Below are 45,435 nucleotides of genomic sequence, written 5' to 3'. Positions count from 1 at the left end.
CGAGCACGCGGTCGCCCGGCGCGAGGAACGCCCGCGCGAGGTAGTCGAGCGCGCCGTCGCCGCCGTTCGCCAGCCACACCTGCTCGTCGGCGACGCCCCACCGGTCGGCGAGCGCGGCCGTGAGGTCGGCGTGGACGGCCTTCGGGTAGCGGTGGACCTCCGGCGCGGTGTCGCGGACGGCGGCCTCGGCCTTCGGACTCGGACCGTGGGGGTTCTCGTTCGAGGAGAGCGTCACGAACTCCGCGGGGTCCCGTCCCAGCTCCCGTGCGACCTCCTCGATGCCCCGACCGGCCCGGTACTCCACGTGGTCGGAGAGGTCCCGTAGTTCCATGCCCGAATCGAGTAGCGGGCGCGCCTTAAGCGTGCCTTCACGGAGGCGTCCGCCGATACCCCGGCGTTTTACCACGATTCGGTCGCAACCGGCGGGTATGTCAGTCACCGAGACGGTCGTGTACGCGCTGCACCTGCTGTTCGCCGGGCTCTGGACCGGGAGCGTCCTGTTCGCGACTGCGACGCTGCCGAACATCGCCGGCGGCCTCGCCGCGGACGCCCGCGACTCGTTCGTCGGCGCGCTCCGCAACGTCTCCCGAGCCAGCGCCGCCGTCCTCCTCCTCTCCGGCGGCTACATGCTCACGCTCGCCGGCTACACCGAGGGCGGCGCGCTCACCGGCACCGGCCGCGGCCACCTCGTGCTGGCGATGCTCGTGCTCTGGTTCGCGCTCGCCGGCCTCACCGAAGTCGCCGCCGGCAAACTCGACGACGGCGAGGACGCCACGTCGTTCCTCTACGGCGCCTCGGTCGTCGCCGTCCTGCTGCTCCTCGACGCCGGCGCGCTCGCCACCGGCGCGTTCTGAATTCTTCTCCTATCGCCCGCCGCATCCGTGAGAACTATCGTGGTCCCGGCCGCCGTTCGCGGTATGGGTCGCTATCGCGTGACGAGCGTCGCGGACGTCCACGAGGCGGACGGCTACGTGTTCACGGTGCGGGACGAGCACGGCGGCGACGAGGAGGTGGTGTTGCTCCCCTGCGAGGACGGCGTCGAGGCGTGGGTGAACCGCTGCACGCACGAGGCCCAGCGGCTCTACCGCGAGGGCGTCGGCGCCGTCGTGCGGAACGGCGAGGTCGTCTGCCCGAAGCACGGGTCGATGTTCGACACGTGCAGCGGCTACTGCGACAACGGCGAGGCCGCGGACACGACGCTCGTCGACGTCGACATCACCGTCGAGGACGGCCAAGTGTACCTCACGGACGACGACGTGCAGTACCTCCACGACGGCCTGAAGCAGGACGACGGCGGCGACGAGGCCCCGAGTTCGACCTCCCACCTCCAGTTCTAAGCGCCGAGCGCGCCCCTTTTCCCGCGGCCGCGAGAATCCCGGTGCATGGACGCGGAGTGGCTGCAGCGCCGGCAGGTCGCCGTCTACGCCGCCGCGGTGGCGCTCGCCGGCGCCGTCGCCGCGAGCCGGCCGGCCGCCGCCAGCAGCCTCGAACGCGTCGTCGACCCCGTGCTGGCCGTCCTCCTCTACGTGACCTTCCTCGAGATTCCGTTCGTGCGGTTGCGGCGTGCGTTCGCGAACGTGCGCTTCGTCGCGGCCGCGCTCGCGCTGAACTTCCTCGTCGTCCCGGTCGTCGTCTGGGTGCTCGCGCACGCGCTCCCGGACTCGCCGGCCGTCCTCGTCGGCGCGCTCATGGTGCTGCTGACACCGTGTATCGACTACGTCGTCCCCTTTACTGCGATCGCGGGCGGCGACGCGGAGCAACTGACCGCGACGACGCCCGCGCTGATGCTCGTGCAACTGCTCTTGCTCCCGGGGTTCCTCTGGCTGTTCGTCGGCCCGGAGGTCGCGCGGGTCGTGGACGCGCGCCCGTTCGTCGAGGCGTTCGCGTTCCTGATTGCGGCGCCGCTGACGCTCGCGTGGCTCACCGAGGCGTGGGCAGAACGGTCCGCGGCGGGTCGCCGCTGGCAGGCCGCGATGGGGTGGCTCCCCGTGCCGGCGATGGCTGCGACGCTGTTCGTCGTCGTCGGCTCGCAGCTCCCGCGCGTCTGGGACTCCATCGACCGCGTGGCCGCCGTCGTCCCCGTCTACGTCGCGTTCCTCGTCGTAATGCCGCTGCTCGCGCGCGTCGCGGTCGGCTTCCTAGAAGTCGACGTTGGCGAGGGGCGCGCGCTCGTGTTCACGGCGGTGACGCGGAACTCGCTGGTCGTGTTGCCGCTGGCGCTCGCGCTCCCGGCCGGCTACGAGCTCGCGCCCGCCGTCGTCGTAGCGCAGACGCTCGTCGAACTCGCGGGCATGGTCGCGCTCACCCGGGTCGTGCCGGCGTGGCTGCTCCCCGAGGCGGGGTAGCTACGACCGGTAGGCGTCCCGCAGGAAGACGAGCACGCCGCCGAGCATCGCGACGTTCCCGAAGAACGCGAGGCGCTCGCCGCTGGCGTCGTCCTCGTCGGCGTTCCAGAAGTCGTGCATCGTCGCCGTGACCACCGTGAGGAACGTCGCTGCGGCGCCGGTCGCGAGCTTCGGGAGGCGCCAGAGCGCGATGCCGAGGCCGGCGACGACCATCATCCCCGACGCGAACGGCGCGGCCACGTCGGGCATCGGGACGCCCGCGGATTTGGCGTACTCGACGGTGTCCTCCATGTCGCGGAAGTCCTCGCTGGCCTGCAGGGCGAGCCCGAGGCCGAGGGCGACGCGGCCGAGCGTGGAGCGCGTGCGGTCTTCGTCTGTCATCGGGGTATCGTTTCTTCGGCAGCGACAAAAGCGTACTTGCGGGTCGGCGGGCGCGTCGGAAGCGTAGACGGTATGACCCCCAACCCCCTCTGTAGGGGTATGAAACACGTCAGCGTCATCGGCTGCGGGAACATGGGCGGGGCGTTCGTCCGTGGGCTCGCGAAGGCCGGCAGCTACGAAGTGACGGCGATCGACCTCGACCCCGACGCCCTCGAGCGCGTCGAAGACGCCGCCGACGAGACGACGACGGACAGCGCGGCGGCCCGCGACGCGGACGTCGTCGTGCTCGCGGTCAAGCCCAGCGTCGCCGCGGCGGTCCTCGACGACCTCGACCTGCGCGCCGACCAGACCCTGATCACGCTCGCGGCGGGCGTCCCCCGGGACTTCGTCGCCGCGCAGACCGACGCACAGGTCGTCCGCATCATGCCGAACCTCGCCGCGGAGACGCGGGACATGGCCGCGGCCGCGACCCGCGAGGGCATCACCGACGAGGTGCGCGCCCTCCTCGACGACCTCGGCGAGTACGTCGTCGTCGACGAGTCCCAGATGGACGTCGCGACCGCGGTCAACGGCAGCGGCCCCGCGTTCGCGTTCTACCTCATCGAGGCGGTCAAGGACGCGGGCGTCGAGGCCGGCCTCGACGCCGAGCAGGCGGAGACCCTCGCCGCGCAGACGTTCAAGGGCGCCGCGGAGACGGTGCTGCAGGACGACCGCAGCGTCGACGAGCTCATCGAGGCGGTCTGCTCGCCGAAGGGGACGACCATCGAGGGGATGGACGTGCTGTGGGACAGCGACGCCGACGAGGCGGTGCGCGCGGCCGTCGCGGCGGCCGAGCGGCGCTCCCGGGAGCTCGCGGAGGAGTTCGAGGATGAGTGAGCAGGTGCAGGCACACGCGGAGGACACCGAAGCCGTCGAGGCGGCGCGCCGGCAGGCCGCGGACGCCGAGCGCGTCGTCGTGAAGGCGGGGACGAACTCGCTGACCGACGACGAGTCCCGGCTGGACCGCGACAAGCTCGACAAGCTCGTCGACGACATCATGGACCTCCGCGAGCGCGGGAAGGACGTCCTGCTCGTCTCCTCCGGCGCGGTCGGCGCCGGCACCGGCCGCGTGGACGAGGACGTCGAAACCGTCGAGGAGAGCCAAGCGCTGGCGACGGTGGGCCAGAGCCACCTGATGCGCCACTACACGGAGAGCTTCGACCGCTACGACCAGAAGATCGCCCAACTGCTGCTCACCGAGCACGACCTCTCGAACCCCGAGCGGTTCACGAACACCCGCAACACCATCGAGACGCTGCTGGAGTGGGGCATCGTCCCCATCATCAACGAGAACGACGCGGTCGCCACCGAGGAGATCCGCATCGGCGACAACGACATGCTGTCGTCGTCGGTCGCCATCGGCGTCGACGTCGACCTCCTCGTGACGCTGACCGACGTCGGCGGCGTCTTCACCGCGAACCCGAAACGCGACGACGCCGCCCGCCGCATCGAGTCCGTCGCCGAGAACTACAGCGCGGTCCAGGAGCTGGTCAACGACACCACCGCCGAGCAGTTCGGCGGCATCCGCACGAAGGTCGAGCGGGCGCGCGCCGCGGCCGAACACGGCATCCCCGCCGTCATCGCGGGCTCCGCGGAGCCGGACGTCCTGGAGAAAATCGCTACTGCCAAGCCCGTCGGGACGCTATTCGTGCCCGTGAACGGTGACAGCGATGAGTGAGCACGACACCGACGCGCAGGTGACCGAGGCCCAGCGCGCGGCGCTCGACCTCGCGAACGTCGACGAGGACGCGCGGGACGCCGCGCTCCAGTCGATGGCGGACGCGATTCGCGCCCACGAGGACGAGATTCTCGCTGCGAACGAGGAGGACGTCGAAGCCGCCGAAGAGATGCTCGAGCGCGGCGAGTACACGCAGGCGCTCGTCGACCGCCTCGAGCTCGACGAGGCGAAACTGGAGAACATCGCGGAGATGGTCGAGTCCGTCGCCGGGCAGGACGACCCGCTCGGGGAGACGCTCGCGGCCCGCGAACTGGACGACGACCTCGAGCTGTACAAGGTCGCGGTCCCCATCGGCGTGGTCGCGACCGTCTTCGAGTCGCGGCCGGACGCGCTCGTCCAGATCGCCGCGCTCGCGCTGAAGTCCGGGAACGCGGTCATCCTGAAGGGCGGCAGCGAGGCCAGCGAGTCCAACCGCGTCCTCTACGACATCATCCGGGACGCGACCGAGGACCTGCCGACCGGGTGGGCGCAGCTAATCGAGGCCCGCGAGGACGTCGACCGGCTGCTGGAGATGGACGACAAGGTCGACCTCGTGATGCCGCGCGGGTCCTCCGAGTTCGTCAGCTACATCCAGGACACCACTCAGATTCCCGTGCTCGGCCACACGGAGGGCGTCTGCCACGTCTACGTCGACGAGGCCGCCGACCTCGAGATGGCCGAAGACGTCGCGTTCGACGCGAAGGTCCAGTACCCCGCGGTGTGTAACGCCGTGGAGACGCTGCTCGTCAGCGAGGCCGTCGCCGACGAGTTCCTCCCGGGCATCGTCGCCCGCTACGAGGACGCCGGCGTGGAACTGCGCGGCGACGAGGCCACCCGCGACATCGTGGACGTCGCCCCCGCGACCGAGGACGACTGGGACACGGAGTACGGCGACCTCGAACTCGCCATCAAGGTCGTCGCGGACGTCTACGACGCCGTCGACCACGTGAACGCCCACGGGTCGAAGCACACCGAGTCCATCCTCACGGAGGACGAGGACGCCGCGTCGGTGTTCATGCGCGGCATCGACGCCGCGAGCGTCTTCCACAACGCCTCCACGCGGTTCGCGGACGGCTACCGCTACGGCCTCGGCGCCGAGGTCGGCATCTCCACGGGGAAGATTCACGCGCGCGGGCCAGTCGGCCTCGAGGGCCTGACGACGTACAAGTACTATCTGGAGGGCGACGGTCAGCTCGTCGCGTCGTACAGCGGCGAGGACGCCCTGCCGTTCACCCACGAGGACTTCGACGGCGAGTGGCGGCCCGGGCGCCTCCGCGACGAGTAGTGGGTCTCGTCGACGGTTCTCGCGTTCCCGGTCGTTCCGAGGGGGCTGTGCACCTGTGGTCGGCCCGTTCGGATACGACCTACCTGTCGCGGCCCGGAACGATACATTTTGCACCTTAAAATGAATCCACTATCGGGTTCTCCACCTTCTCATTCGTTTATTACCCTTAGATTCATACACCGTGCGCTCTAACCCATCGGTATCGATGCAGCAGTCCGAGCTGGATGCTGATGCGCCCGGCAACCTCGTCGCGTACGGCCGCGAGTCGTACTACAAGCCGGAGCCGCTCCCGCCATCCGGCGGCCTCGCGCTCGACGACGAGTTCTACGAGACGCTCGCGGACGCGACGTTCTGGCTCGGCAAACTCAGCGGCGTCAGCCGCGAGCTCGACTTCCCGCCCGTCCTCTACACCTCCCTGCTCCGCAAGGAAGCTATGGAATCCGCGGAAATCGAGGGCGCCGACGTCGACTACGACGCGCTGTACAGCCTCGAAACCCGCACCTTCGACGAGGGCCGGGACGAACCGAACGAGACGACTGCAGTCGCCGAGACCAAAGACACCCGCGAGGTCCGCAACTACGAGACTGCAGTCGAGGACGGCATCGACGCACTCGACCACGGCGAGGCGTTGACCGTCGAGTTGCTCCACGACCTCCACGAGACCCTGCTCACTGGCGTTCCAGACGACCGCGTCGACACCGACACCGTCGGCGCGTACAAGTCGAAGCCGAACTACCTCGGCGACTTCCTCCCGCCGGTGCCGGGCGCCGTCGAGGACCTGATGGACGGGCTGTTCACGTACTATCGGACTGGGGGCAGCTACCATCCGCTCGTGGACGTCGCGCTGTTCCACTACCAGTTCGAAACGATCCACCCGTACGGCGACGGGAACGGTCGGCTGGGCCGGCTCCTCGTCACGCTCCAGTTGTACGACGCCGACCTCCTCGAACGGCCCAATCTCTACCTCAGCGAGTACTTCAACCGCAACAAGGCCGCGTACGTCGAACGGATGGAGAGCGTCCGGTTCCACGGCGCGTGGGAACCGTGGCTCTCCTTCTTCGTGGAGGGCATCGCACGGCAGGCCCGCGAATCGGTGGAGCGAACGCTCGCGCTCGCGGACTTGCGTCGCGACTACGAGGCGGAGTACGGCGGAAAGTCGTACACGAAGAATCGGCTCGCGGTGACGCTCTTCGAGCGGCCCTACGTCACGAGCAAGACCGTCCAGCGGCTGTTTGACGTGGAGCAGCCGACTGCCTCGCGGGCGATCAACGAACTCGTCGACGACGGCGTCCTCGAGGAGGTCCCCCGGCACGGCCGCAACAAGGAGTATCGTGCCCGGGAAATCTTCGAGATCCTCGAGCAACCGCCACAGACCTACTGACCGGGCTGTGGAGCGAGTAACTCTGCCGGGGCAGTACGTGGCCTCGGTCTGCGGTAGTGGGTTCGACGCGGCGAACGCTCGGAAGTGACTGCTGCAGGGTCAGCCGGCGGCTTCGTTCGGGCGACGCGCCGGCGGGGCCCAGCGAATGCTGCGGTAGGCGGCGACGCCGCGCTGGACGCCGAGGACGGCGACCGTGGTGGCGGCGACGGTGACCGCGGTGCGGGGGGCGGCTGCCGCGGCGACCGCGGCGAACGTGACGGCGACGACCAGCGCCGCGGCCGCGACGGCGGTGCGGAGGCTGTGCGCGGCGGCCGGGGCGTGATGGGTGACTGGTCTCATCACGTGTAGTGGGGCGGCCGCCACCACCATAAGGATAATCTGAACTACACTTCTGTAAGCGAGCTTGCTGAAATTCGTTTCTGTTAGAGGCGCTCGGCGACGTGGTCGGCGGCCTTCAGCGCGAGCGCCGCGATAGTCAGGGTGGGGTTCATCGCGCCGCCGGTCGGGAAGACGCTCGAGGACGGAATTGTGAGGTTCCCGAGGTCGTGGGTGCGGAGTTGGGCGTTCACGACGCTCGAGTCGGGGTCGTCGCCCATCCGCGTCGTCCCCATGTGGTGGAACGCCGGGCCCGTCGCGTCCGGGCCGACCGTCCAGCCGATGTCGACACCGAGCTCGTTCAGAACCTCGTGTTGGATCTCGTTCGCGCGCTCGATGGTGCGGCGCGTGTAGTCCGACAGCGACCACACCACGTCCGGCACCGGGTTCCCGTGGTCGTCGGTGCGCTCGGGGTGGAGGCGAATCTGGTTCTCCTTCCGCGGGGGCTGTTCGACGAGCGCGCCCATCGCGACGTGGGTGCCGTAGCCGTCGCGGATGCGCTCGAGCATCTCGTCGCCCCAGTCGTCGCCCGTCAGCGCCATCTCCACGGGCGACGGGCCCGCGTAGTTGAAGAACTCGAGTTTGATGGCGCCCCGGGAGTCGTCCGGCCGGTCGTAGAACTGGTGGCTCTCGGTCGTGTTGAACCCGATGTGGTTCTGGCGCGTGCGCTGGTCGAGGGTGCCGCCGGCGCCCGCGAACAGGTGGTCCATGAAGTACCGGCCCACGAGCCCCGACGAGTTCGCGAGGCCGTCCGGGTACTGCTCGGACTCGGAGAGCAGGAGTAGGCGTGGGTTCTCCACGCGCCCGCCGCGAGCACGAACTCCCGGGCCGCCTGCCGGTGTTCCGTGCCGTCCGGCGTCGCGTACACCGCGGCGGTCACGCGGTCGCCGGCGTCGTCGTGTTCGAGGCGCTGGACGGGCGCGCGGTCGACGACGCGGGCGCCCTGCTGTTCGGCGCGGTCGACGTGAATCGTCGCGTCGTACTTCGCGCCCGACGGGCAGACGGGCTGGCAGGTGCCGTACCCGACGCAGGCGCTCCGGTCGTTCCGGGATTCGGAGAGCCGCGCGTTCGGTACGGAGTGAGTCGTCACGCCGACTGCCTCGCAGGCGTCGGCGAACAGCGAGTCCGAGTAGCTCGGCGGGAACGCGGGCAGCGGGTGGGGCTGCTCGCGCGGCGGCGCGAACGGGTTGTCGCTGGCGCCCGCGACCCCCAGCTCTTCCTCCGCGCTGGCGTAGTACGGCCGCAGGTCCGCGTAGTCGATGGGCCAGTCCGCGCCCACGCCCGTCGCGGACTCGAGTTCGAAGTCCTGCTCGTGGAGGCGCATCACCATCCCCTGCCAGTGGAGCGTCGACCCGCCGACGCCCTTCACGCGCGCCGCGTTCAGCGGGTAGAACTGCTCGCCGCTGGACTCGTAGGCGTCGCGGGCGCCGCCCATGTTCCACACCGAGTCCGGGCCGTGCGCGGGCCGAATCGAGCGCTCCATGCGCCGCTCGCGCTCGTCGTCGTCGAAGCGCGGCCCGGCTTCGAGCACGACCACGTCGTAGCCCGCGCTCGCGAGCTTGTCCGCGACGATACCGCCCGCGGGCCCCGCGCCCACGATGCAGACGTCCGCGCGCTCGGAGGGCCGACGGTCAGCCTGCATCACTGTGGCCCCCGCTGGTAGCTCGCCGTCCCGCCGGGGTGGCCCTGCGGGTTCTCGATGCCCGCGAGCTTCCCGCCGGTCGGCGTGGAGAACAGCGCGTACAGCAGCTCGTTCACGAGGTAGTAGCGGACGCGCTCGCGGTCGGCGCCGTCGGGCGCCGGCGTCGCGGTGTCGACCTGCATCCCGGAGAGCGTCGACTCGCGGGCGTCGGCGTCGAGGGCGACGAAGTCCGCGTCGTCCCAGTGCTGGGTGTACTCGTCGAGTGCGGCGACGGCGTCCGCGACGCCCGCCGCGTACTCCGGCCGGTCCTCGAAGCGGCCGACGCTGTACTGTTCGACGAACGATTCCACGCCGTCGACCGCGCTGGGGTAGACGACGTCCGCGACGGCGACCAGCGTCGCCACCTCGTGGTCGCCGACCGGGTCGTCGTCCCCTCGTTCGGAGAGCGTGAGTGCGCCCGCGCCGGCCGCCCCGGCGGCGCCGGCGGCGGCGAGCGCGGCGAGCACGTCGCGTCGCGTCAGCTCCATTCGGCCACGTCTTAGGTCGGCCTAATCTTCAGCGTTGCCCTTCGCGACTACCGGCGCTCGACGTCGTGGGTGAGGGTTCCGATCCCCTCGACTTCGACCTCGACCTCGTCGCCGTCCGCCAGTTCGTCGACCCCCTCGGGGGTGCCCGTGATGATGACGTCGCCCGGTTCGAGGGTCATGTACGCGGTGACTTCGGCGACGAGCTCGGCCACGGAGAAGATGAACTGCTCGATGGACGCCGACTGCCGGGTCTCGCCGTTCACGCGCAGCTCGATGGCCGCGTCGTCGGGGACCTCGTCGGGCGTCGCGAGCACCGGGCCGAGCGGGCACGCGCCGTCGAAGGCCTTCCCGCGCACCCAGTTCTGCTCCTCGGACTGGTCCGTGCGGTTCGAGACGTCGTCCGCGCACGTGAACCCCGCGACGACGTCGAGCGCGTCGGCCTCGTCGACGTTCCGGCACTGCTCGCCGACGACGACGGCGAACTCCGCCTCGTGCTCGATGTAGTTGTCCCCGGGGAGGGTGACGGTGTCGCCGTCGCTGGCGACGGTGTTCGGCGGCTTCAGGAAGAGCATCGGGCGGTCCGGGACGTCCGAGCCGCGCTCGGCGGCGTGGGCGGCGTAGTTCCGGCCGACGCAGACGATCTTCGACGGCTCCGCGGGCGGGAGCACCTCGACGTCGTCGACGTCGTACGTTCGGTCGCCGAACGAGACGGTGCCGTCCGCGTACTCGCCGCGCCGTACTGCCCCTGCCGGGTCGCGGAAGCGCATCCAGTGCATGTCCGCGGCTTCCCGTGGTGGCCGCGTAAGCGTTCCGGGTGCGGCAAACGACCGGGCTACGTCACCAGCGGTGGTGGACGTGCTCTTCGACGTACTTCTCGTAGACGTCGCGGGTCGCGCCGTGGGCCGCGTGGGTGAGCGGGCGGGCGTTCGACGCGGCGACGTTGCTCCGGATGTGCTCGGGGGACGTCGACCCCGGGATGACGGTGGCGACGGCGTCGAAGTCCAGAATCCAGCGGAGCGTGAACTGCGGGAGCGTGAGCTGGTCGGGGACGTGCTCGCGGAGCTCGTCGACGGCCGCGACGCCCGGTTCGAGGGGGACGCCAGCGAACGTCTCGCCGACGTCGAACGCCTCGCCGTCGCGGTTGAAGTTCCGGTGGTCGTTCTCCGGGAACTCCGTATCCTCGTCGATGTTCCCGGTGAGCAGGCCGGAGGCGAGCGGGACGCGCACGATGACGCCGACGTTCTCGCGCTCGGCGGCGTCGAGGAAGCGCTCGGCGGGCCGCTGGCGGAACGGATTGAAGATGATCTGGACGGTCTCCACGCCCGGGTACTCGATGGCCTTCATCGCCTCCTCGACCGTCTCGACGCTGACGCCGTAGTGGTCGAGCTTGCCGGCGTGCTTGAGGGCCGCGAGCGCGTCGAACGTCTCGGGCTGGTAGTACGTCTCCGTCGGCGGGCAGTGCAGCTGGAGGAGGTCCAGCGTGTCGACGCCGAGCTTCTCCCGCGAGCGGTCGACGAACCGCTCGAGGTTCTCGTGCGTGTAGCGGTCGGCGTCGTGGGGGTCGAGGCGGCGCCCCGCCTTCGTCGCAACAATCGGGTCCTCGTCGCGCTCGTCGAGGACCTCGCGGATGAGGCGTTCGCTGCGGCCGTCGCCGTAGACGTCCGCGGTGTCGAGGAAGTTCACGCCCGCGTCGAGCGCGGCGCGCACCGCGTCCTTACCCTCCTGTTCGCCGACGTCGCCCCACTGGCCGCCGATCTCCCACGTGCCGAGGCTCACTTCGCTGACGTCGAAGCCGGTCGAACCGAGTCGTCGCTGCTGCATACCGGAGAACGCACCCGGACGCACCTAACGGTGTGGGAAGGCCGCGAGGCTGGCCGGTTACTATCGGTCCGGCGCGAGCAGCGCGAGCCCGACGACGAACGCCGGGAGGCCGACGACGAGCGCGACAGCGTACGCGGGGGTAAGCTAACCCACGGCTAAAGCCGTGGGCTTTCAGCGTGGACTCCCGCTCTGGCCTCAGTTGAGGCAGGAGGTTCATACTCTCCATTCGCGTTCAACATCCCGCTGTTTAAGCGCACGCCTACGGGTGCGCCTCCACCGGAGCCAGTCTGGTTCCGGCGGAGATACCGCAAGCCGATGTTTTTCGCCGCATTGTAATCGGCGTGGTTCTCGTAGTCACACTTCAGGCACTCGAACTTTTCACTATCACGGTTATCGGGGTGCGTGAACCCACAGTGTGAGCAACGCCGCGACGTGTTCTCCGGGTCAACTTGTTCCACGTCAATACCGTACTCGGCGGCCTTGTACTCAACGTACTCGTACAGGCGGTCGAACGCCCACTTGTGGCCCCACGACGCGCCGGTACGTTCACGGATATTGGTCAAGTCCTCGAACACAATCACCGAACACTCGTGGTCGCGGGCTTCAGCCACCAATTCGTTCGAGATACGGTGGAGCGTTATCTTGAACCGACCTTCCTCTTTGCGTCCGACAGCCTGCATAGTCTTATGTGCCCACCGCGTGCCACATTGCTGTAAGTCACCACGCCGCTTCTCGTACTCACGCCGCCAGTGGTCGAACTCGTCGCCCGTCCAGAACGTGCCCGTTGAAGCGACGGCCAGATTGTTCACGCCGAGGTCAACCCCGAGAACTGTTCTGTTCTCGGTGGTATCCCGTTCCAGCGTGTCAGGCTCCACATCTCGTTTGCAGTGGATGTGGAGCATCCAGTTGTCGTTCGTGTAGTGCAGTTCTGCCCCTGTAGTTTCGTACTCGTCGGAAAAGACGTATTCCGCGTGGGGCGTGTCTCGCTCGTTGTCGGGAAGCACGTAGTCGGCTTCAATCCGTCCGTCCGTGGTGGCGAGCGATACGTGGTCGTCGTGGAACGTGGCGGTGCGGTGGTCGTAGACGATGTGTGGGCTGGTAAAGTGTGGCATCGACGCTTTCTTCCCCTGCTTCCATTTTTCGACCACGCTCTTGCAGGCTTCAGCCGCCTTGTTTCGGGCGGCTTGGACGTGGTTGCTGTGTAATGCCGTCTCGTCGCGCACGTCGTCGTAGGTTTCGTCGTTGAGCGTGGTTTTGCTCGTGGTGACGTACTCGCCCTCGAAAGCGTGGCGTGTGACGTAGTTGGCGGCCCACAGGAATTCGTCTACGGTGTCTTCAAGGAGTGCGGCGTCGTCACTGTCCACGGCGAGTTTCACGGGAACAGTGCGCCGCTTCTCCATATATCATATGTAGGCTTGGTAGTTCAAAACCGTTGGGGAGTCGGCCTTGTCGCGGCTGGTGATTGGATGCACGGAGCGTACGCGCTTCCTCCCACCCCTAAAGGGGTGGGTTTCCGCGCTGTTACCACTATGACGAACGCGCTCGGCGTGGTGGTTGCAGACGCGACGACCACGGTCAGCAGCGTCGACTGGGCGAGGAGGAGCGCGAGCAGGCCGTCGCGGCGGTCGGCGGTCCTACCGGGAGATGCGCGGGCGGAATCCACCATGGTCGCGTTCGCGGCGCCCTCCCGGAAGAATCCTCCGAGCCGTCACCTTTTATGGGGGTTTCGAGAGTAGTTAGAGATGCTATGGAACTTACCTGGTTCGGCCACTCGACGTGGCGCGTGGAAGTCGGCGAGACGACCCTGCTCATCGACCCGTTCTTCGACAACCCGAAGACCGACACCGACCCCGAGGAGGTCGACCCCGACCACGTGCTGCTGACGCACGGGCACGCCGACCACATCGCGGACGTCGACCGCTACCGCGGCGCGCACGTCGTCGGCACCCCGGAGCTCGCGGGCTACCTCACCGACGAGTACGACATCGAGGACACCACCGGGATGAACCTCGGCGGCACCGTCGAACTCGGCGACGCCTACGTGACGATGGTGCGCGCCGACCACTCCAACGGCATCGACACCGGCTACGGCACCTCCGCCGGGATGCCCGCGGGCTACGTCATCTCGGACACGAAGCCCACGCAGGTCGCCGACGAGGAGTCGACGACGTTCTACCACGCCGGCGACACCAGCCTCCACACGGAGATGCGCGACGTCATCGCGCCGTATCTCGAACCCGACGCCGTCGCCGTCCCCGCGGGCGACCACTTCACGATGGGGCCGTGGCAGGCCGCCGTCGCCGTCGACTGGCTCGACGCCGACGTCGCGTTCCCCATGCACTACGACACCTTCCCGCCCATCGAGATCGACACCGACGACTTCGTCCGCGAGGTCGAAGCCACCGGCAGCGACGCCGACCCCGTCGTCCTCGACGGCGACGAGACGTACGACCTCTCCGAGGGCTACTGACGCGGCCGCCCGCAGCCGGTCCGTACCGGCTCGCGGCCGTCGTCGGTCGGCGGCGCCGGCTACCGAAAGAACAACGCTTACGGCGCGGGCGCGAGTCCTGCCGGACGTAATGACAATCGAAGTCACCAGCACGTCCGAGGAAGGCTACGTCACGCGCTCGCGCGTCGGCGACTACGAACTGACCGTCGACGCCACCGAAGCGGACGGCCCCGAACCGAACGGCGTCCTCCTCGCGGACTACGCGTCCTGTTTCATCCCCGCGTTCCGCGTCGGCGGCAACAAGGAGGGCTTCGACGACCTCGGCCGCATCGACATCGACGTCGAGGGCGACCTCGACGAGGACGACGACCTCACCGCGGTTCGCTTCCACATCCTCGTCGAAGCGGACCTCGACGACGACGAGTTCGACGCCGTCGTCGAGCGCGCCGAGGACATCTGCCACGTCCACAGCGCGCTCCGAGAGGGCCTCCACGCCGAGATCACCGGCGAGACCGGCGCGTTCTGAGCGGCGCTCGTCGCTGACTGGCCGCGTTTTTTTCGTCGTAGCATACAAGCACGCCCGCCACGTAGCCGCGGCCATGACCGACGACTGGCAGGACCTGGTGGTGGGCGCGCGCATGAGCGTCGACAGCGAGTTCTCCGACCGCGTGCGAGCGTCCTCGCTGTCGAACTCCCAGTGGGGGCTCGTGATGACCGCCGTCGAGTTCGACGTCGAAGACGCCGACGACCCCGAACACGCCCGCATCGTCGCCGACACCTCCCAACTGGAGCACGTGCTCCCGGAGATGCAGAACGTCGACCAGCAGCAGGCGATGGGCGCCGGCGGCCGCTCCGAGCCCTCGGAGAACACCAGCGGCATCGTCGGCGGCATCAAGGCGGCGCTCGGCCTCGGCAGCGACGACGACAGTAACGAAGAACTCGAAGCGGAAGCCGTCGAACTCGCCGACGAATATGCGAACGCGCTCCAGTCACACCTCGAGAAGGAAGGCCGGTGGGACGAAGTCCGGCGCGCGGCGGCCGGCGACTAACCGTCCCCGGAGTGGAACAGGGTGAGCTCCTCGACCTCGTAGATGTTGAGGAGCTCCGCCACCAGCTCGTCGTAGGACTCCCCGTCCTCGCGGAGCGCGTCCAGTCGCTCGACGGTCTCCTCGCTCAGGTGGACCTCGGGCATGTATCGAACCACGACTGCAGCGCGCTTGACATCCTCCTCTGCCCCAAGGCGGAGGAATCCCGAGCGTTGGGATATTACGGTTTGCAGTCTCCCTGCTCTCTCGTGTTGAACGACCCGCTCTCGCGGTCGAACAGGAAGACTCCGGGCTGTGCCAACCAGCCGTTACTCATATCCCCCGTTGGGGGACTCTGAGTTATCTTTCTGCGGATGTTCACCGCACCGTTCACGTCTGCGTTCATCGTCGTCTCACACGACGAACAGACGTATAGACCACGCTCCACGCGGTTCGCATCTCGAATTTGCCCGCAACACGAACACGTCTTCGAGGTGTTCTCCTCGTCTACTCGGTCAACGAGGATACCGTGTTCCTCGGCCTTGTATTCAAGCAGACGAACGAATCGGTCGAACTCCCATCCATGGAGTTTCTTGTTCCCCGACGCACCCCAGTTCCGCGAGTCGCCGTTCTCATCCTCGCGGATGTCGCTGAGGTCGCCAACCGAGATCTTCGCCACGCCTTCCTCGACACACCGCTCAACGATGTGCTTGCTGAGGGTGTGAAGGAAGTGGTCTTTGCGTCGGGAGAGTTTCCGGCGAGCCTTCAACGCACGTTTCGATGGCCCGTTCTCGCCTTCGGTCTGGTATTCCTCACGGGTGAAGTAGTGCTTGTCCTCTTTCAGCGTGTTCCCCGGATACAACTCTGAAGGGCCGCCCTCGTAGTCGATGGCGAGATAGTTGCTGATACCAAGATCGATACCCGCCGTCTTGTCGCCGGGAGCGTCCTCAACTGGAATTTCCGTCTTGCAGACGAGGTGCAGTTCCCACTCGCTTCCGTTCCAGACGGCACGCACCTGCTGGATGTTCTCGACTTCTACGTCGGGACGGGTTTCGTACCCTGCGAGGATGAAGTCTGACCGTCCGTCTTTCAGATTCCAACCTTTCGAGAGGCGGAGTTGACTGTGTTTGACGTCGTGCTTGATGCCTTTCTGTTTCCACGTGACGGTGGAGCGCGGGTGGTCGTCGCCACGTTTCCGGTAGCCCGGTGGGTTGTTGCCGTCGTCGGAGTTGTACCAGCTATTGAACGCCTCAGCAAGTTCTTCGAGAACTCGCTGGCTTGACTGCGAATGGAGGTCACTGTAGCGTTCGTGGTCTTTCAACTCCGACTTCAGTTCGGCTTCATCGGGTATCTCACCGTCTTCACCCCACCGTTGTTGGATGTAGTAGCGGCCGACGTTCCACAGTTTCGATGCGGAGAACCCGCACTGGTTGAGATCGTCACGAACCTGACTGTGGTTCGTGATGCGTGCGACATAAGTACGGGTTGTCTCCAGCATCGTACTGTGTTCATAATCAGTTATGGAATATAGTCTATTAATATCTGTGTGTCATGTGGAATATCCGGGGCTGTCGGAGTCGGTGGAATAGGTCACTCAGTGACGGCGCGTATCCACGGCCTAAAGGCCGTGGTATTGCGCCTGCTCTGCGCATAAATCTACTGTCGGGAAGGTTTTTGCCCCGTCGCGCCCACGCTACGACCATGTCTGACGGGTTCAACCTCGACCTGCGGAACGCCGAGGAGGAGATCGACGTCCCCGACGAGTTCGACGGCCGCGTCGTCCTCGGCGTCCTCGACGGCACCACGCCGGACGACGACTGGCTCGCCGAGATCCACGACGGCAACGTCCTCTTCCTCGCCGTCGACGGCGACCTCAACGAGCTCGCCGCCGGGTTCGCCGGCGACGTCAAAGACGCCGGCGGCACCCTCATGCACTTCCGGGAGTTCCTCGTCGTCGCACCGCCCGGGGTCGCCGTCGACGCCGACCGGCTGTAACACCCCGCGTGGTCGCTTACTCTGTCTCGGTGCTCCAGGTCGGCGCGGCGCCGAGTAACTCGGTCGCCTCCGCGGCGACGGCGGCTAATTCGGCTTCGAGGGCGGCCGCTCGGTCCGCACGACGTCTGTATCCCTCCCCGAGTTCGTCTTCGCTCATCGTGGTCACCAGGTCAGGCCTTCGTACGTGATGCCGTCGCGGCGTTCGACGATGCTGACGGTCACGTTGAGTTCACCGTGCCCGGCCTTACGCGAGGCCCGTATTAAGGTCGTTCGTACGACCAGCGTTCTCGACTTCAGGCTGTGCCCTCGAAAATGGCGTCCGCGGACGTCCCGTTCCGGTTGAACGACGTCACCGTCGCGCGGATGACGTCGCCCTCCTCGAGTCGTTCGGGGACGTCCTCGGTGAACAGGACGAACCCCTCGACTTTGCCGACGGCGACGCGCTCGCCCGAGTGGTGGTCGGTGAACTCCGTGATGCCGACCTCGTAGGTCTCGCCCATCTCGACGGGCGCGTCCCGTTGCTGAGCCTCGTTGTGTGCGCGCTTCGACGCCGCCGCCTCCGACGACCGTCGCCGCCACAGCACCAGGACGACCAGCACCAGCAGGACGCCAGCGGCACCACCGAGGACGACCGGATTGTTCATGGTCGCCGCCTCGCAGCGGACCGCCTACAAACCCTCGACTTCCGGATTCGCACCGTTACCGCTCGGTGAACGTCAGGTAGTGGCCGTCGGGGTCGCGGACGCGCACGCCGCGATCGACGTCTGCGACGAGACACGCGCGGTCTGCGACAGCGTCCGCGGCTGCTGTCGGTGAGTCCGCGACGAAGCCGAGGTCGGCGTGAACGGCGCCGCGGGCGTCCGCGATGCCCAGCTGTGGTTCCCAGAGTTCGAGGTCGACGGGGCCGCCGAGGCGGACGCGCTCGCGGTCGCCCCCGCGGTCCGTCACCGCGAACCCGAGGTCGCGGTAGAACGCCACCGCGCGCGGCAGGTCCTCGACTTCGAGGACGACTTCGAAGACGCCCGTGAGCGCGCCGTCGCCGTCCGGACCGCCAGTCCCGATTTCGACGCAGTGGCCGTCAGGGTCGTCGACGTAGATGGATCGGGCGCTCCCGAAGTCGAACTCCACGAGGTCGAACGCCTGCGAGAGGCGGTCGCGCCACGCGCCGTACTCGCTGGGCGTCGTGGCGAACGCGTAGTGGACGTGGACGCCGCCGCGCGGGACCGTCGACGGCTCGCGGAGCACGAGCGTCGTGTCGCCGATCTCGTAGACCGCTTCGTGGTCGCGGCGCTCGCCGCGGAGATCGAGATACTGCTCGTAGAACGCGGCCGCGCGGTCGAGCGAGCGGACTTCCAGCGCGAGCGAGTCCAGCGCGGAGAGCATACCGCGACGTTCGCCGGCCACGGCCAAAGGCCTACCCCGTTTTTTGGTGCTAGTCCTCGTAGGGACGAGTATGCCGATGAAAGTCACCGGTCGGGCCGCCGACTACCGGGAGATAGACCGCTTCGACGACGGCGTGGGCTGGATCGCCCACCCTGAGGAGGCGATGCAGCGCGCGAGTCACGCCGTCGCGACCGAGGACGGGGACGTCTGGGTGGTCGACCCCGTGGACGCCGACGGCGTCGACGACCTGTTCGCGGAGTTCGGCGAGGTGCGGGGCGTCGTCGTGTTGATGGATCGCCACGCGCGGGACGCCGCCGCGGTCGCAGCGCGCCACGACGTCCCGATTTACGTGCCGTCGTTCGTGGACCCCGGCATCGACGCGCGCACCCAGCCTGTGACCGACCGGCTGCCTGACACCGACTTCGAGGTCGTCCGGACTGTCGACTGGCCGGGCTGGGACGAGGCCGCGCTCTCCGACGGCGAGACGCCCGTCGTCGGCGACGCACTTGGCACGGCGCAGTACTTCACGACCGGCCGCGAGCGCGTCGGTGTGCATCCGATGCTGCGCGTAAAGCCGCCCGAAGCCCTCGAACAGTTCCAGCCCGAGCGCATCCTCGTCGGCCACGGCGAGGGCGTGATGGAGGACGCGACGGATGCGTTGGAGTACGCGCTCGACGGCGCGCGGCGACGCGCGCCGAAAGCGTGGGTCGAGGCCGTGCGGTCGCTGGTGTAGGCTCGCGCTGTTTCTCTGGTTCGGGGCGATTGCGGTGGGTTGCTTCGGGCTTAACCAACACTCGCCCGCTACCCCCGCTGCTGTTGGTTAAGGACGCGCCGGGGTTCTGCGTCGCACTCGACCACGCGAGAGTCGGGCGTGCTGGCGGGTCGTCTCGGAATGGATTTTCGGCATCGTTGAGACCTTGGAACGTGCCGTGATTGTAGGGACTACAAAGGTTCTCAGTCCGCAACAATCCCAATACGGCGTGTCTGTAGCACCGTCACAGCCAGACGCTGGGGCAGTGGCCGTAGAAACAGGATGGTCGGTCGTCATTTGGTCCCGTGAGCAGGAGTTAGCACCCGTCCTCACCCGTCACACCGATAGATAGCACAGATTCGTACTACACACGCGTGCCGTCACGCAGTTTTCAGTAGTCGGATGGGAGAATAGTTATTGTCCGTGCGTCAGTGTGTGATTTCGATAGGCGCGCGCTGTCCGGTGATTCGTAGCTTCTTCAGTGTTCTTGGACGGTTCGATATTCGGGATTCGTTGTAAAGATTCCTAAGACGATCGTCGTCAGGACTCGCGACAAGACAGCTACAGACCAATTCTGTCTTGCGAATTGGTGAGTCATCGACCTATTCTGTGCTGGCTGATACGCTCTCAGACGGTAGATTCTAATCGACCGATTCAGTGCCTGCCGCCCAGGATTTGCGCAATCGTTCTGCTTCGCTCCTTCGTTGTCGACGTCAAGTATCGTGTGGGTCGCTACGAACAGCGACGTACCAGCTTCTTGCGGACGATTCGTCCTCTGTAGTTCGCTGTCACTGAAAACGCAGGCTACCACCTACATCTCTCGTATGGTGGTGGCGACAGGGAGCTACTGTTCGTCGGGGAGACGGTTGATGCGTGGGCAATTTGATATAGACCAAATGTAGAGAGGAATTGCATACTAACTCGGAAGAAATTGTAACCACCTAACCACCAGAATGCCGGTAAAGAATTATTGAGAGCTGCATGCCGTCACTCTGTATCTTCTCCTGTTTATCAGGATTGCGTCTCTAGGTGAAAAGTAGCGAAGCTCATCAAGAGCAGAGAGATGCCAATTGCCAACAGACTAATCGGACCGTACAGCGGAATATCTAGAAAAAGACGGGCGAAACTAGCCGCTATAGCTGTTACCAGAGCGTAATAGCCCAAACGAGCAGTTAACTCTTCGAGATTAGACACTATCTCGGCTATACCGTAACGGCAGCATCAGCATTTCGAAATTTGGCGGCTTTTCTAACTCTATAGAGTAGTGCAGATTGATTATGATACCTTAACATCAGCCACACTAATTTAGTCTACTCTGACCAATTGAATGTTAGCAGAGCGATAGCGTTGGTTCTGTAGTCACTCTTCGCGGAGCCGGTTGATTCGCTGGCGCTGCTCGCGGTGCAGCGAGACCATGATGTCCGACACCACGCCGAACATCACCAACTGGACGCCCAGCAGCAGGAGGACGCCGGCGACCATCGTGAGCGCCTCGTGGGAGATGCCTTTCACGAACCAGTCGTAGCCGACGTACCCTGCGAGCGCGACGCCGGCGGTGCCGAAGACGGTGCCGACGCTGCCGAAGTAGAAGAGCGGGTTCGAGGTCTTCGCGAGGCTGTACAGCGTGAAGATGATTTTGCCACCGTCCGCAATCGGGTGGAGGTTCGTCTCTGATCCTTCGGGGCGTGCGCGGTACGTGGTGGGGACGACGTCGACGGGGACGTTGTGGCGCGCGCACTCGACGGCCATCTCGGTCTCGATACCGAAGCCTTCCGCCGAGAGGAACATGCCCTCGAAGGAGTCGCGGGTGAACGCGCGGTACCCCGAGAGGATGTCGCCGTAGTCTTCGCCGTGGATGCGTTCGAACGCGCGGTTGATGAGGCGATTGCCGATCTGGTTGAGTTTCGTCATCGCACCCGGCTGCATGTCCGCGGTGCGGTCGCCGATGACGTGGTCGGCGTCGCCGGAGACGAGCGGGTCGAGAAGGCGGGGGGCCTGCTCTGGTGGGTTCGTGGCGTCGCCGTCGAGCAGGAGGACGTAGGCCTCGTCGATGTGGTCGACGCCCTCACGGACCGCTTGTCCTTTGCCGGAGCCGGATTGTTCGATAACTTCCGCGTCGTGATCGCGTGCTATCTTGCGGGTGTCGTCCTCGGAGTGGCCGTCGACGACGAGAACGTGGCCGATGCCGACGTCGGAGAGGCCGTCGATCACGTTGGCGATTGTCTTCGCCTCGTTCCGCGTCGGAACGAGCGCACACACGTCCTCGTAGTCGGTCATTACCGGGAGTGGTTGGCCGGAGCGCAAAAACGTATTCCTTTCGCGTATTGGCGGAGGGGTTTTACCCCGACGTATGCTACTCCGCCAGTATGAACGCACTCGCGGCGGCCGCGCTCGCGCTCCTCGCGGTGACGGCCGCGCCCTACGTCGGCTATCTCGGGCTCTACGCGTGGATTCGGCCGTCGGGGTCGCCGGCGGATAAACAGGACTGGGAGCCCTCGGTTAGCATCGTCCTGCCGACGTACAACGAGGAGAAAATCGTCGAGACAAAACTCGACGACATCCTCGAACTCGACTACCCGATGGAAAGGGTGGAACTGGTTGTCGTCGACTCCTCGACGGACGACACGCGGGAGATTATCCGCGAGTACTTCGCTGACGTGAACGCGCCGGAGCTCGTGTTGCTTGAGGAGGACGAACGGCGCGGGCTCGCCCCCGCGCTCAACGACGCCTACGCGGCTGCGTCGAACGAGATGGTCGTGAAAACTGACTGCGACTCGAAGCTTCCGCCAGACGTCCTCCGTGAGGCCGCCGCGAACCTCGCGGACGACGATGTCGCGGCCGTGACCGGGAGAAACGTCGAAGTGCTGGGTGGCAGTGAAGTGGAGTCCGGCTATCGTGGCGTGCAGTCACACATCCAGCAGTTGGAGTCACACCTCGACTCGACGCTCATCTTCCACGGACCGTTCTCCGCGTTCGAGAACGACGCGCTGTTGCCAATCGACCCGAACTCGCTGGCCGACGACACGGAGCTCGCGTTGAAGATTCGCCGACAGGGCGGGCGCGTGATTTTCGACCCTGCCGTGCAGTACATGGAAGCTAGTTTTTCGAACTTTGTGAAGCGCCGCAAACAGAAGGACCGCCGCGGAATGGGACTGATTCGGCTGTTAGTTCAGCACCGCGACGCGCTCGGGAAGTACGGGAAATACGGGAAGGTCGTGTTGCCGTTCAACTGGTGGTTTATGATTCTCTCCCCGTGGCTGCTGGCCGCGACGCTCGTGGTCGGGACTGGTGCAGCACTCTTACTGTTCGGAGCAGGTGGGCTGGTGTTGCCCGCCGCGGTTGCGGCGTTCGCGTACCTCGGACAGAAAGATGTGCTCGGTTCGGTGCAAGCGCTGTACTCGATTTTCGACACGCAGGTGTCGCTGCTGCGGGCGAGCGTGGAGTTGCTCCGCGGCAAGGGTGACGGGACGTGGGAGGTTGACGCGGAACTACGTGAGGCGTTCGAATGAAAAACGATAATCACACAGGGCGGAGGACGGGACGATGATGGCTGACGACTTCGAGGAGTCGGACGTCTCTGTCGCGATTCTCCACGACCGATTCCCCGGAATCGGTGGTGGAGAGAAGTTCGCTATCGAGGCGGCACGCGTACTGGACGCGCCGATATACACGATGTACGTCTATCCGAAAACGGACATCCCAGATGATATCGAAGTTATCCCGATACGCCAGGACAAGTACACTGGATTCCTCTCCCGGCGAATTCTTGGATGGAAAAACGAGGGCTCGAATCCGCTCGAAACGTTGAGCGTCGCGATGGACATGACGGACGCACACCCCGACCTCGTCAATTACGACGTGATTCTTTCGAGTGCGCCGCTCAGCAAGAACTACGTTCCAACGACGGACCAGCGCGTCGTGCACTATCCGCACAGCCCGCCCCGCTGGCTGTACGACCTCTTTCGGGACCGGATGGAGTCGTTCGATTATCCCGGGATTCGATTCGTGTTGAAGGCGTACGCGAAGTGGTGGCGTGCTCTCGACAAGGAGGCCAACGACTACGTCGACACGTTCGTCGCCAACAGCGAGCTTATTCGGGACCGGATTCGTCGATTCTACAACGAGGATGCGGAGGTCGTGTATCCTCCGATTACGGGCGATTGGCGGAACGAAGGCGACGAAGGGTACTTCATCACGTGGTCGCGGCTCGCACCCGAGAAGCGTATCGACTTGATCGTCGAAGCGTTCACCGAGTTAGACAAACGGCTTATTGTGGCCGGCGACGGAGAGCAACGCGAGAAGCTAGAAAAGATGGCACGAGGTCACGACAACATCGATATTCGAGGATACGTCGAAGACATCGAGTCCCTCGTAGCGAGCGCGACGGCGGTCGTCTACGCGCCGAAGCAGGAGGACTTCGGGATGGTTGGCGCGGAGGCGATGATGGCCGGGAAACCGTTGCTTGGGGTAGATGAAGGGTTTACAGCCTACCAAGTTGAAGACGGTGTGACCGGTGCGCTGTTTGAGCCAACCGTGGAATCGATTCGTGAGACTATTCGGTCATTCGATAGTACGGAATACGACACAGATAAGATTCAAAACGTGGCCAGTCGATATCAGTACAGCGAGTTCGAGACAGCGATTCGTCACGCCGTCCGTTGTGGGAACTGACCGCTGTCTGCGGTTAACTATCAGCGTTCTCTACAATTGGTTGTAATATTGAGCGAACCGTATACCTGAACTGAGGGCTTATAAATATCAAAGACATAAAGTAAGTGCCGGCGCCCACACCCACAACTACGAGGAGTGCAGCGACGCTTCGTGAGGCGACGACGTGTTCCGCACCCGTCACGACACCGAACATCGTCAGTCCAGCGACGACCTGATGTAGAATCGGCCTTGGATAAAGCTCCACGCCCTTGACTGAGTTCCGAACGACGGACGCACTCATAGCGTAACGGAGGGATTCGGCGGCGATCGTCGCAATAACCGCTCCGAGCGTTCCGATTTCCACTACCAAGAGGAACCCGAGAAGCAGGTTCAGGCTCAGCGTCACTGCATCGATTCGAAACACTTTGTCCGGACGATCCATACCGAATAGTGTCTGCCGGTAGAGCGAACTCTGGGACCGGACGACTTGGTACAAGGCCAGCCCCACAAGTAGGGTCGCCGCCGACCGGAACGCGGGTTCGTATACGGTAACGACAAGCCATTCAGGAATCGCCAGCGCGCCGAAAAAGAGCGGAATAGACAGTAAGCTCGCGAACGAGAGCGTGTTCGTTAGTTCCTTGCTGAAGGACTCGGAACGGCTGTGTAGATTGCTAATCTCGCTCATGAGGCCGGAGCTTGCGACTTGTGAGAGGAATATCGCCGGAATCGTTAGCTTCAGTGCCGCCTGATAGTACCCGACTGCGTTCTGCGTGACGAGGAATCCGATTAGGATCATGTCATACTCGCTGTAGACCTTCCCGATGAACGACGTAGGAGTCATGTACTTTGTGTATTCCCAGAGTGACCGAATTGTTTCTCTGGATGGAACCGACGGCTTAACGCGGAGCGCGTGCTGCGTCAGCGGCAAGCACAATAGTGTCGCTCCGACAGTGCCGTAGATAACGCCTGACGCTCCAAACCCAAGTAGAATCAGGGAGAGCTGTAAGCCGAGCGTGAGAACTGATCGAATCGTATCGATCCATATTTGTCGGCTAAGAAGCCCGCGAGCCGTCAGTAATGTCTGGTACGGAGAAAACAGCACGAGCGCAGACATCAGTCCAATCAGGAGCCACTCTGCGTTTTCGAGGCCGGTATAGGTGACGAGGTGGTGTTTGAACGTGAGCGCTGCAACTGCAGTCATCGCGATAACGGCGATATTGAACAGTCCGACAGCCCCCACAATTTCCCGGTTGTCGATGTCTGCTTCCGCGAACCGGCGCTTCGCCGCCCCCTCATATCCGGTGACCTGTTTCAACACCCCGACGACCGAGATGAGGAGGTAAACCCCTCCAAAGTCAGTCGGACCGAGTACCCGCGCGAAGACGATGATTCCGACGAACCCAAGTATCGCCTGGATAAACTTGGCGACGGCAGCCTTAGTGACCTCAAGCCCAAAGTTCTCGAATAATTTCTCTGCCATCGTTAGGTAATGTAGGCGATTACCAGTTCATGTTCGATATCCCAACGCTTCGAGATTTTCGTCTACTGAGGAACCCTCCGGACGGTCTGTCGTTGTGACACCCTCGTCGACAATCAATTTCCGTTCGTCGTCTTCGATTACAGCCCACGGGACATCCACCAGCGATGGCATACGGACCCCTCCGGGGTGCCCATACACGCGCATCGGGACGACTGGTGCCCGCTCGCCGAGGGCATTCCCATGGTCGCTGGTGACAACCGTACGACCGGGGATGTGTTTGAGGAGAGTCTCTAGTTCCTCAAGCACAATTCGCAGATTGTCAGCGTATAGTGACCATATTTCCTCGCGTGTGGCTTCACCTCGGGCAAGCGCCTTCCATGGGTTCTGCTTGGTCGCCGCATCGAAGGGGCTGTCCGCTCCGAGGAACGGTCGGTGCGGTTGCAGGTAGTGAACGAGCAGTCGTTTGTTCGGATGTCGCTGCGCCGCATCGAGGGCCCGCGTCGTCATCTCTTCGGGGGTCACGACGTTGTCGACTTCATCCCAGACTTCCACCATCTCGTGGAACGTATTGTCTACCACCTGTGAAACCCACCCGTTCGACGAGAGATATACCGTGTCGCCGAGTTCATGGCCGGCGAAGTTCTCGCGCGCCCACTCCGGAGTCTTGCTACCCAGACTCGTGACTCGATTGTATTCGTCGAACCGGCTCAAGTCCGCGACCTCCTCGAATAGCTCAGCGCGGCACCCGTCGAGGACGATTAGGTTGTCCCAGTCCTCCTCCATTAACCGAACCGATCCCCGCTTCGTCGGATACAGGTTCGTGTGAATCGGTCCCAGGACGTGGTTCGCAAGGCGGTGTCGCCACCAGAAGCTGTCGTCATAGTTCTCCCGAATCTCGTCGTACGCGTACGAAAATTTCTCGATCATCACTTGTATCCGAGGTCTTGCAAGTCCTCTTCGAGGGCGTCAGTCCGGTACACGGTATCGGGGTCGAAGCGATTCCATCGTCTGGTGAGTTCTCCCCGGGCCGAAACGTTGTTACTGTCGATGCGGTCGCCGTTGAGCGTACGGAAACCTGTTCCGTTGTAGAGATACTCCTCGTCCATGACAGCCTTCTCTTCACCGTATGTCGCGTAGGCGTGCGTCCGGTTGAACTCGCCTTGCCCGAACGGTTCGCCCAGCACTATGGATCCGATGTCGATGTGCGAGACGACCGGTCCGCTGTCCCAGCTCACGTTCCGCGTTCCGAACGGAACCCTGAGTAATTCCGGTGCCATCACCCCTGGATGACCCCACGACGGATTGTAGTCCTCGCCCAGCAACTCGCCGTGGTCGGCGGTGAAGATGACCTCCGTGTCCGACGGGAGTCCGTCCCACAGGTCCGAGAGTGTGGCATCGAGTTCTCGAATCTCCTGTTCGTAAGCACGCCGTACGAGTTCCTCATCTTCCTTTGACCCGTTTCCATTCAGCACCCGTCGGCTGGCATTCTGGGCTTCGACCCGTCCCATCTCCCCGTCATCCGGCTCGTAAGGATGGTGTGGTTCCATGAGATGAATCCAGCCCAGCCACTCGTCACGCCCCTCAATTTGTGTTAGAAGTGTTTCAATAACGTCCTCGGCGGGGCGGAATGTCCGCCCGACATCTTTGAACTGATTTCGAACGCTCTGGAGCGCGTTCCAGCCGGTCGAGAGCAGTCGATGGTGGAGCGTCCCCGGTGTGACAGCCTTCTCGACTCGCTGTTTGAGTCCCATGTCGCCCGGCTTCGGGGCTTCGAAGTAGTCGAAGGAGTGGCCATATCCGTACCGCTCCGAGAGTAGGTGGTTCGTTGAGATGCCGACGGTGTAGCCATCGAACTCGGCGGCGAATTCGGCCATCTCGTCAATACCGCCCGGAGTGGGGTACTGTCCCGTGAGAATCCCGGGGAAGCTTCCCGGAGTCGCGGTGCTGACCGCGAACGCCGTCTCGTGAGAAGCATCGAGATAATCCTGTGTCGCTGGCATCAGGTGGTACTTATCGTATCGGAGAGAGTCCACCGTTACCAGCAGCTTCCCAGACATGCCGACGCCTTCCTCTTCGATGATTATAAGTGCGGCCTTTTTACGCGAACCGAGATGTCCATGCGCTTCGGCGTTGATTCCGGAGTTCCTAGTTATATCCGTGATTGTGAAATCCATATTGATTTACTGTGGGGCATCTCTTGCCAATACATGAGGTTGGGATTCGTACTTCGCGAACTGATTAGCAAATGGGACGACCCCCACTGGCGGCAAAGAAGGTTACAGCACTGTGTCGCGAAGCCCGTCCATCGATGGCTGTCCTCGAGTGAGGAGTGTCGTGACATTCTCGATTAGGAATGGGACAATCTCATAATCCTGGACGCTTGTCGCGCTGAGTGGTTTGAGAGTGCTGCTGACCTTTCTATGTTTGATTCCTATGAAAAGTCAGTTAGCTGTGCATCCCAGACACCGGAATGGCTGCGCACTGTGTTTGCGAAACGAGATCTAGGAGATACAGTATACGTCACTGCGAACCCTTATAGCGCTAAAATCGCGCCAATTCGCTTCACAAAATAATTGACGTTTCCCGGGAAGACTGGGATTCCGACTTGGGGAGCGTGTGGGCAGACAAAGTTATCGATGCCGCGATTGACGCATTAGATTCGTATCCGGATAAGCGACTACTGATTCATTTCCTTCAGCCACACACTCCCTTCGTGGATTCCGATTTCCCTGATGACGTCGTTGAGAGCGCGTTCGAGGCGATTACTACGGGCCGCATCGAAAGAGAGTCTGTAGAACAGGCGTATTTGGCCAATCTCTCATATGTACTTGACTACGTCGAGTCCCTCATTAAAGAACTCCCGAATCGAACTGTCGTTTCTGCAGACCACGGCGAGATGCTCGGTGAACGCGCATGGCCGGTTCCGATTCGATGTTATGGCCACATCCTGGGCATACGAACACCCGAACTGACCAACGTACCATGGGCCGTGGTAGACGGAGAACCGCGGGAAATGACCGATGAAGGAGTCTTAGAGTTTATACCGGACACAGATGGCGCCGTCGAAGATCGTCTTGAAGCCCTCGGATACCGATAACGGCGGTGATTTCTGTTGGTCGTATCGAAAACTACGTGGATATTCGGCCATCTGGAGCTGGCCGAAGTTGTGGCTCCGTACTCACGTCGGTATAGTAAAACTTTGATTGTGTATTAGTCATCTATGTGTCACTCGATGATGAAACCTGGGTTTTCGCCCACCGACGCCTCTTCGAACACCATCTAAACATTAAAGAGGATACCCCGACTATATTTTCCAAATTAGCGATGTTTGAAGACATCCTCCGTCCGGTATACGACCGGTTTAGGACGCTGTTACCGCGGAAGGAGAGCAACTGTAATGGTGTCAAGACTCGTCGTGCCTACCTGTTCGACCGGACGACGGAGTGGCCGGACTACGAGGAAGAACTCCTCGAAACGCTGCGAACACACGTCTCTCCGGGCGACTCCGTCGTTATCGTCGGCGGTGGCTGGGGCGTTTCGGCGGTCACGGCCGCGGAGCGAGGCGCCACGGCGACGGTGTATGAACCGAGCAACGAGCAAGTAAAGCGAGTCAGGGAAGCAGCGGCCCTCAACGACGTGGCGGAGTCGATTACGGTTCGGCACGCGAAAGTCGGTGAGACCGGAGAGGTGTGGGGCGAGAGTTCCGCGTCCGTCGTGTCGCCGAGTGACCTGCCGGAGTGTGACCTCCTCGAACTCGACTGTGAGGGGGCGGAGTTGGAAATCCTCCGCGCGATAACGATTCGGCCGCCCGTCATCGCCGTCGAGTGCCATCCGAGCCACGGTGTTCCCGAGGAGGATGTGCGGGCCGTGTTGACTGACCTCGGCTACGAAATCACGAACCGCGCTCGTGAGACCCAATCGGACAGCGTCGTCATACTGACCGGAGAATTGGACTCGGGTTCGTAGACGGAACACCCGAATCTCGGCAGTGGGCCATCGCAGTCTCAGATGTGCCTGAGCGGAAATTATATTTTATGTGATAGAGTCGTTTAGCGTGATGAATGATGCCTTGGATCGAATAGCGATACGAGCCCCGTCTTTCGTCACGGCTCCCTTTCGGGACACGCGCCTCGAAGATGCCTTCTATTGGTTTCGGTTTCAGGTCGCGGAGTACGACTCGGTCTCTATTCCGGTCCCGAACGGCGCGGTCGACCTGACGGGCCCTGTCAAATTCCCGTTCTACACCCGGATGCAGCGTGGCGACGAGTACGAACCGAACCTCGTCTCGGAACTGGAAACCAGTTTGGATGAGAGCGATGTGGTTTATGATATTGTGTCCCGGTTCGGATTTTTCAGCAAATATTCGGCGCTGGTCGGCGTTCAACCGGAGAATATCCACTCGTTCGAGGTGAATCGGTATCGCTACTATCTGTTACAGGAGAACCTCGACGACGGGGAACAGATCGTCCATTCCCGGGTCGATTCATCGACCGAGCGGCGACCCGTGAGTATCGACAGCTATACTGACCGACACAAGTCACCCACAGTCGTTTAAATCGAAGTCGAGGGCGCGGAGTATGACGTGCTTCAGGGGATGACAACCACGATTGAGGAGGGTTCTCCGAAACTTTACGTCGAAATCATCCCCAACTACTGACTCAGTTCGGACATACCGATAAGGCTATCCTACGGCTATTGGAACGCCACGAATATGATATTTAAATATAGAACCACCGCGAATCCGAAGAACGGTGGAGTCACGCGACAGACGAGCGACCGACGAAGGAACCTATCTCCTCCGCGCCGAACGAGAAGACCGTATGAACTCGACCGGAACGGATCAGATATAGCCCAAGTCTTCGAGCCGTCCTTTCGTCGCGTCGTCGACGTCGACTGACTGTTCGCTCGCCTCGGCCTGCCGCTTGTACTCCGCCAGCGGAACGTCGAACAACTTCGTGGCCCATTCGGGCACGGCGTCCAACGAGCCGACTTCCTCCTGCCACGACGGTTTCGAGCGGTCGATCCGGTACTCCGTTTTGTTGCCCAGCGAGTCCCACTCGACTTTCGTATCGTCGCGGTATACGCAGCGAATCATCCGATCCCAGAACTCGTACTCTTCGTCGTCAGGGTCGGGACCGCCGACGCCCATACCGACTACTTCGGCTGGCACCCGGTCACGGAACGTCGGGTTCGGGTCGCCCTCGACCATGCTGATAATGAGGTCTCCGAGGTCGAGGTGTGAGAACAGGTCGGTGTAGGTTTCCTGCATCCCATCCGGCGCGTTGACGATATAGAGCGGAACGTGGAGGAGTGCCTCAGTGAGACTGCTCGTGTGGCCAATCCATCGATTGTCCGCCGGGTAGACCAGATTCTCGCCGTGGTCTGCGGTGATGAGGAAAATCGTCTCCTCGTCAGTCTGCTCCCGCACGTCGTCGATGAACTCCAACACCTTCCGGTCGAGGTAATCGATAGCAGTGGCGTACAGTTCGCGATGATACTCGATGTCCTGCTCGTACACCTCCCAGTTCCCGTCGTTGATGTCCTGGTCGTCGAAGTTGAACGAGGTCCAATCGTTCGGGGCCGAGTGCATGCTCCGGTCGTATCCTCGGACGTGATGGACCGGCCCGTGCGCGTCCATGAAGTTCGTGAAGAGGAAGAACGGCTCGTCGCCATTCGCCGCTTTCGAGCGGGCGCTCCGCGCGACGACGCTCGCGCCGTCGTCGAGTAACTTCGGGACCGGAGCTCGTCGCAGGAGGTCGTTCAGTTTGAATAGTCCGCCGTTTGCGAGACTTTGGAGAGGATGGTCGTGCGCGGCGCTTTGACGGAGGAACTCGACGTACCGCACAAGTCCGGTTTCCTCGCGTTCCTGAATGAACTTCTCCATGTCCATTCCGTCAGGAAACCGCCGATGGGGAGCAATATCGGAATAATCGTCAAAAATCGCATCAAAGCCGAACGTAGAGCTAGCGTATACGTTTGCGCTCGCACCGTACGCGCTGTGGCTCGGGAGGTCACCGAGGAACGTATCGTCTCGGCTGATACCGGTGAAGACACGATTATGCGTGTGGATGCCGTGCTGGTGAGGGAGCAACCCCGTCATGAAACTCGGATGGCTTGGGACGCTCCACGAACTTGCTGCTCGGCACTGGTCGAAGGACACGTTCGCGCGGGATTGAATTCGTGGCGCGTGTTCGTCGAAGAAGTCCTTCCGTACCGAGTCGAGAACAATCAGGACGACGTTTGGTGTGGATTGTGAATCAGTCATGATGGAATGAAGTTATCGCGTCCCTGAACTCCGCTGCCTGAGTATCTTCCGTTACGTCAATAACCTTCTTTCGTTGCGTTTTACCAAGTCCGACTCGCTCTGCTGCGGGCCGTTCGAGCGTCGTTTTAAGCGTCTCGGTGAGGGATTCGGCTGTGAGTTCGGCGACGACTGAGTCGTCGACGAGCTCACGCGCCCCCACACCGGTTGTGACGACAGTTGGCGTCCCCGACAGCATACCCTCCGCTGCTGCGACCGAAAATGCATCCCCAGAGGAAGGTTGCACGTACATCGTTGCCCGGTCGAAGAAGTCGACGAACGTCTCGATATCGACGTATCCCGGTGTCTTTATCCAGGGGCGTGTGCTGTACGGCTCATCCGGGTGGTCAGGACCGAGAATCGTGAGCGAAAGGCCGTCGCGCCACCGGTCCCGGAGGGCCGAGCTGGCATCACAGAGCATCGGGTAGTTGTTCGCGGGCTTTGCAGTGCCGACGGTCAGGAGGTGGATGCCCTCCGCTGTTGGCGAGGAGGGCGTCAGTACTCGGAGTTGTTCGTGTTTGGCGTCGGCGATAGGCGGATACACTTTCTGCGACGGGACGCCGTGGATGTAGCGGCGAATCGACGCATCGACGTCGTCGCTTATCGGGATGACGCCGTCAAGTAGCCGACTCGCCAGGGGCCCGAGTGCGCGCCACAAGTAGCGGGTCGGACGGCCGTCGAGTTCATAGAACGTCTCGTCGGCCGCGAGGAACACGAGCGTCGCATCCGGGTTTATGAGACCATACGCGAGGAGAGTCTGAAGCGGTGCGGAGCCCTCCGCGATGACGACATCGTAGGACCGCGAGAGCGTCAGACCGGTCTTCAGTCGGTCGAATTCGGAGTGGGTATTTCCCCGACACTCCTCCCGTTCGTCGCCCGTCTCGAAGTGAACGAAGTCGGCGTCAACCGCAGTTCCGAAGGTGACGTGTGCCGGGTGAGGGTCATCACCCTGATACAAGAGGCACACTCGCTGAGACGAGAGTACATCGGACGACGGGGGCATTAGTCGCGGTTAGTTCGCGAGGCCATATTTCCCTGTCGGTCGTCAGGGGCGAGAGTGGTAAAACCGTTGCTGGGCTGCTAACCAACACGGTGAGCCGTGCTTGGAGGGGTGCACGGCGTTCGTCAAACTGAAGTGTCGCCTCCGTATTTTCTGGTGTACTGATGAAACCGCCACGCTCGGGGCTTCTTTCCCTGTATTCGTCACAAATACAGTCTCAGACCACACGGTTTGAACAGCTCCTCGTATTCGCCATCGCCGCAATCTTCCTCGTGTATCCGGTCATCGTGGCGGTTGCAACCTTTCTCGGGGCATCCTTTGAGATGAACTTCATGGACTTCGGGGCTTACTACAGCGCTGCCGGGCGCTTTTTGGAGGGGGGGGGTCACTGTACTATACACCTTCTCGACCCGCGGCACCGTCCCACCCCGGTGGAGTATTTCCCTATCTCTATCCGCCGGTCGTTATTGTACCGTTCATCCCACTCGCACTTCTGCCATTCTGGGTGGCCGCTGGTATTTGGGTTACCGTGTCTCTCGTGGTCGCGGTTTTCGGTGCTAAGACACTCCTCAACGCGTACGGTGTCCGTCTCTCGAGCGCGAAGATGCTCCTGCTCGCCTACGGTATTTTCGCGTTCGCGCCGACACTAATTTGGATCAAGCTCGGACAAGTCACGGGGATATTCGTCGGGAGCCTCTGTTTCGCGGCCGCGTCTCTCGAACGCAACCCTGACGGCCGATTCGGGTGGTTGGGTTTCGTACTGTTGCCGGCGGTCGTGAAACCCCCCTACGCAGTCACGATGGCTCCAGCGTTGAATGACTATCGGCGCGTACTCCGAGTAGCCATTCTCGGAATTGCCGTCATCGCGGTGAGCGTATTACTGTTCGGTATTGAAGCGCACGAGGCGTACCTCGGGGTCCTCCGTGAAGGGAAAGGTTGGCACCTCGATGCACTCCCGATTTCGAAGTTCAGTTTTTTCGTCTTTCGTCCATTTCACGTTCTCGGGTCGGCCCGGGTCGTCCTTCGCGGTGTCCTCCTCGTCTCGTTAGTAGGTTACGTGCTGGGGCGTAGATCTCGTCGATCCCACGTTGAACGCGCGCTGTTTGCGCTCGGCTGTGCTGCCGTCCCCGTGCTCCATCCGACAGTGAACACTCTAGCGCTCAACGCTCTCATCCCGGCCTACCTAATCGTGTTCGTGTCGGAGTTCCGTCGGTCAGACGGAACTCTAACTGTACCACTGCTGTCGCTTGTGCTAGTTCAAGTTCATCCCTACACCACATCGGTTTTATCTTGGACCGGAACGGGGGCGCTATCTCCGCTTGAACCCCTCATCCCACTTGTTCCGGTCCTCCAGCCGGGACTCTGGGGAGTCGTAACTCTCGTCGCGTTCATCGTTTATCGTATCGAACGCGACGAGGGCGGTCTCCCGCTTCCTGAGGATGGTAGCGTTTGCTGACCGACGCTATCGGTACGGCATACCGGATACAGCACGCCGTGCCCACCAGAGCGCCAGCACGTAGAACGCGAGAACGCCGTAAACACCGGGTTGGAGGAGCGTGAGCACTGGGTGTGCGTCCAGCAGCCCTACGAGGTTCGCGTGACCCGATCCAACGACGACTTCCATCACGTAGGTGTGTACGTGCGTGAGAACGAATGCTCCGCCGAGAATCGCGAACGACCAACCGCCGACTCCAAATGCGTGAACACCGAACACGACGAACGCCGCCAACACCAGTCCGAGGTCGATGAGCGTCGTGCTTCCGAGGGCTGTGAACAACAGGAGAATCGAGAGCGCGTACAGCTCGATGTCCGCCTTGTTTCGTCGGACATAATGAACGAACACCCAGACTACGGGGACGATAGTGAGAAGGCGAGCGAATACCGCGTACTCCCCGAGGAACCAGAAGACGTTGAGCGCCTCTACACTCCATGTCGTGACTGGGCCGACGCTCTTGGACGACGCAAGTAGTGTGTCTACAATAATGCTATAATACTCCTCAGTGGTGTCGAATCCGAACGTCGCCACGGATAGCGCGTTCGCCGCCAGGATGGTGATACCGAACCCGAGGAGGCCACGCCACCGATTGTCACTAAGCGACGCGAAGACCATGGTAGGTGCGGCCCAGTAGGGCTTCACGAGTGTCGCCAGCGCGATGGCTGTACCTCCTCCGGTGTATGATGAGCGTCTATACGACCACCACGCAACAGCGGCACATAGATACGCGAACGGCGTCATCTGGCCAACTTTGAAGTTCGCGACCATCGGGGCAAAACCGATCGAAGCGGCAGAAATGCCCATTAACGTCTTCTTCGATGGCTCGAAATCGGCGTATTCGGTCTCCACATCAAGAAGGAGATATGTCCCGAATCCAGTCGCGAGAATCGACAGGCCAAGTAGAATGAATTTGTAGACAACGTAGCCGAACAGAGAGATAGTTGCAAAAAAGTAGTAAGTGGTTGGAAAGTAGTGGAATTCTTGAACGTTGTCTGGTTGCCACGTGTTGTAGAGTGGTCCACCGCTCCAAACGCGGATTACCATATTGTAGAATGCATCGGCATCAGTAGGACGCTCAATAGCGTAACGGTAGTCAGCCTCTGGTGGGACAGTAATATCGCCCTCGGGACTTATCTGGGTTGACGTGTATTGAATGTCTCCTCTTTCCGCCGTCTTCAGCGTACCCGTTCCGGCTAGTATGCCGACTAGGAGGATATTTAGGATACATAAGGAGAGGCATATAATTAACATCATTCTTCTAGATGGTGGTTGAATCATCAACATTTTCTTATCGTTCTATGAAAGATGGATATTAATATAGGTTGGTTTCGATTTGTCGTATATGTTCCCCGTTATTGACTGCTGGATAATTTGTGGGTATTGGTAGATTTACACTGGTTCTAATGTAACATAATTAGGGTATTCGAGGTAAAGGAGTCATATAAAATATATAATACTTGTTATCTCTATCCCTCCAAGTTAATCTGGCTGTCGTCCTTATTGTGGGGAGTTAAGATAAAATCCGACCGCTCATACATAGGATTGTAGCTCCTATTTAATCTATATTAGTTTATATTAAATTATCTAATAATATTAAATTAAATCTCTAAATCGAACTTTACGATTTCTACCTTCCCCAACTTCACAAGGCTTATTCGCGCGCTGTCAGTCCCTACCATCAATGAGCGAGACGAACGAGGAGTCGAGGGAGTCCTCCACGACGACCGACTCAGCCCTCGACACTCTCGAAAACTGGTACCATGTACCCGTGCTGGGAGCTGTCCTCACGTTCATGTTCTGGGTGCGCGTGCAAACGTGGGAGAATTTCACGCGGAACGGGGAAGTGTACTTCTCCGGGAACGACTCGTACTATCACTTCCGGGAAGTGATGTACACAGTCCAGCACTGGCCGTCTACGATGCCGTTCGATGTCTGGACGAATTTCCCGAATGGCACTAGCGTCGGCCAGTTTGGGACACTGTTCGACCAGATTATTGCCACCGCAGCACTCCTTGTCGGACTGGGAAGTCCTTCACAAAACACGATTGCACTCACACTCGCATTCGCGCCGGCAGTTTTCGGCGCTCTACTTACGATTCCGACGTATTTCATCGGAAAACGTCTGGGTGGTCGCCTTGGCGGTGTTTTCGCAGCAGTAATTCTCGGTCTCCTTCCGGGATACTTCCTCTCGCGAAGCCTCGTGGGCGCATCTGACCACAACGGTGCGGAGCCGCTGTTCCAGTCGCTGGCCCTGCTCGCGACGATGATTGCGCTTACCGTCGCACAACGCGAGAAACCGGTCTACGAGCAGTTCCTTGACCGCGATATTGCCGGCCTCCGTCGTGTAGTCGGCTGGAGCTTACTGGCTGGCGCTGCTACAGCGGCCTACATGTGGATGTGGCCACCAGGCGTTCTTCTCGTCGGTATCTTTGGCGTCTTCTACCTCGTGAAGCTGACTAGCGACTACTACAGTGGCACGAGTCCCGATCACGTCGCGGTCGTCGCCGCGGTCAGTTCCATGACGACCGGGCTCTTGATGCTGGTACCGATATCGAAACTGTCATTCTCTGCAACAAGCTTCTCTATTCTCCAGCCGCTGTTCTCGATTGCGGTCGGCGTCGGCGCCGTGTTCCTCGCGTGGCTCGCCCGCGAGTGGGACAACCGTGAACTTGACGCAACCTCGTACCCACTCGCCGTATTCGGTATTCTTGTCGTCGCACTCGGTGCGACGACCGTCGTGCTCCCTGACTTCTGGGGGATGCTACAAGGGAATCTCCTCCGCTTTGTCGGGTTCAGCGCGGGCGCAGCCACCCGGACTATCGGCGAGGCGCAGCCGTTCCTCTCCCAAACGAGCCGCTACGGCCTCGGGATGTTCGGGGTTATCTTCCTCGAGTACGGCCTCGCGTTCTTCACTGCACTCCTCGGCGCAGCGTGGATTCTGCTCCGCCCGCACTTCCGCAGCGGTAACCCACGGCGTATGGGTGGTGCAGCGGCCGCAATCCTCGTCGTCGGCGCGGTATTCACAATCCCCGGTATTGGCGACGCGCTTGGCAGCCTCCTCGGCGTTGACGGCCAGCTCGGCTCGCTCGCCATCGTCGGCGTCACCTTGCTCGCGGTCACCGTCACGGGCGACTACGACGCCGAACAACTACTTGTCGTCGTCTGGGGCGCGTTCATCACGTCGGCGGCGTTCACGCAGGTGCGGTTCAACTACTACCTCGTCGTGCCGGTCGTCGTGCTGAACGCGTACGTGCTGAAGGTCGTGCTCGGCTTCGTGAGCCTCGACAAGCCGGCCTCCCAAATCGAGGACGTCGACTGGTATCAGGTCGGCACGGTCGTCGCCGTCGTGCTGGTCGTGCTCGTGCCCATCGCAGCGCCCGTGGCGGCGTCCGCGACCGGCGACGGCCCGAGCCCGATTCGGTTGACGAACAATCAGGGCCAGCAGGTGCCGCTGCAGTCGGCGACGACCGTCGGCGCGGTGAACGGCCCCGGCGCGGTGACGGTGTGGGACGACGCGATGGATTGGATGCAGGAACACACGCCCGACCAAGGCAACTACGGCGGTGCAGGCAACGCCGACCAGTTGGACTACTACGGGACGTACAGCCAGACCGACGACTACGACTACCCCGCGGGCGCGTACGGCGTGATGTCGTGGTGGGACTACGGCCACTGGATGACCGTCGAAGGCCAGACGATCCCGGTCGCGAACCCGTTCCAGCAGCACGCCACGCAGGCCGCGAACTTCCTGCTCGCGCAGAACGAGACGGAGGCCGCGAACGCGCTCGAGGTCGTCAACGAGGACGACGCGAAGACGCGGTACGTCGCGGTGGACTCCCAGATGGTCTCCCCGCAGCAGAAGTTCGGCGCGCCGACCGTGTTCTACGACGGCCCGCGGAACTTCAGCACGGGGACGTTCTACACGCAGAACATCCTCTCGCAGTACGAGGACGGCCAGATCACGGACTACCGGTCGTTCAGCCAGCTCCCGACGCTGAACCACCAGGCGTACTACGAGTCGCTGATGGTGCGGCTCTACGAGACCCACGGGAGCGCCCAGCAGCCCCAGCCGGTCGTCGTCGACTGGCAGGACACCCTTGAGACGACGACGGGTGCGGACCTCTACAGCTTCGACCAGTCCGGCTCCCCGGTCCGGCAGTTCGACAACATGACCGCCGCCGAGGAATACGTCGCCAACGACACTACCGCCCAGATCGGCGGATTCAACGGCATCCCGCAGGAGTACGTGCCGGCGCTCCAGCACTACCGGCTCGTCGGGTCCAGCGACGACACGGGCGTGAAGCTCTTCGAGCGCGTGGAGGGCGCGACCGTGGAGGGCACCGGCCCGGCGAACGAGACGGTGACCGCGTCGGTGACGCTGAACATGACCCACCTCTCGCAGGACGGCCAGACGCCGCAGTTCACGTACACGCAGCGCGCCGAGACCGGCGCTGACGGCGAGTTCACGATGACGCTCCCGTACTCGACGTCCGGCTACGGCGAGTACGGCCCGGAGAACGGCTACACGAACACCTCGGTCCGCGGCGCGGGCGACTACGAGTTCACCACCGGCCCGACGGCTGGTGAGGACCTCACGACCGTCGAGTGGAACGCGACCGCCGACGTCACCGAGGGCCAGGTCCTCGGCGTCGAGGAGGGCGCGACCGAAGTCGACCTCGAGCGTCACGTCGTCGACCGGCCGGAGGGCGCCGAGCAGAACGACACGAGCAACGAGACGCAGTCGCTGGCGTCCCCCGACTCGGTGAGCGTCGACGAGACCACCACCGACACGACCACCGACGGCTCGAGTAGTGGGCCGCTCAGCGTCCAGTCGCCGTTCGGCGCGGCGGCCGCACTCGCTGCGCCGGCGGTCGCCGGCGCGCTCGGGCGTCGGTACGCATAATGGCCGGCCGCGACTGGCTGGCGGTCTACCTGAAGGGCGCCGCGATGGGCGCCGCCGACGCCGTCCCCGGCGTCTCTGGGGGGACGATCGCGCTCATCACGGGCATCTACGAGCGCCTCGTCGGCGCCATCGCCGCCCTCGACCCCGTGGACGCGCTGGGGTTGCTCGCGCTCGTTCCCCAGTTGGGTAGCGCCGACGCCCGCGAGGAGTTCTGGACGTCGCTCGTCGAGATGGACGTGCCGTTCCTCGCGATACTCGGCGGCGGCCTCATCACTGCCGTCGTGACGGTCGCGAACGTCGTCCACGTCGCCATCGCGGACTTCCCGGGCCTGACGTTCGCGTTCTTCTTCGGGCTCATCGCGGCCTCCGTGGTCGTCTTGCTCAGCGAGGTCGAACTCGACACCCCGGGGCGAATCGCGGCCGCCGTCGTCGGGTTCGTCCTCGCGTTCGTCCTGAGCGCGCAGGCCCAGACCGGCGCGCTCCCGGAGGTGCTCCCGGTCGTCTTCCTCGCGGGCGCCGTCGCCATCTGCGCGATGGTCCTCCCCGGCGTCTCGGGGTCGCTGCTGCTACTCACGCTTGGCATGTACGACACGATGACGTCGGCGGTGAGCACGACCACCGACGCCGTGCTCGGCGGGGACTTCGGCGCGGCCGTCGACCCAGTGACGACGCTGGTCGTGTTCACGGCGGGCGCCGGCGTCGGCATCCTCTCGTTCGCGCGCGTCGTCGAGTGGGCACTCGACCACTACCGCGCGGCGACCCTGACGTTCCTCGTCGCCCTCATGGCCGGGGCGCTCCGCGCGCCCGCGATTCAGGTCAGCGACGCGAACCCCGAGTGGACCGCCGCGAGCGCGGGCGTCGTCCTCGTCGCCGCCCTCCTCGGCGCGGGCGTCGTGCTCGTTCTCGACGCGACGACCGACGACCTCGACTACTGACGCCGACAGTTCCCGCCGCGGGAGGTGGTGTTTTCTTCGCTGCGGTGCAAGTGGCGGTATGCTCCCGTTCGACGACGAGACGCTCGCGCGCGTCGCCGCCGACACCGACGTCGAGCAGGCGGCGCTCCGCGAGGCCGCCGCGGCCGTCCAGTCGACGCTGTCGACGTTCCCCGGGCGGACGGTCGACGGCCTCGTCTACGAGTGGCGGCAGGCCGTGCGCGCGGACCCGCTGGTCGAACGCCGGCCGGACGCGTGGGTGCTCCGCGTCCCCGACCACGTCTGGGTCGACGTCCGCGACCGCGCCGGCGTCTCCGAGGACGTTGTCGACGCACTGCTCGCGCTGTACGCGACAGAAACGGGAACGGAGACAGCGTCGGACGACGACGGCGTGCCGCTCGTGGTCGGGCGGCGCGCCGACGAGTAAGCGACCCGCTTAGAATTCGCCGTCGGGTTCCTCTGCTTCGCCGGGACTCCCGGGTTCGACGTCCGGTTCGATCTCGGGTTCCGGTTCGGCGTCGACGTCGTCCTCGTACGCGAGGTTCATAATCCACTGCGAGAAGGCGTCGCTCTGGGCGTCGACCTCCTCCTCGCCGACGAACGGCGACAGCATCTGCCCGGCCATCAGCAGCGAGAAGTCCAACTCGCGCTCGTCGATGATGGGCGTGATGAGGTAGGTGGTGTTGCCCTCGTGGACGCTCTCCTCGCGCTCGACGAACCCCTTCTCCTCGAGCTTCGAGGCGATGCGGCTGCCCTTCCGCGAGGAGACGTCGAGCTCCTTCCAGAACTCGCTCTGGTGGATGCCCCGGGTCTCACGCACGAGTTCCAGCCCGCGTCGCTCGTCCTCCGAGAGGTCCGACTCGGTGGCTTCGGCGCTCATGTACGACACAGGGTGTGCGCGCGGTTTAAAGCTGACCGTCCACGCGTCGATAGTCGGTCTCGCAGGGCGGGCCGTCCGCGAACTCGTAGGCAACGGTGTCGTCCGCGCCAATCGTCACGAGCGAGGACGACCGCGTGCCGAAGCCGTCGCGGTGGACGCACGCGCCGGTCTCGTGGTCGCGGAGCGCGGTCCGGGCTGTCTCGAGCCACGCGTCGGGACTGTCGTGCCCGGTCAGCGTGTCCCGGACGGCGCGGGACTTCTCGGTGCCGTCGTCGTAGCCGGCGTTCACGACGACGTGCGTGCCGGGGTCGAAGGCGTGGGTTCGCAGCACGCCGTCCCACTCCAGCAGAACGCACTCGTTGCGGTCGGCGACCACGAGGTTGAACCCCGCGTACTCGCGGGCGGCGACCTCGCGCTCGACGGTCCCGATGGCGTCGTCGGCGTTGTCCGCTTCGAGCGCGTCAGTGACCAACAGTCCGCGCGAGCGCTCGCCCTCGATGTCCGACTCTCGGTTGGTCACGGCGACGAACACGCGGTGTTCGTTCACGCCGAGCCACGTCCCGCCGGCCTCCTCGTCCCGCGGCATCAACACCCGGGGGTCGCTGCCGCGGACGGCGGGCGGCGAGGACGGACGGCCGACTGCTTCGTCGCGGTTCGCGGCGACCACGAGCGGCGCGTCGTCGTAGGCCTGCCACGCGAATGCCAGCGTACACACGCCCCGTGCTACGGCCCGCCCGCACTTAGTTCTCGTCGCCCAACCGCGTGCGGACGGCCTCGCGGTCGACCGTCCCGGACGCGGTCCGCGGCAACGCGTCGGCGAACGCAATCGTCCGCGGGCGCTTGTAGCCCGCGAGCCGCTCGTCGCAGAACGCCCGCAGCGCCTCGCGGCTCGGGGCGTCGCCGTCGGGGACGACGAGCGCGGCGACGCGCTCGCCCCACTCCTCGTCGGCCAGCCCGACCACGGCGGCGTCCGCGACGCCCGGGTGCGCGCGGAGCACGTCCGCGACCTCCTCCGGGTGGACGTTCTCGCCGCCCGTGACAATCTGATCCGCTTGTCGACCGCCGACGTAGAGGTACCCCGTAGAATCCACGTAGCCGACGTCGCCAGTGCGGAGGCCGTGCTCGCAAAACCGCTCACTATTCGCGTCCTCCGAGAGGTAGCCGGGGGTGACCGTCGGCCCCGAGACGACGAGTTCGCCCGTCTCGCCCGCGGGCAGCACCTCGCCGTCCTCGCCGACGACTGTGACCTCGGTGCCGAGCAGCGGCCGGCCCGCGCTATTCGGCCGCTCGCGCGCCTCGCTGGCGTGCAGCGTCGCGACCTGCGAGGTGGTCTCGGTCATCCCGAACGTCGGGCAGACCGGAACGCTCGCGTCGAGCGCGCGCTCCACGAGTTCGGGCGGCGTGGGCGCACCGCCGACGAGCGCGAACCGCAGACTGTCGGGGACGTCGCCCGCGTCGAGGAGCCGCGAGAGCATCGTCGGCACGAGCGAGACGCCCGTGCAGTCGTAGCTGGCGAGCGCCTCGTTCGCGGCCTCGGCGTCGAACCCGCGTGCGAGCACCGCGGTCGTCCCGTACAGTGCGGAGCGCAGGACGACCGAGAGCCCGCCCATGTGGTACAGTGAGAGCGGGCAGAGCCAGCTGTCCCCGGGGAGGACGCCGAGCCGGAACGCCGAGGCGACGGCGCTCGCGGCGAAGTTCCCGTACGTCAGCCGGACCGCCTTCGGGTCGCCCGTCGTCCCCGACGTGAACATGACGGCGCGCGTGTCCGTCCACGAGAGGTCCGCGGGCTCGAAGCCGGCCGGTGTTCGCGCGCCGAACTGCTCTACGCCCTCTGTGGCGTCGACGCTCACCGCTGGCACCGGGAGGTCGCGGGCTACGCTTGCGGTGTCGTCCTCGCAGACGACGAGCGCGGGGCCGACGCGCTCGACCTGTGCCTCGAGTTCGGGCGGCGCGAGTCGCGCGTTCAGCGGCACGAGCACCGCGCCGAGCCGCGAGCACGCGAACACGAGCCGGACGAACGCGGGCCGGTTCGCCATCAAGACCGCGACGCGGTCCCCGCGCTGGACGCCACATGCTGCGAGCCGGCCCGCCGTCTCCTCGATGTCGGCATCCAGCTCGCGGAACGTCCACGACGCGTCGGTCGCGGCGTCCACGAGCGCGGTCGCGTCGGGGTTGCTGCGCGTCTGGAGCGCGACGGCGTCACGCATCCGCGTCCACCTCCGCGAGCGAGACGCCGTGACCAGGCGATTCAGGCACGCGAATCCGGCCGTTTTTCGACGGGCGTGGGGTCGGCCGCGAGGTCCGCGGCGAGCCGGTCGGCGGTCGCGAGCCCGCAGGCCGGTACGTCGGGAATCGCGGCGGCGAGGTGGACGGCGGCGGTCCGCGCGACGACGGCGTCGACGGTCGTCGTCACGACAGGTTCGACGCCGGCCTCGCGGGCGTCGCTGGCGGCGTCGAGCGCGCGGTCGACGCCCCCGAGCGCCATCGGCTTCAACACGACGTAGTCGGCGGCGTCGAGTACGTCGGCGAGTGTGTGCTCGGTCAGCGACTCGTCGAGCGCGACGCCCACGCCGCCCCCGCGGAGGTCGCGGTGTCCCGCGAGGTCGTCCGCGGAGAGTGGCTGTTCGACGTACTCCACGCCGATATCGGCGAACGCGCCGAACGCCTCGCGGGCTTGCTCGCGCGTCCACGCACCGTTCGCGTCCGCGCGCAGCGTCGCGTCCGTGGTTTCGCGCACTCTCTGGAGGCGTTCGACGTCTTCTTCGACGGAGCGCGCGCCGACCTTCACCTTCACCGTCTCGAAGCCCGTTTCGGCGGCCCGTCGAGCTTCCGCGGCCGTTTCGGCGGGCGAGCCGTCGCCGACCGTCGCGTTCACCGGAACGGACTCTGCGGAGTCCTCCGCGAGGTATTCGGCGAGCGAGACGTTCGCGTCGCGTGCTTCCGAATCGAGTTGCGCGAGCGAGACGGCGTGCCGCGCGGCCGGAGCATCTTCGCAGGCGTCGAGCGCGTCGTGCCAGTTGTCGGCGTCGTCGGCGGCGTCGAGCGCTCGCTCGCAGGTCTCGTAGGGTTCGGTCCAGCCCGGGAGCGGCGTCGCTTCGCCGAGGCCGCCCTCTCGAGCGAACAGGAAGCCGCGGCGCTCGTCGATGGTGCCGCGGGCGGTCTCGAGCGGCTGGGCGAGTTCGAGCGCGAACGGGCGAATCATACGGCGAGGCCGGCGCCGAACAGGATGGCGTACAGCGCGAGCAGCTGGCCCGTCCGGGTGAGCGCGGGGTTGAGCGCGTCGCCGTCAGTGCGCGTGAACAGCGTCTTCGTGACGCGGGCGGCGAGCGGCACGGAGAGATACGGCAGGAACACCGCGGGGTCGCCGGTGCGCGCGAAGAACCACACCGGGACGGCGTACGCCAGTACGAGCAGCGCGGCGAACTGGACGCGGGAGAACGTGTAGCCGAAGCGCACTGCGAGCGTGCGCTTGCCGGTGGTGGCGTCCTCTTCGCGGTCGCGGACGTTGTTCACGACGAGGACGTTCGTCGCGATAGCCGCAATAGGGAGGCTCGCGACCACCGCTGCGAGCGGCACCGAGCCCGCGGGGATGCCGACGGGGACGCCGGCGACGAAGCTCGCGGCCTGCACGTAGTACGCGCCCGTGACGGCGACGAGGCCGAAGAAGACGAAGACGAACAGGTCGCCGAGGCCGTGGTAGCCCAGCGGGTACGGGCCACCCGTGTACGCGATGCCGGAGGCGACGCTGACGAGGCCGACGACGAGGATGGGGACGCCGCCCACCCAGACGAGGTAGGTGCCGACGAGGATGGCCGCGGCGAACGTCAGGTACATCGCGCGCTTGACCTCGCCGGGTTCGATGAGGCCGCCGGCGGTGACGCGCGTGAACCCCTCGCGGTCTTCGGTGTCGGCGCCCTGCACGGCGTCGTAGTAGTCGTTCGCGAAGTTCGTGCCGATCTGGATGAGCGCGGCGCCGACGAACGCGGCGAACGCGGGCAGCGGCGCGAACACGCCGTCGCGGACCGCGAGCCCGACCGCGACCAGGATGGGGGCGGCCGCGACCGGGAGCGTGTGCGGGCGCGCGGCGATGAGCCACGCCTCCCGCCGGGAGACGTCAGCCGTGTCGGTCATGGCCCGTGGTTGGGCGAGCGCGCCCATAGCGGTGGCGGTCCCGGGCGTCGCCGGACACCCGAGCGACCCGCCGGAAAGCGGACGTATAAGTCGGTGAAGCGACCTCTTCGAAGGGATGGCGCTATCGCTCGTCTTTCTGGCGTACGTCGCCGCGTTCGGCGCCGCGGTACTGGGGTGTGCCGTCGGCCTCCGGCGCGCGCTCCGGGTCGCGGACGCCGACACGCGCCGCGGACTCGCGGGCGTGGTCGCGGGCAGCGGCGGCTGGGCGCTGTTCGAGCTCGCGTTCCTCGTCGCTCCCTCGCGGTTCCTAAAGTACGTCGCGTACGACCTCAGCCTCGTCGTCGGGCTCTCCACGGTGGGCGCGTGGCTGTACTTCTGCTCGGCGTACACCGGCCGGTCGTTCCACCGCAACCCCACCTACCGCCGGGCGGCCGTCGGCACGTACGTCGCCATCGTGGCCGTGAAGCTCACCAACCACGTCCACGGCCTCTACTTCTCGACGACGGCCGTCGACGCGCCGTTCCCGCACCTCGCCGTCCAGCACGGC

At 64.1% G+C, this 45,435-nt stretch carries 45 protein-coding genes and 2 pseudogenes; 22 read left to right on the top strand and 25 right to left on the bottom strand.

Annotated features, from left to right (window positions below; all coding sequences use genetic code 11):
• Positions 1 to 331 (bottom strand): aminotransferase class I/II-fold pyridoxal phosphate-dependent enzyme (locus tag GJ634_RS01695; RefSeq protein ID WP_331713941.1); only part of this gene is annotated, 331 nt, incomplete at its 3' end.
• Positions 332 to 428: 97 nt separating this feature from the next.
• Here GJ634_RS01695 and GJ634_RS01690 point away from each other — a divergent pair.
• The 3 genes from GJ634_RS01690 (at position 429) to GJ634_RS01680 (ending at position 2,345) form a co-directional block, all read left to right on the top strand.
• On the top strand, positions 429 to 854 hold the full coding sequence (locus GJ634_RS01690; RefSeq protein ID WP_157500204.1) for a hypothetical protein: 426 nt from the start codon (positions 429 to 431) through the stop codon (positions 852 to 854).
• Between the two features lie 63 nt (positions 855 to 917).
• The gene (locus GJ634_RS01685; protein ID WP_157500203.1) at positions 918 to 1,337 is read left to right on the top strand and encodes a Rieske 2Fe-2S domain-containing protein; all 420 of its coding nucleotides are present in this window, start codon (positions 918 to 920) and stop codon (positions 1,335 to 1,337) included.
• Positions 1,338 to 1,382: 45 nt separating this feature from the next.
• The gene (locus tag GJ634_RS01680) at positions 1,383 to 2,345 is read left to right on the top strand and encodes an arsenic resistance protein (RefSeq protein WP_157500202.1); all 963 of its coding nucleotides are present in this window, start codon (positions 1,383 to 1,385) and stop codon (positions 2,343 to 2,345) included.
• Here the strand turns inward: GJ634_RS01680 and GJ634_RS01675 are convergent, their stop codons facing one another.
• Positions 2,346 to 2,726 (bottom strand): DoxX family protein, encoded by a 381-nt coding sequence (locus tag GJ634_RS01675; protein ID WP_157500201.1) that lies wholly within the window; start codon positions 2,724 to 2,726, stop codon positions 2,346 to 2,348.
• Between the two features lie 99 nt (positions 2,727 to 2,825).
• Between GJ634_RS01675 and proC the strand changes: the two genes are divergently transcribed.
• The 4 genes from proC (at position 2,826) to GJ634_RS01655 (ending at position 7,148) form a co-directional block, all read left to right on the top strand.
• Entirely contained in the window at positions 2,826 to 3,602 is a 777-nt protein-coding gene (gene proC / locus GJ634_RS01670) for a pyrroline-5-carboxylate reductase (protein ID WP_157500200.1), read from the top strand.
• Entirely contained in the window at positions 3,595 to 4,443 is an 849-nt protein-coding gene (proB, locus tag GJ634_RS01665; protein WP_157500199.1) for a glutamate 5-kinase, read from the top strand. Before proC ends, proB begins: the two co-directional genes overlap by 8 nt.
• The gene (locus GJ634_RS01660; RefSeq protein WP_157500198.1) at positions 4,436 to 5,767 is read left to right on the top strand and encodes a glutamate-5-semialdehyde dehydrogenase; all 1,332 of its coding nucleotides are present in this window, start codon (positions 4,436 to 4,438) and stop codon (positions 5,765 to 5,767) included. Before proB ends, GJ634_RS01660 begins: the two co-directional genes overlap by 8 nt.
• 205 nt (positions 5,768 to 5,972) lie before the next feature.
• Entirely contained in the window at positions 5,973 to 7,148 is a 1,176-nt protein-coding gene (locus GJ634_RS01655; protein WP_157500197.1) for a Fic family protein, read from the top strand.
• Positions 7,149 to 7,247: 99 nt separating this feature from the next.
• Here the strand turns inward: GJ634_RS01655 and GJ634_RS01650 are convergent, their stop codons facing one another.
• From GJ634_RS01650 to GJ634_RS01625, 6 genes and pseudogenes are all read right to left on the bottom strand, one after another.
• Positions 7,248 to 7,487 (bottom strand): hypothetical protein, encoded by a 240-nt coding sequence (locus tag GJ634_RS01650; RefSeq protein WP_157500196.1) that lies wholly within the window; start codon positions 7,485 to 7,487, stop codon positions 7,248 to 7,250.
• 83 nt (positions 7,488 to 7,570) lie between these two features.
• Positions 7,571 to 9,165: pseudogene (locus GJ634_RS01645) on the bottom strand (GMC family oxidoreductase).
• Positions 9,165 to 9,692 (bottom strand): gluconate 2-dehydrogenase subunit 3 family protein, encoded by a 528-nt coding sequence (locus tag GJ634_RS01640; protein WP_157500195.1) that lies wholly within the window; start codon positions 9,690 to 9,692, stop codon positions 9,165 to 9,167. The pseudogene GJ634_RS01645 and the gene GJ634_RS01640 overlap by 1 nt, the downstream one beginning before the upstream one ends.
• A gap of 47 nt (positions 9,693 to 9,739) precedes the next feature.
• On the bottom strand, positions 9,740 to 10,468 hold the full coding sequence (locus GJ634_RS01635; protein ID WP_157500194.1) for a fumarylacetoacetate hydrolase family protein: 729 nt from the start codon (positions 10,466 to 10,468) through the stop codon (positions 9,740 to 9,742).
• 61 nt (positions 10,469 to 10,529) lie between these two features.
• Positions 10,530 to 11,513, bottom strand: coding sequence for an aldo/keto reductase (locus GJ634_RS01630; protein WP_157500193.1), 984 nt, complete (start codon positions 11,511 to 11,513; stop codon positions 10,530 to 10,532).
• Positions 11,514 to 11,668: 155 nt separating this feature from the next.
• Positions 11,669 to 12,913: an RNA-guided endonuclease TnpB family protein gene (locus GJ634_RS01625; RefSeq protein ID WP_157500192.1), complete on the bottom strand. Its 1,245-nt coding sequence runs from the start codon at positions 12,911 to 12,913 to the stop codon at positions 11,669 to 11,671.
• A gap of 347 nt (positions 12,914 to 13,260) precedes the next feature.
• On the opposite strand from GJ634_RS01625, the gene GJ634_RS01620 reads away from it, so the two are divergent.
• The 3 genes from GJ634_RS01620 to GJ634_RS01610 all read left to right on the top strand — a co-directional run bounded on the left by GJ634_RS01620 (position 13,261) and on the right by GJ634_RS01610 (position 15,011).
• Positions 13,261 to 13,983 carry a metal-dependent hydrolase gene (locus GJ634_RS01620; RefSeq protein ID WP_157500191.1) on the top strand — a complete coding sequence of 241 codons (723 nt, stop codon included), beginning with the start codon at positions 13,261 to 13,263 and terminating at the stop codon, positions 13,981 to 13,983.
• Between the two features lie 109 nt (positions 13,984 to 14,092).
• Positions 14,093 to 14,488 (top strand): OsmC family protein, encoded by a 396-nt coding sequence (locus GJ634_RS01615; protein WP_157500190.1) that lies wholly within the window; start codon positions 14,093 to 14,095, stop codon positions 14,486 to 14,488.
• A gap of 73 nt (positions 14,489 to 14,561) precedes the next feature.
• Positions 14,562 to 15,011: a DUF5799 family protein gene (locus GJ634_RS01610; RefSeq protein ID WP_157500189.1), complete on the top strand. Its 450-nt coding sequence runs from the start codon at positions 14,562 to 14,564 to the stop codon at positions 15,009 to 15,011.
• Here the strand turns inward: GJ634_RS01610 and GJ634_RS15260 are convergent.
• Together GJ634_RS15260 and GJ634_RS01605 are read right to left on the bottom strand one after the other, a co-directional pair.
• Positions 15,008 to 15,154 carry a hypothetical protein gene (locus tag GJ634_RS15260; RefSeq protein ID WP_197425359.1) on the bottom strand — a complete coding sequence of 49 codons (147 nt, stop codon included), beginning with the start codon at positions 15,152 to 15,154 and terminating at the stop codon, positions 15,008 to 15,010. The two genes, GJ634_RS01610 and GJ634_RS15260, sit on opposite strands and share 4 nt — an antisense overlap.
• 74 nt (positions 15,155 to 15,228) lie before the next feature.
• Entirely contained in the window at positions 15,229 to 16,485 is a 1,257-nt protein-coding gene (locus GJ634_RS01605) for an RNA-guided endonuclease TnpB family protein (protein WP_157500188.1), read from the bottom strand.
• Positions 16,486 to 16,688: 203 nt separating this feature from the next.
• On the opposite strand from GJ634_RS01605, the gene GJ634_RS01600 reads away from it, so the two are divergent.
• Complete coding sequence (locus GJ634_RS01600) at positions 16,689 to 16,982, top strand: DUF5779 family protein (protein ID WP_157500187.1); 294 nt, start codon at positions 16,689 to 16,691, stop codon at positions 16,980 to 16,982.
• 16 nt (positions 16,983 to 16,998) lie between these two features.
• Here GJ634_RS01600 and GJ634_RS01595 read toward each other — a convergent pair whose 3' ends face one another.
• From GJ634_RS01595 to GJ634_RS01585, 3 genes are all read right to left on the bottom strand, one after another.
• Positions 16,999 to 17,139, bottom strand: a complete 141-nt coding sequence (locus GJ634_RS01595) for a hypothetical protein (RefSeq protein ID WP_157500186.1) — start codon at positions 17,137 to 17,139, stop codon at positions 16,999 to 17,001.
• A gap of 136 nt (positions 17,140 to 17,275) precedes the next feature.
• Positions 17,276 to 17,626 (bottom strand): TRAM domain-containing protein, encoded by a 351-nt coding sequence (locus GJ634_RS01590; protein WP_157500185.1) that lies wholly within the window; start codon positions 17,624 to 17,626, stop codon positions 17,276 to 17,278.
• Positions 17,627 to 17,681: 55 nt separating this feature from the next.
• Complete coding sequence (locus GJ634_RS01585) at positions 17,682 to 18,365, bottom strand: VOC family protein (protein WP_157500184.1); 684 nt, start codon at positions 18,363 to 18,365, stop codon at positions 17,682 to 17,684.
• Positions 18,366 to 18,435: 70 nt separating this feature from the next.
• Between GJ634_RS01585 and GJ634_RS01580 the strand changes: the two genes are divergently transcribed.
• On the top strand, positions 18,436 to 19,098 hold the full coding sequence (locus GJ634_RS01580; protein ID WP_157500183.1) for a hypothetical protein: 663 nt from the start codon (positions 18,436 to 18,438) through the stop codon (positions 19,096 to 19,098).
• A 1,377-nt stretch (positions 19,099 to 20,475) separates the two neighbouring features.
• Here the strand turns inward: GJ634_RS01580 and aglJ are convergent.
• Positions 20,476 to 21,393, bottom strand: a complete 918-nt coding sequence (gene aglJ / locus GJ634_RS01575) for an S-layer glycoprotein N-glycosyltransferase AglJ (protein WP_157500182.1) — start codon at positions 21,391 to 21,393, stop codon at positions 20,476 to 20,478.
• Between the two features lie 89 nt (positions 21,394 to 21,482).
• On the opposite strand from aglJ, the gene GJ634_RS01570 reads away from it, so the two are divergent.
• On the top strand, positions 21,483 to 22,625 hold the full coding sequence (locus GJ634_RS01570; RefSeq protein WP_157500207.1) for a glycosyltransferase: 1,143 nt from the start codon (positions 21,483 to 21,485) through the stop codon (positions 22,623 to 22,625).
• A gap of 37 nt (positions 22,626 to 22,662) precedes the next feature.
• Complete coding sequence (locus GJ634_RS01565; protein WP_197425358.1) at positions 22,663 to 23,787, top strand: glycosyltransferase; 1,125 nt, start codon at positions 22,663 to 22,665, stop codon at positions 23,785 to 23,787.
• A 13-nt stretch (positions 23,788 to 23,800) separates the two neighbouring features.
• On the opposite strand, the gene GJ634_RS01560 is transcribed toward GJ634_RS01565, so the two are convergent.
• From GJ634_RS01560 to GJ634_RS01550, 3 genes are all read right to left on the bottom strand, one after another.
• Positions 23,801 to 25,246 (bottom strand): lipopolysaccharide biosynthesis protein, encoded by a 1,446-nt coding sequence (locus GJ634_RS01560; protein WP_157500180.1) that lies wholly within the window; start codon positions 25,244 to 25,246, stop codon positions 23,801 to 23,803.
• A 27-nt stretch (positions 25,247 to 25,273) separates the two neighbouring features.
• Positions 25,274 to 26,029, bottom strand: coding sequence for a hypothetical protein (locus GJ634_RS01555; RefSeq protein ID WP_157500179.1), 756 nt, complete (start codon positions 26,027 to 26,029; stop codon positions 25,274 to 25,276).
• Between the two features lie 143 nt (positions 26,030 to 26,172).
• Positions 26,173 to 27,420, bottom strand: a complete 1,248-nt coding sequence (locus tag GJ634_RS01550; RefSeq protein ID WP_231736899.1) for a sulfatase-like hydrolase/transferase — start codon at positions 27,418 to 27,420, stop codon at positions 26,173 to 26,175.
• Between the two features lie 395 nt (positions 27,421 to 27,815).
• Between GJ634_RS01550 and GJ634_RS01545 the strand changes: the two genes are divergently transcribed.
• The 3 genes from GJ634_RS01545 (at position 27,816) to GJ634_RS01535 (ending at position 29,801) form a co-directional block, all read left to right on the top strand.
• Entirely contained in the window at positions 27,816 to 28,343 is a 528-nt protein-coding gene (locus GJ634_RS01545) for a sulfatase-like hydrolase/transferase (protein WP_331713942.1), read from the top strand.
• 227 nt (positions 28,344 to 28,570) lie between these two features.
• Positions 28,571 to 29,212, top strand: a complete 642-nt coding sequence (locus GJ634_RS01540; RefSeq protein ID WP_157500177.1) for an FkbM family methyltransferase — start codon at positions 28,571 to 28,573, stop codon at positions 29,210 to 29,212.
• A gap of 91 nt (positions 29,213 to 29,303) precedes the next feature.
• A complete protein-coding gene (locus GJ634_RS01535; RefSeq protein ID WP_157500176.1) occupies positions 29,304 to 29,801 on the top strand; it encodes a hypothetical protein in 498 nt (165 codons plus the stop codon).
• 285 nt (positions 29,802 to 30,086) lie between these two features.
• Here the strand turns inward: GJ634_RS01535 and GJ634_RS01525 are convergent, their stop codons facing one another.
• A complete protein-coding gene (locus GJ634_RS01525; RefSeq protein ID WP_157500175.1) occupies positions 30,087 to 31,511 on the bottom strand; it encodes a sulfatase-like hydrolase/transferase in 1,425 nt (474 codons plus the stop codon).
• Positions 31,504 to 32,505 carry a glycosyltransferase family 4 protein gene (locus tag GJ634_RS01520; RefSeq protein ID WP_197425357.1) on the bottom strand — a complete coding sequence of 334 codons (1,002 nt, stop codon included), beginning with the start codon at positions 32,503 to 32,505 and terminating at the stop codon, positions 31,504 to 31,506. Before GJ634_RS01520 ends, GJ634_RS01525 begins: the two co-directional genes overlap by 8 nt.
• A gap of 430 nt (positions 32,506 to 32,935) precedes the next feature.
• On the opposite strand from GJ634_RS01520, the gene GJ634_RS01515 reads away from it, so the two are divergent.
• Positions 32,936 to 34,003: a glycosyltransferase family 87 protein gene (locus GJ634_RS01515; protein WP_157500173.1), complete on the top strand. Its 1,068-nt coding sequence runs from the start codon at positions 32,936 to 32,938 to the stop codon at positions 34,001 to 34,003.
• Between the two features lie 6 nt (positions 34,004 to 34,009).
• Here GJ634_RS01515 and GJ634_RS01510 read toward each other — a convergent pair whose 3' ends face one another.
• The gene (locus GJ634_RS01510) at positions 34,010 to 35,320 is read right to left on the bottom strand and encodes a glycosyltransferase family 87 protein (protein ID WP_197425356.1); all 1,311 of its coding nucleotides are present in this window, start codon (positions 35,318 to 35,320) and stop codon (positions 34,010 to 34,012) included.
• Between the two features lie 403 nt (positions 35,321 to 35,723).
• On the opposite strand from GJ634_RS01510, the gene GJ634_RS01505 reads away from it, so the two are divergent.
• The 3 genes from GJ634_RS01505 to GJ634_RS01495 are packed head-to-tail and all read left to right on the top strand — an operon-like array spanning position 35,724 to position 40,304.
• Positions 35,724 to 38,945, top strand: coding sequence for an oligosaccharyl transferase, archaeosortase A system-associated (locus tag GJ634_RS01505; RefSeq protein WP_157500171.1), 3,222 nt, complete (start codon positions 35,724 to 35,726; stop codon positions 38,943 to 38,945).
• A complete protein-coding gene (locus GJ634_RS01500; RefSeq protein ID WP_157500170.1) occupies positions 38,945 to 39,880 on the top strand; it encodes a DUF368 domain-containing protein in 936 nt (311 codons plus the stop codon). Before GJ634_RS01505 ends, GJ634_RS01500 begins: the two co-directional genes overlap by 1 nt.
• Before the next feature lie 58 nt (positions 39,881 to 39,938).
• A complete protein-coding gene (locus GJ634_RS01495; protein ID WP_157500168.1) occupies positions 39,939 to 40,304 on the top strand; it encodes a hypothetical protein in 366 nt (121 codons plus the stop codon).
• A 99-nt stretch (positions 40,305 to 40,403) separates the two neighbouring features.
• Here the strand turns inward: GJ634_RS01495 and GJ634_RS01490 are convergent.
• From GJ634_RS01490 to GJ634_RS01470, 5 genes and pseudogenes are all read right to left on the bottom strand, one after another.
• A pseudogene (locus GJ634_RS01490) lies at positions 40,404 to 40,757 on the bottom strand (helix-turn-helix transcriptional regulator); the annotation flags it as partial.
• 25 nt (positions 40,758 to 40,782) lie between these two features.
• The gene (locus GJ634_RS01485; protein ID WP_331713940.1) at positions 40,783 to 41,472 is read right to left on the bottom strand and encodes an NRDE family protein; all 690 of its coding nucleotides are present in this window, start codon (positions 41,470 to 41,472) and stop codon (positions 40,783 to 40,785) included.
• A 25-nt stretch (positions 41,473 to 41,497) separates the two neighbouring features.
• Positions 41,498 to 42,964 carry an o-succinylbenzoate--CoA ligase gene (gene menE / locus GJ634_RS01480; RefSeq protein WP_157500164.1) on the bottom strand — a complete coding sequence of 489 codons (1,467 nt, stop codon included), beginning with the start codon at positions 42,962 to 42,964 and terminating at the stop codon, positions 41,498 to 41,500.
• A 41-nt stretch (positions 42,965 to 43,005) separates the two neighbouring features.
• A complete protein-coding gene (locus tag GJ634_RS01475) occupies positions 43,006 to 43,959 on the bottom strand; it encodes an o-succinylbenzoate synthase (protein ID WP_394350861.1) in 954 nt (317 codons plus the stop codon).
• The gene (locus GJ634_RS01470) at positions 43,956 to 44,888 is read right to left on the bottom strand and encodes a 1,4-dihydroxy-2-naphthoate polyprenyltransferase (RefSeq protein ID WP_157500162.1); all 933 of its coding nucleotides are present in this window, start codon (positions 44,886 to 44,888) and stop codon (positions 43,956 to 43,958) included. Before GJ634_RS01470 ends, GJ634_RS01475 begins: the two co-directional genes overlap by 4 nt.
• 115 nt (positions 44,889 to 45,003) lie before the next feature.
• Here GJ634_RS01470 and GJ634_RS01465 point away from each other — a divergent pair.
• A partial coding sequence (locus GJ634_RS01465; protein WP_331713939.1) for a histidine kinase N-terminal 7TM domain-containing protein occupies positions 45,004 to 45,435 on the top strand: 432 nt, incomplete at its 3' end.

This window comes from Halobacterium sp. CBA1126 (genome assembly GCF_009741975.1).
Classification (GTDB): Archaea; Halobacteriota; Halobacteria; order Halobacteriales; family Halobacteriaceae; genus Halobacterium.
Note: the sequence above shows the minus strand (reverse complement) of the source record. Positions and strands in the feature narration are given on the sequence as shown.

Coding starts and splice junctions, on each gene's coding strand:
- GJ634_RS01680 (WP_157500202.1), top strand. CDS start 1,383: ATGGACGCGGAGTGGCTGCAGCGCCGGCAGGTCGCCGTCTACGCCGCC.
- GJ634_RS01685 (WP_157500203.1), top strand. CDS start 918: ATGGGTCGCTATCGCGTGACGAGCGTCGCGGACGTCCACGAGGCGGAC.
- GJ634_RS01580 (WP_157500183.1), top strand. CDS start 18,436: ATGCCGATGAAAGTCACCGGTCGGGCCGCCGACTACCGGGAGATAGAC.
- GJ634_RS01615 (WP_157500190.1), top strand. CDS start 14,093: ATGACAATCGAAGTCACCAGCACGTCCGAGGAAGGCTACGTCACGCGC.
- GJ634_RS01555 (WP_157500179.1), bottom strand. CDS start 26,029: ATGGAGGAGGACTGGGACAACCTAATCGTCCTCGACGGGTGCCGCGCT.
- GJ634_RS01625 (WP_157500192.1), bottom strand. CDS start 12,913: ATGGAGAAGCGGCGCACTGTTCCCGTGAAACTCGCCGTGGACAGTGAC.
- aglJ (WP_157500182.1), bottom strand. CDS start 21,393: ATGACCGACTACGAGGACGTGTGTGCGCTCGTTCCGACGCGGAACGAG.
- proC (WP_157500200.1), top strand. CDS start 2,826: ATGAAACACGTCAGCGTCATCGGCTGCGGGAACATGGGCGGGGCGTTC.
- GJ634_RS01650 (WP_157500196.1), bottom strand. CDS start 7,487: ATGAGACCAGTCACCCATCACGCCCCGGCCGCCGCGCACAGCCTCCGC.
- GJ634_RS01630 (WP_157500193.1), bottom strand. CDS start 11,513: ATGCAGCAGCGACGACTCGGTTCGACCGGCTTCGACGTCAGCGAAGTG.
- GJ634_RS01535 (WP_157500176.1), top strand. CDS start 29,304: ATGAATGATGCCTTGGATCGAATAGCGATACGAGCCCCGTCTTTCGTC.
- GJ634_RS01660 (WP_157500198.1), top strand. CDS start 4,436: ATGAGTGAGCACGACACCGACGCGCAGGTGACCGAGGCCCAGCGCGCG.
- GJ634_RS01640 (WP_157500195.1), bottom strand. CDS start 9,692: ATGGAGCTGACGCGACGCGACGTGCTCGCCGCGCTCGCCGCCGCCGGC.
- GJ634_RS01510 (WP_197425356.1), bottom strand. CDS start 35,320: ATGATTCAACCACCATCTAGAAGAATGATGTTAATTATATGCCTCTCC.
- GJ634_RS01495 (WP_157500168.1), top strand. CDS start 39,939: ATGCTCCCGTTCGACGACGAGACGCTCGCGCGCGTCGCCGCCGACACC.
- menE (WP_157500164.1), bottom strand. CDS start 42,964: ATGCGTGACGCCGTCGCGCTCCAGACGCGCAGCAACCCCGACGCGACC.
- GJ634_RS01610 (WP_157500189.1), top strand. CDS start 14,562: ATGACCGACGACTGGCAGGACCTGGTGGTGGGCGCGCGCATGAGCGTC.
- GJ634_RS01585 (WP_157500184.1), bottom strand. CDS start 18,365: ATGCTCTCCGCGCTGGACTCGCTCGCGCTGGAAGTCCGCTCGCTCGAC.
- GJ634_RS01675 (WP_157500201.1), bottom strand. CDS start 2,726: ATGACAGACGAAGACCGCACGCGCTCCACGCTCGGCCGCGTCGCCCTC.
- GJ634_RS01565 (WP_197425358.1), top strand. CDS start 22,663: ATGGCTGACGACTTCGAGGAGTCGGACGTCTCTGTCGCGATTCTCCAC.
- GJ634_RS01505 (WP_157500171.1), top strand. CDS start 35,724: ATGAGCGAGACGAACGAGGAGTCGAGGGAGTCCTCCACGACGACCGAC.
- GJ634_RS01635 (WP_157500194.1), bottom strand. CDS start 10,468: ATGCACTGGATGCGCTTCCGCGACCCGGCAGGGGCAGTACGGCGCGGC.
- GJ634_RS01690 (WP_157500204.1), top strand. CDS start 429: ATGTCAGTCACCGAGACGGTCGTGTACGCGCTGCACCTGCTGTTCGCC.
- GJ634_RS01595 (WP_157500186.1), bottom strand. CDS start 17,139: ATGAGCGAAGACGAACTCGGGGAGGGATACAGACGTCGTGCGGACCGA.
- GJ634_RS01560 (WP_157500180.1), bottom strand. CDS start 25,246: ATGGCAGAGAAATTATTCGAGAACTTTGGGCTTGAGGTCACTAAGGCT.
- GJ634_RS01570 (WP_157500207.1), top strand. CDS start 21,483: ATGAACGCACTCGCGGCGGCCGCGCTCGCGCTCCTCGCGGTGACGGCC.
- GJ634_RS01600 (WP_157500187.1), top strand. CDS start 16,689: ATGTCTGACGGGTTCAACCTCGACCTGCGGAACGCCGAGGAGGAGATC.
- GJ634_RS01525 (WP_157500175.1), bottom strand. CDS start 31,511: ATGACTGATTCACAATCCACACCAAACGTCGTCCTGATTGTTCTCGAC.
- GJ634_RS15260 (WP_197425359.1), bottom strand. CDS start 15,154: ATGCCCGAGGTCCACCTGAGCGAGGAGACCGTCGAGCGACTGGACGCG.
- GJ634_RS01590 (WP_157500185.1), bottom strand. CDS start 17,626: ATGAACAATCCGGTCGTCCTCGGTGGTGCCGCTGGCGTCCTGCTGGTG.
- proB (WP_157500199.1), top strand. CDS start 3,595: ATGAGTGAGCAGGTGCAGGCACACGCGGAGGACACCGAAGCCGTCGAG.
- GJ634_RS01655 (WP_157500197.1), top strand. CDS start 5,973: ATGCAGCAGTCCGAGCTGGATGCTGATGCGCCCGGCAACCTCGTCGCG.
- GJ634_RS01605 (WP_157500188.1), bottom strand. CDS start 16,485: ATGCTGGAGACAACCCGTACTTATGTCGCACGCATCACGAACCACAGT.
- GJ634_RS01500 (WP_157500170.1), top strand. CDS start 38,945: ATGGCCGGCCGCGACTGGCTGGCGGTCTACCTGAAGGGCGCCGCGATG.
- GJ634_RS01540 (WP_157500177.1), top strand. CDS start 28,571: ATGTTTGAAGACATCCTCCGTCCGGTATACGACCGGTTTAGGACGCTG.
- GJ634_RS01550 (WP_231736899.1), bottom strand. CDS start 27,420: ATGGATTTCACAATCACGGATATAACTAGGAACTCCGGAATCAACGCC.
- GJ634_RS01475 (WP_394350861.1), bottom strand. CDS start 43,959: ATGATTCGCCCGTTCGCGCTCGAACTCGCCCAGCCGCTCGAGACCGCC.
- GJ634_RS01470 (WP_157500162.1), bottom strand. CDS start 44,888: ATGACCGACACGGCTGACGTCTCCCGGCGGGAGGCGTGGCTCATCGCC.
- GJ634_RS01620 (WP_157500191.1), top strand. CDS start 13,261: ATGGAACTTACCTGGTTCGGCCACTCGACGTGGCGCGTGGAAGTCGGC.